This is a genomic window from Arthrobacter sp. Ms25 (genome assembly GCF_059090365.1).
On sequence record NZ_JBNHFP010000002.1, the window covers coordinates 1 to 55,423 of the forward strand.

Below are 55,423 nucleotides of genomic sequence, written 5' to 3' on the forward strand. Positions count from 1 at the left end.
CCGCCGGACAATATTTGTGTAGAGGGTCAGGTCCCGCACCATTGGTGCGGGACCTGACCTGTTTAACCGGGGCATGCCCAGGGCCGGGCCGGGGGATTCATGCCGCCGGCGGGGGATTCATGCCGCCGGCGGGGGCGGGTGCCCGGCGTGCCCGGACCCACGGCCCGCAGGGCCGCTACCCGATAGGCTGGATCGTATGAGTTCCTCCCTGTTTTCCCACGCAGCCGAACCGGATCCGGATGAAACGACGCCCGGCCACGGCGGGTCCGTGCCCGACGTCGTTGTAGTCCGGCAGGTTCCCCGCGAGGCGGAGGAAGCCTTCAACGGGTTCGCCGACTATCTCCACCTATGGTGGCCGGAGGACCTGACAGATTTCGGTGAAGGGACCCACGCTGAGTTTGAAGGCGGAGTCCTGACCGAGACCGGTCCCGACGGCGACACCGCGGTATGGGCGACGGTACGTACCCGGGAACCGGACACGTTGCTGGAACTGGACTGGGTGGCGGGCCAGGATCCGCGGGTCCCCACCGATGTGCGCGTGGAGTTCACTGCCGTCGGTGACGGGTGCACGCTGGTCACCCTGCGCCACTCGGGCCTCGTACGGCTCGCTGACGCAGCCGAGCACTATAGCCGTCTCCAGAATGAATGGACACTGATCCTGGACCGCTACGCGCGCTTTATGGGGGCGCGGTAGTCTGCTGGCATGTCCCTGAATGCCGTGCACGGTCTCACCCTCGAGGGTCCCGGCCGGGTGGTCGAAACCTCGCCTGAGGTTCTTGCCGCCTTTGCCACCGACCAAGGCCCCGTACTGTCCTATGCACAGCCACGGGCGGTCGTATGGCCGACAAGTGTCCGCGGGGTCCAGGACGTGCTGCGCTGGGCAACGGCCACGGGTACCGCCGTCGTACCCCGGGGCGCCGGGACCGGAGTTTCCGGAGGCGCGCACGCGACAGATGGCTGCGTCGTCCTCTGCCTGGACCGCATGAACCGCATTCTGGAGCTTAACGCCCAGGACGAGGTCGCCGTCGTCGAGCCCGGGGTGATCAACGGCGATCTGAACGCGGCGGCAGCGCCCCACGGACTGATGTACGCCCCGGACCCGGCCAGTTACCGGACCTCGACGATCGGCGGGAACGTGGCTACCAACGCCGGCGGCCTTCGCTGTGCCAAATACGGCGTAACCCGCGACTCGGTCCTGGCCCTCGACGTCGTCCTGGCAGACGGGTCGCTGATCAGCACCGGGCAGCGCACCTTCAAGGGCGTGGCCGGGTACGACCTCACCGGTCTCTTCACCGGGTCGGAGGGGACATTGGGCATCATCGTCGGCATCACTGTACGGCTGCGGTACCTGCCGGTCGCCACACGGACCGTTGCGGCCTTCTTCCCCGATTTCGCGACGGCGGCCGCCGGCGTCCTTGCCGTCGGCGCGGCACGCGTGCAACCGGCCATTATGGAGCTGCTCGACGGCGCGACCCTCAGCGCACTGGACGACGCCCACGGCAGCGTCCTCCGCACGCGCGGCAACTCCCTGCTGCTCGTCCAGACGGACGGTTTCGGGGCCGACGCCGAAGCCGGCGCCGTACGACGCGTCCTTGCGGAACTGGGCGGAACCGTGAGTACGGCGGATGCCGCGGACGCCGAACGGCTGCTGGAGCTGCGTCGGCACAGCCGCGGCGACGCGACCGCGGATCAGGTCCGGGTGGGGGAGGACGTCGCCGTCCCCCGCTCCGCGCTCGTTCGGTACGTCGCCGAGCTCGAACGGATGGCGGCACACCACCGGGTCAACCTCAAGGTGGTGGCCCATGCCGGGGACGGCAACCTGCACCCCACCTTCTGGGTGCAGGCTGACGACGACGGCGGCCTCCGCGAGAGGCTGGATGCCGCACTGGATGAGTCCATCACCGTGGCCCTCGCCCTGGGCGGAACGATCACCGGAGAGCACGGCATCGGACAGTTCAAGCTGCGCTGGCTGCCGCAGGAGCAGCAGTCAGAGGTGCTGGAGCTGCAGCGCCGGGTCAAGGCCGTGTTCGACCCGGCCGGCATCCTCAATCCCGGAAAGGGCATACCCGACGGCGGGCAGTCCTAGTCCAGGCGCAGCCAGACCGTGCGGTTGGGCCGCAGCCGGTTCCCCTCGAGCGCATCGGGAGAGCTCCCCAGCAGCAGCGGCAGGTCCGGCAACTGCACGGGCTCCTCTCCCATGTTCATGGCTACCAGGATGTTGTTGTTCACGAAGGCGACCAGCCCGCCGTCGTCGTGTTCCGGCCACCAGGCCAGGGAACCGTTCCCCAGGTTCAGTTGCCGGCGCAGTGCCAAAGCGCTGCGGTAGAGATGCAGGGTCGAGTCGGGATTGCGCTGTTCGATGTCGCGCGAATGCCTGCCCCAGATCGGCGGCTGCGGCAGCCAGCTCTCGCCTGTCGAGCTGAAACCGTAACTGGGGAGGTTTGCCTTCCACGGCAGGGGCACCCGGTTCCCGTCCCGGCCCACCCGGACTCCTCCGGTGCGGTGGAACGTGGGATCCTGGCGGAACTCGTCCGGAAGCATCGTGTGGTCCGGCAGTCCCAGCTCCTCGCCCTGGTACAGATAGACGCCGCCGGGCAGTGCGAGCATCAACAAGGTCGCGGCGCGGGCGCGGGCCAGGCCCAGTTCGAGGTCGGGTTGTTCGTCCCGCGGTCCCAGGCCGTCACCGCTGCGCGGACCCGCCCCGGTGAGGCCGAAACGGCTGGTGTGGCGGACGACGTCGTGGTTGGACAGCACCCACGTGGTCGGTGCTCCTACCTTGTCGAAGGCACGCAGGGAGGACTCGATGACCTCCCGCAGGGCGCCGGCATTCCACGGGTGGTGCAGGTAGGCAAAGTTGAAGGTCTGGTGCATCTCATCGGGACGGACCCAGTCGCTGAGCCGTTCCAGCGGATCGATGGTCGCTTCGGCGCAGAGCACCCGGTCCCCGTCGTAGGAGTCCAGGATCTTCCGCCAGGACCGGAAGATCTCGTGGATCCCGGGCTGGCCGAACATGGGGGCCGCTTCGCCGGGGAAACCTTCGGAGGAGGATCCGTCGGCGCGCCCGCCCCAGTCCGGCAGCCCGGATTTCTTGATCAGCGCGTGCGCGACGTCCACGCGGAAACCGCCGACGCCGCGGTCGAGCCAGAAGCGCAGGATCTTTTCGAATTCGGCGTGCACGGCGGGGGAATCCCAGTTGAAGTCCGGCTGGGAGGTGTCGAAGAGGTGCAGGTACCACTGTCCGGGGGTGCCGTCGGGTTCGGTAATCCGGGTCCAGGCAGGGCCGCCGAAGTGTGACTGCCAGTTGTTCGGCGGGTTTTGTCCGTTTTCGCCGGTGCCGTCACGGAAGATGAACAGGTCCCGGGCTTCGGAACCGGCGGGGGAGGCCAGGGCCGCCTGGAAGAGGGGGTGCTGGTCCGAGCAGTGGTTCGGGACCAGGTCCACGATGATGCGGATGTCGTGGCGGGACGCTTCGGCCACGAGGACGTCAAAGTCATCAAGGGTGCCGAAGAGCGGGTCCACCGAGCAGTAGTCGGCAACGTCGTAGCCGGCGTCCTTCTGCGGAGAGCGGTAGAACGGGGAGAGCCAAAGGGCGTCGATATCCAGTTCCGCCAGGGCCGGGATTTCGGCAGTGATGCCCTGCAGGTCCCCGATGCCGTCACCGCGCAGGTCGCGGAACGAACGGGGATAGATCTGGTAGATCACTGAAGACCGCCACCACTCACGACCGGCCGCCGGCTCGTGGACAGGGACCACGTGCAGCCGTTTTTTGGGGGAATCGGTCGCCAATTGTTCAACCATTCGAGGCGTCATCCTTTGCGCAGAACTCTTGAGCTTACAGTTCCATTTAACGGCTCCGGGCATGGCGCACGTGCCTTGCAGCCGCCAACACCACATGAGATGTTCCTCACGCTGCGGGGGTCCGGCTGAAGCTTTTTCCGGAGCGATGGAACCCGCTGCCAAGGGTGTATAGGATTGGCGTAGGTCACATGACTTGCGTAGTTGATCGATCAAGCGTCCCGACCACGCTCACCACTACATCTTCAGGGGGAATATCCGCGTGTCAGACAATCGACCAGAATGGCAGCCCGGGACAGACTCGGCCGCCGGCAACGAAAACGCTTCGGACAGCAGTCAGTACGCGGCTCCTGCCCCCTCCGGCGGCGCCCAGGAGGAAAAGGACAGCACTGCCTATCCGTCCTACGGTCAGCAGGACTCCAACCCCTACGCTCAGCAGGACTCCAACCCCTATGCCCAGCAGCCGTCTGCGCCCGCCTACGGGCAGCAGTCCAGCTACCCGGGCTACGGCCAGGAAGGATCGGCGTACAGCCAGCCTGCGGCCTACCCTGCCTACGGACAGGACGGCTATTCCCAGCCTCAGGCGAACCCCGGACAGGCCATGGGTATTGCCGGCCTCATCACGTCCTTCTTCTTCTCCGTGGTGGGACTGGTCCTGAGCATCGTGGGGCTGAACCAGTCCCGCAAGGCAGGCATGGGCAACGTTCCCGCTGTCATCGGCATCATTGTCGGCGGGCTGGGCACCCTCCTCGGGGTCATTTTCTTCATCTTCATCATGATTGCGATCGCGGCCGAGAGCGGCTCCAGCTACTGACCGCTTCTGCGTCCTCTCCCGAGGAGCCCCGGCCTCAGGCCGGGGCTCCTCCTGCATCCAGGATCTCCATGGTCCGGGTATCGGTGCTGAGCAGGATCGCGGCTTCGTCGCGGCGGTGGCGAAGGATGTTGTCCATGTAGGACTGCACCGCCTCCGCCATGGGCACGTTGCGGTTGGCGTTTTCGGACATGTACCAACGGTGCTCCAGGACTTCGTGCACCACTTCGGCTGCTTCCAGCTTGCTGTCCAGGTCCCTGGGAACGGCTTTGACGATGGGTTCGAAGATCTGCGTCACCCACAGATGTGCGCTGAGTTCTTCGTCGAGTTCGGGATGATTGGTCACCCGGTAGGAGTCCAGGTCATTGAGGAGGCGCCGGGCCTGGTTCTCCTGGGCATCGATTCCGGTGAGGCGCAGCAAACGGCGCTGGTGATGTCCGGCGTCGACCACCTTGGGCTGCAGCTGGACCTGCGTTCCGTCGGGGGTCGTGGTAATGGAAAGTTCGTCGACGTCGAACCCCAGGTCATTCAGGCGCCGGATCCGTGCGTCCACCCGCCAGCGGTCCGCCATGCCGAAGGACTCCCGTTCGGTCAGCTCCGCCCAAAGCCGGCGGTAGCTGTCCATGATCCGTTCGCTGGTGGCCAGCGGATCCACGGATTCCTCGACCAGGCCGCCTTCGGCCAGATCCATCAGCTCTCCGGCGATATTCACGCGCGCAATTTCCAGATCGTATTCGCGCTGGCCGTTGGAGAGCTCCGGGTACAGCTCACCGGTTTCCGCGTCCACGAGGTAGGCGGCGAACGCGCCGGCATCCCGGCGGAAGAGAGTGTTGGACAGGGAGACGTCCCCCCAGTAGAAGCCGGCCAGATGAAGGCGCACCAGCAACAGCGCCTGCGCATCGATCAGGCGGGTCAGGGTGACTTCACGCAGCGTCTGGGAGAAGACGGCACGGTAGGGAAGGGAGAACCGCAGGTGCCGGGTGACCAGCACGGGCTGCAGCTCCTCGCCCGCCGGATCCATGCGCCCGGTGATGACTGCCACCGGAGCCACCGCGGGAACATTCAGGCGGCGGAGCTTGCGCAGCATGTGGTATTCCTGCCGCGCAACATGCTCGCTCGTTTCCTTGATGGCAATCAGCGAGTCACCCAGCCGGGCGAAGCGGACAACATGGCGGGAGATGCCGCGGGGCAGCGCTGCGAGATTCTCCTTGGGCCATTCCTCCAGCGGAATGTGCCATGGAAGGTCCAGCAGGGCCGGGTCCATGGAAGCAGCCGTGATGTTCAGCGACCCCAGGGTATTGATCCGGGCGGTCGAAGAGCGCGTGGTGCGGGGTAGCTTGCCGGTCTGTTCCCAGTCCGTGGGTTCGTTCTGCCAGTGGGCAGGTACGGCGTCTGTCATAGGCGATAGCCCTTACATCTCAAGCATGCTTTAACGAAAAATACGGCGGCTCCCCACCTCAGAGTTTAGTTGAGCAGGGGAGCCGCCGCATGTCGGTTCGGGGTTATGCCTGTTCGGCGAGCCTGTCGCCGCTGGAGGTGTCGAACAGGTGCACGTGGCCCTTCTGCGGACGGACGTGGAGCGTATCGCCCTTCAGCGGCGGCCGCCGTCCGTCGACGCGGACCACAATGTCGTGGTCCTTGCCGTCGATGGTGCTGTGGCCGTAAACGTAGGCGTCTGCCCCCAACTCCTCAACCACGTCCACTTCCACGCGCAGACCTTCGCCTTCGGGCACGGTTTCCAGGTCTTCGGGACGGACTCCCAGCGTCACGGTGTTGCCCGCGGCAGCGCCCAGCACCGAACTCTCCACGGGGTAGACGGAACCGCCAAAGGCGACACCGCCGTCCACTACGGGAAGTTCGAGCAGGTTCATGGCCGGGGAACCGATGAAGCCTGCCACGAAGACATTCCGGGGGTGGTCGTACAGGTTCCGCGGGGTGTCGACCTGCTGCAGGATGCCGTCCTTCAGCACCGCCACGCGGTCACCCATGGTCATGGCTTCGACCTGGTCGTGGGTGACGTACACGGTGGTGACGCCGAGGCGGCGCGTCAGCGAGGCGATCTGGGTGCGGGTCTGCACGCGCAACTTGGCATCGAGGTTGGAGAGCGGTTCATCCATCAGGAAGACCTGCGGGTTACGCACAATCGCCCGTCCCATGGCGACGCGCTGGCGCTGGCCGCCGGAAAGCGCCTTGGGCTTGCGGTCCAGGAAATCTTCAAGGTCCAGCAGTTTCGCCGCCTCACGGACGCGCTCCATCCGCTCTTCCTTGCCGACGCCGGCGATCTTCAGGGCAAAGCCCATGTTGTCCGCGACGGACATGTGCGGGTACAGCGCATAGTTCTGGAAGACCATGGCGATGTCGCGGTCCTTGGGGGGAACGTCGGTGACGTCGCGGTCACCGATGAGGATCCGCCCGGAGTTGACGTCTTCGAGCCCTGCGAGCATCCGCAGCGAGGTGGATTTTCCGCAGCCCGAGGGGCCGACGAGAACCAGGAATTCGCCGTCGGCGATTTCGAGGCTGAGGTTGTCCACCGCGGGGCGCTCGGTCCCCGGGTAGAGGCGTGTTGCCTGGTCAAACGTAACCGTTGCCATGGTATTTCCCTTCACGGGCAGGTACGTGCCCGACGATCCGTTGTGAATGGAGAGCTATTGAGTTGGAGGAGCTGCAGGACAGGTCAGCTTCGACCTGTGACGTGGCTCACGGGGACAGTATTGCACACCTCGGCCGGAGCGGACGCCCGGCAGCTGCGCGCCGGTTACGCGGCAACTGCTGCGGTCCGCAGCCGGGCGAGTTCGGCGAGCACCGCGGCGAACGCCTCGGGGGAAGCGACCCGGTAGGCGGCAGCGGTGTTCCCGTCGCCGACCTTGATTCCGACGTCGCCGGGTTCCAGGGCCGCGAAACCCCGTTCGTCGGTGACATCGTCTCCGGCGAAGAGCACCGCCGTCGCGCCGGTCAGCTTCCGAAGGGCACGGATGCCCTCGCCCTTGTTGGTGGAAACCACGGACGCCTCCAGGACGGACTTGCCGTCGGTGACGTGCACGCCGTCGAGCTGGCCGAGTTCCTGCCGCGCATCCTCCGTGGCAGCCGCTGCGGCTGCATCGGACACGCTGCGGGTGTGGAGGACGACGCCGGCGGGTTTGTCTTCCAGCCGGCAGCCCGGGTGCCGGGTAATGACGGATTCCACGGCCGTCCGTGCGCGGGCCAGGAGCTGGGCCTGTTCGGCGGTCAGCTGCAGCGGTTCCTGGTTGGGACCTGTCCAGGTTTCGGCGCCGTGGCTGCCGATGAGCAGAGTTTCCGGCTCCGGGGCGGCAACGGTACGCAGGCTTTCCAGCGCGCGGCCGGATATAAAGGCGGTGACCGTGTCCGGCAGGCCGGCCAGGGTACGCACGGCAGCCGCCGAACCGTCCAGCGGACGGGCATCCTCGGCCCGTTCCACCAGGGGGGCAAGGGTGCCGTCGAAGTCCAGGGCAACCAGCAGTGTGCCCGTGCCGGCCAGAGACTCAAGTGCTGCCTGCAGTCCGGCGTCCGGTCCAGTCATGACTGTTCCTGGTCCTGGTCCCGGGACTGTTCCCGGCCCTGGTCCTGGGCGAGGGCTTCCAGGAAGTTGCGGGACCAGCGTTCGACGTCGTTCTGCAGCACGTGCCGGCGCATCAGGCGCATCCGGCGGCTGGCTTCGCGGGTAGGCATGTTCACGGCGGTGAGGATGGCGGCCTTCAGCCCGTCAATGTCGTGCGGGTTGACGAGGACTGCCTGACGCAGCTGGTCCGCGGCGCCGGTGAACTCGGAGAGCACCAGGGTCCCGGTGTTGCCGGTGCGGGCGGCCACGTATTCCTTCGCGACGAGGTTCATGCCGTCGCGCAGTGCGGTGACGAGCATGACATCGGCGGCCAGGTAGAGTGCGACCATTTCCTCCACCGGATAGCTGTGGTGGAGGTAGCGCAGCGCGGTGTTGGAGATGGTGTCGAAGGTGCCGCTGATCCGGCCGACGGTGCCTTCCACTTCTTCGCGCAGCAGCCGGTACTGTTCCACGCGCTCGCGGGAGGGGCTGGCCACCTGGATCATGGCGGCGTTCTCGACCGTGATCCTGCCGTCCTCCAGGAGTTCCCCGTAGGCCTTGAGCCGGTGGCTGATGCCCTTGGTGTAATCCAGCCGGTCCACGCCCAGCAGCACCGTGTCCGGGTTGCCCAGTTCCCGGCGGATCTGCTTGGAGCGTTCAATAACGTCCTCGCGCTGGGCCAGCTCGGCGATTTGGGCTGCATCGATGGAGATGGGGAACGCTTCGGCGCGGGAGACGTAGGACAGGCCGTCTTCGGTGGTGACGTTCACCTGCTGCTGCCGGATGGTGTATCCGGCGAAACGGCGCACGCAGCGCAGGAAGTTGTTGGCGTCGGAGGGGCGCTGGAACCCGATCAGGTCCGCGCCGAGGAGGCCTTCGATGATGTTCCGGCGCCACGGCAGCTGCGCGAAGATTTCCAGCGGCGGGAACGGAATGTGGTTGAAGAAGCCGATCTTCAGGTCGGGGCGGGCCTGGCGCAGCAGCTGGGGGACCAGCTGCAGCTGGTAGTCCTGGACCCAGACCGTGGCGCCCTTGGCAGCCACTGAGGCGGCGGCATCGGCGAACCGGCGGTTGACGGTGCGGTACGCATCCCACCAGGTGCGGTGGAACTCCGGGGTGGCGATCACATCGTGGTAGAGCGGCCACAGCGTCGCGTTGGAGAAGCCCTCATAATAGAGTTCGACTTCGTCGGTGCTCAGCGGCACCGGCTTGAGGTGCATGTTGTCGTGGTCGAAAGGCTCCAGCTCTTCGTTAGGGGAGCCGGGCCAGCCCACCCACGCGCCGTCGGCCTTCGCCATCACGGGGGCCAGCGCCGTGACCAGCCCGCCCGGTGAGCGCCGCCACGTTTCGCCGTCGGTCCCGCTGACCCGGTCAACGGGAAGCCGGTTGGACACGACGATGAAATCGAAATCACCGTAGGTATCCGCAGCCTGCTCCTTGGAACTCGGATCCGCGTCAGCGTTCACGAATGGCACCCCTTTGTTGATTGGCCGTATATTGCCACTCTAGCGAAGCGGTGAAACTTTGTACCGCCCGCGGACGTTGGTCCAACGGCGGCGGACGTCGTTCCGCCTACACTGGTGATGAGCTGAGAGGCCCCGGAAACGGTGCCGGCGTTGAGAGACATGAGGAATAATGACTGACCGGAACCCCAAGCCGACCAAGGCGGAGCGCACCGCCGCTGCCCGCGAGCAGGCGCGCGCACTGCGTGAGGCCCAGCAGAAGAAGGAGCGGCGCAACCGCCTCCTGGTGATCTGGGGCGTAGTGGTAGCCATTGTTGCGCTGATCACGATCGTGGCCGTGATTGTGTTCAGCAGCATGAACGACAAGGTGGCCAACGCAGGGCAGTCGCCCGCGAACGCCAACCAGTACGGCGGCTTCACCCTCACGTCCACCAGCGAGCTGGAACCAGCGGAGACGTTCGACTTCGATACAGAGACGCTGCCTGCCGCCCCGGAAGAGGCTGCGGAAGAGACACCGGTTCCGCCGGGCGTTGAGGCAGCAGAACCGGGCGAGCCTATCCAGGTGGTGGAATACGTGGACATCAACTGCGTGCACTGCGCCGACTTCGCCGCAACGTTCGACGATCAGATTGCCCAGTGGCTCGACGCCGGGGAGATCACCTACGAGTACCGCACGGTAGCGTTCCTGGACCGCAACTCGCCCACCAACTACTCCTCCCGCGGTGCCAACGCCGCCGCGTGCGTGGCGGCAGAGAGCCCCGAATCCTACTGGGACTTCATGAAGGCCATCTTCGCCCAGCACGCCTCCGGTGAAGTCAACAACGCCGGGCTGACGGACATGGCCAAGTCCGCGGGTGCGGACACCGAAGGAATGGAAGACTGCATCGACGACGGCACCTACCGTCCGTTCGTGAAGTACGCGGATCAGCTGGCCCGCGTGGACGGCATCAACGGCACCCCGACTGCCTACGTCAACGGCGCCGAAGCGGACCTGAACACCTTCGAGGAAACGGTTCAGTCGGCAATCGACGCGAACAAGTAAACCCCGGTCCGCGGAGCGCCCGCCCCCGTGAAACCTTCCCGGTTTCACGGGGGCGGGCGCTCTGGGCTAATCTTGTCTAGCGCTGTTGTTTCCACCGTTTTCTTCGGGCGGACGACGGCGGCGTTGCTGGCTTGGGCTTTTAGCCGGCCAGCTACGCCCCCTTAGCTCAGTTGGCCAGAGCACCTGTCTTGTAAACAGGGGGTCGCCGGTTCGAATCCGGCAGGGGGCTCCACCAAACCCCTTCTGATCAGGTCCGATCTGGAGGGGTTTTCTCATGCCACGAATAGAGGGCAACTACACGTTTACGACACGCTTTCAAACCGGGTCCCAACAGCCGAGGGCATGCCTGAACAACTCTTGACCCGCAAGGACGCAGCGGTCTGGCTCCAGGTGTCGCCCAAGACGCCGGCCAACTGGAGCTCGAAGGGTGGAACCAGCCGGGCGGCACCCGCACCTTCCAGCCGCTGGCGCCGGTGAGGCTGGACGCCATGGCCGCCGTTATGCACCGCTTCAACCAGAAGGGGTCTGAACTGGCTGGTAAAGGCGAAGCAGCATCACCTCCAAGTGCAAAGGAACCCTGGGTGCAGCGGCATCCGGGGTTCCTTTGCGTTGTGCCGGTCCGACAGGAATGAGCCCTGTGTTGCAGGACCGGACCGCTGCCGCACACACATAGGAGTCAACAGCTGTGGGAATGCAGTCGCCGTATTTGCTGACGCTCCTGCCGGATCTGCCGAAAGTTGCAAAGGCAGCCGCGATGGAGGCATCTGTTCTGAAGAGAGGTATCACCTACCTATGAAGTACACGAGAACCGGACCCGGGTCCGGGAGCGGACGCCTGGGGGCGGGAACCAAAGCAGCAGCTTCGATGCTCCTTGCCGTATCCCTGGCCTTCGGAGCCGGTGCAGCCGCACTGCCGGCAGCAGCAGCACCCGCGGACGCAGAAGCTACGGCAGCCTGGTCGGAACAGGAACAGCAGGTCATCGATGTCTTTAACGGCATCAACGACTTTCGAAAGTCCAAGGATCTTCCGGCGCTGCGCATCGGAATGAACGCTTCTGAAGTCGCCCAAGAGTGGTCCGTTCACATGGCCAAGACAGGGATGTTGGTCCACTCCACGAGCCACGCCCAGGACATGCGGATCGCCGACTGGTGGTCCGCCAGCGAAAACATTGCCAACACCTACGTGCGCAGCGGGAAGCAGCTCGTGAAGATGTGGATCGATTCACCGGGCCATAACGACAATATGAGCCGCCCCGGGGACAACGTCATCGGAGTCGGCGTCGCATCCGATACAAAGGGCAACATCTGGGGAACCACCACCTACTACCGGTACGCGCCGGTGGTGTCCAAGACCTATGCAACAGCCGAGGAATATCTGAGGGCCATCGCCGTGCCAGCGGTACCGGGAGCCGTGCCAGTCGTCCTGGGCACTCCGGCCTACCAGCAGCAGCTGAGCGTCAAACCCGCTGCCTGGCCCGCAGGAACATCCCTGAGCTATCAGTGGTGGGCAGGAACCCAGCGTCTGCAGGGAGAGACCGGTCCGACGTTGAACGTGCCCTCCGAGGCCACCAGGAAAAAGATATCCGTCGAGGTGACTGCGAAGGCGCCTGGGTATCGGGAAACCGCATTCTTCTCCGCACAGACTGAAATTGTTCCGGCAGCAGAAAAGGTCCAGTACACCAAGCCGCCGAAGGTCAACGGAACACCTGCCTGGGGTGAGACGCTCACCTTGGATCCCGGATCATGGGAGCCGGGCGCGACGCTGGCGTTCGAGTGGTCCACCGGGGAGACCGGCAGAACCCATGTTATTCAGCCGGGCGAAACCCTCGCTGCTGTCCACGTCACCGCTACGAAGCCGGGCAGGTACGACACCCGGTATAAAGCCACCCTCGAGATACCGGTGCCCAAGCTGACCTACTCGGTTAAGCCCTCCATCAAGGGCCTTCCGGCCGTGGGACAGTCCCTCGGTGCCGACCCCGGGGTGTGGAACGTCGAGCCGGCCATGAGGTATACGTGGCTGCGCAACGGCGTGGAGATTCCGGGGGCCGCCAATTACAGTTCCTACACGCTGAGCGAAAAGGACCTCGGAGCGGTGATTACCTTCTCCGCCGCAGCCAGCGCGGACCACTACGAGGACCGCACCGTTGTTTCGGACGCGACCGCGAAGATCGGACCCCGTCTGTGGTCGAAGAACCTCACCAAGCCGACCATCACCGGGAACCCCGTCGTCGGGAACCCGCTCGAAACCAACGGAGGCACCTGGGAAAAGGACGTCCTCGGGGTCGACTACCAGTGGCTTCGCGACGGCAAGCCTATCGCCGGTGAGCGGTCCAACTTCTACCACCTGACCGCGGCAGATGCCGGAAAGATGATCTCCGTCCAGGGGATCGGGATCCACGCCAACCCCGGGCACGGGCGGACAGTCGCCACCAGCAACGCAGTCAGCGTAAAGCCGGCACCTAAGCCGACACCCCCGCCCCGGAAAAAGTTCAAGGATGTGCCGGACGGAATGCAGTTCGCCAAGGAAATCAACTGGATGAACGACAAAGGCATCTCCAGCGGCTGGGCGGACAACACCTACCGCCCCCAGAACCTCGTTGCACGCGATGCCATGTCCGCGTTCATGTACAGGCTCGCCGATTCCCCGTCGTTCAACGCCCCGGCAGCCTCCCCGTATAGGGATGTCGTGAACAACCAGCAGTTCTACAAGGAAATGTCGTGGTTGGCCGCGACTAAGGTTTCCACGGGCTGGTCTGACGGCACCTACAGGCCGCTGAAGTCGGTGAACCGGGACGCCATGGCGGCGTTCATGTACCGTCTGGCCGGATCTCCGAAGTTCACACCGCCGGCGAAGTCCCCGTTCACGGATGTCGCAACGGGCGACGAGTTCTACAAGGAGATTTCCTGGCTTGCCTCCACCGGCATCTCCACAGGCTGGGATCAAGGTAACGGGAAGAAGGCATACCAGCCGTTGGCCCCGGTCAAACGGGATGCCATGGCGGCGTTCATGTACCGCTTTGACCAGAAGGGCTACACGCTTCCCAGCGCCAAGTAGAGCATGGAAAACCCCGGCCTGATGGCCGGGGTTTTCCATGTTCCAAGAGGTTGCTTGCTTAGAGAGTTTCCGACCCGATGATGTTCCACTGGCTATCCTGCACGGCCCAGCGTCCCTCCTCGAGGCCGACCTGAAGGGAGCGGTCGAGATACAACCTGGTTCGACGGCCGTCCGCCAGGGTGGCGGTAACATCTTCAGTGAAACTGACGACGACGGCGTGTGTCCCGTCGTTCCCGGGTGCGTCGAGGATGGAATGAACCAAGGGGACTGACCAGGTGCCCTTCTCGCCAAGCGGGATCGGCACAGCTTCGGACTGACCGGTCTGGCTGAACGTGATCCATACCTTCGCGTCCCTGTGTTCTGGCCAGGCGGCCATATCTTCTTCACTTGCTGCCGGACCGGTTTGTGCCATTTTCCCGGGGTGTAAAAGGTAATCAAAGGCCTCCGTTACCTCAGCACCGGTTGCCTCCCTCTCTTCGAGGCTGCCCAACGCGCGCTGTGCCTCCGGCAGGAACCGGCCCATGGCGGAAGGCGCGACGAAGCGCTCGATATCCCTCACCTGTCCCCGGCTGTTTTCGATTGTCCAACCGTTGAAGACGGTGTCGCGCTGGGCACCGACCCAGTCAACCTGCAAAGCAGTACGGACTGCATCGGTCAGGTCAATTCCGTCCTGGTCCGGCCCCAGCTCCAGATAGGTGGAGCTGCTGTAGGTGGTGTTCTGCTCCAGTGCCAAAGTGAAGGCCTGGCCGGAGACCAGTTCCTGGATCTCGGCGGTGCTGTAGCCGCTGGGCTCGTCTGGGACATTGTCCAGCGGATCGCCGGGAGCAGCGGTGGTAGGAACTGCGGCCGCAGGTCGGGCAGCAGGTACCGCAGGTGTAGAGGCTGCGCAGCCGGTGAGCCCGACGAGGGCCGCGCCGGCGGCGAGCAGGTGAAAGCGTGCAGAAAGCAAGGGGTCTCCTCTGGTGCCGAATGGCGGTAACTCGGGGGTTCGGCAGGGGGACGGAAACCCGAAATGGCAATTCAAGGGGACAATACACGGTTTTTGGCGCGAGCCGAGTGAGCAGGGATGGGCGGTCCCTTTTGGATGTGGCGGCGCGAACCTAAATGTCGCACGGGACCAGCGGAACTCCTGAGGCGGGAACCCACCCCAGCCGCCGCCTAAGATGTACAAGAAGAATCGGTATGTGTTGAAGGAGTCTCCCATGGTCATGCCCCGGAACCTGTTCCTTGTCCGTCACGGACAGAGTGAAGCTAACGTTATGCAGCGGGCGGCCAAGGCCGGGGATCCGAGCCTCTACACCGAAGAGACGATGACCGTCCCGGACCGTTCCTGGCGGTTGACCGACCTCGGGGTCCAGCAGGCCAAGGTTGCCGGTGCATGGATCGCCGAGCAGAATATCCAGTTCGACCGCGCCATGGTCTCCGTCTACACCCGGACCCGCGAAACCGCCGCGCACCTCGGACTGGACGTGCGGTGGGAGGAGAACCGGGTGATCCGGGAGCGGTCGTGGGGTGAAATCGGCTCCATGTCGAAGCAGGATTTCGCGGTGAAGTATTCGCAGAACGCGGCGTACCGGGACAGCGACCCGCTGTACTGGGCCCCGCCTGCAGGGGAGTCCATTGCCAACGTGGCCGAAAACCGGGTGCGGAATATCCTGAGCACCCTGCACCGCGAAAACGCGAGGGACAATGTCCTCCTGGTCACCCACGGGGAATTCATGTGGGCAACGCGGCTGGTGCTCGAGCGCTGGAGCGACGAAGAATTCCTGAAGCGGGATGACGACAAGGACCAGATGATCCACAACTGCACCGTCCTGCAGTACACCAGCACCGACCCGCATGACCGGAACAACGTCCGCGAAAAACTGAACTGGGTCCGCCGCTGCTGGCCCGTGCAGGTCGACGGCGAGTGGACCATGTTCGTGGGCGAGTGGGAAGAATTCGACCGGAAGCACTTCACCGGCAAGGAACTCCTGGAGCGGGCAGAGGCAAACCGGCACTTCCTTGAGGGGTCGTTCGGAAGCTGAGCGAATTTTCCCTGCATCTGCAATACTCGCCCTATGGGTGCATGGGGGACAGGCATATTCGACAATGACACGGCGGCGGACATTCGCGGGGAATACCGCGAACATCTCGAGAACCAGGTGAGCGACGAGGAAGCGACCCGCCTGGTCATCGAATCCTTCGGTTACTTGCTGCGGGAAGACAACGCGGCGGAGTTATGGGTGCCGCTCGCGGCAGCGCAGTTCCAGGTGGGACGGCTCGACGACGGCGTAAAAGCGGCCGCGCTTGATGCGATAGACCAAGGGAGCGGCCTGGACCTGTGGGAGGAAGCCGGCGAACTGGACGAACGTGTGGCGGACCTGGCGGAACTGCGGAACCAGCTCACCGGGCCGCAACCGGCCCGGGAGACGCTCCACCGGCAGTAGCGAGCCGGATAGGTCAGGGCCCACTGGCCCGCAGGCGGGCAGGATCTATGCCGAAAATCAATGCTGCCTAGGCCTCCGGAGGGGACCCGGCGAACCTCCGGCCGGACGCGTCCTGATGGGCCAGCCGGCGCAGGGCGAGCAGCAACGGTTCAACCAGGACCGTGCCGAGCACAACATAGCGCATCGCCTCGGCCGAACTGTCCAGCGGCACCCGCTCCAGTTCGCGGTCCGCGACAGCCCGCATCGCCTGCCCGTACATGTCCATGAAGCCGGATGGCGGCTCAAACCCGGCGTCCTCCAAACCCTGCAGTGCCTGCTCCAGCCGGGACCGGGCATCGTGGTCCTCCGGATCCACCTGCCAGCCCCAGGCTTCCAGCAACGCGTCGGCCCGAGGATGCTGCTGCTCGCTTTCCCGGGTGGCATTAACGGCATGGTGAGCCGCGCCCAGAAGCTCATGGGCTGACTCCGGCGGTTTCTCCAGTTCCTGCAGGACCTTGCCGGTCGCAGCGACCGAGAGCCCGCCGGGGCCGAGAAGGGCCCGGACCAGCCGCAGCCTGGCGACGTGGCCGTCGTCGTACTCCGCCTGCCGCGGCGCCGTGCGCCTGCCCTCGTGGAGCAGGCCGGACCGCAGGTAGTACTTGATGGTGGCGACCGGGACGCCGGTTGTGGCGGACAGTTCGGAAATACGCATCGAGACCCCCTTGTGCTGGATAGTTCAGCTCTCTAGCTTGGATACTACAACTATCCAGTCGCTGGAGGGAGCCGTCATGGCTCGTAGTGGATCAACCCGTCTTACGGCCCAACACCACGGGCCGCTCGTCCTGTTCCTCATCGGCATGAGGATTCGCCGGCCGTGGCGTCCGGACCATTGGCTGCAGGCCTTTGCCGCCATGCCCCGGATGCTCGCGGAACTGTCTGCGGACCCTGACTCGGGGATGCTGGGATACCGGATCACCCTGGGATCCGGCGGTCCCTTGGTGGTGCAGTATTGGAAGTCCTCCGAAGAACTGTTGGCCTATGCCAGCCAGCCGGACGCGGAGCACCGTCCGGCCTGGGCCGCCTTCAACCGGATCGCCCGCAAGGCTCCGAACAGTGTCGGTATCTGGCATGAGACCTACGTTGTGGACCGGGCGGAGTCGATCTACGTCGGCATGCCTCCCGCGGGGCTTGCCAAGGCCACCGGCGCCCGGCCGTTGGGCCAGCACAGCCGGGCGGCGGAGCGGCTGCGGACTGCCGGAGGCTCCTAGCCGCCGCAGGGGTGTATCGGCCCTGCAAATGGACTACGGCATCCAACCAAACGTGTACCCCACGTTGATGCCGGGCTGCGGACCCGGGCCGGCCGGACCAAAATCCGCGCCGTCGGCATCGCCGGAGTCGTCTCCACCTGCGCCCAGCAGGCTTCGGGTCAGCGCCTCTCCCTGGCCCAACAGTTCCTTCACCGCAGCGGCCAGATGGGAATCGCCGGGTTTCTCGCCGGCATCCACTGCCCGCAGCACGGCGCGGCGCACCAACTCCCGGGCAAAGGACGCTGTCGCGCCCTCGCACTGCTCTGCCGCCGCCTGCAATGCGGCAGCAGAGAACACCCCGGCAGGAGCATAGAGTTCCAGCAGCCGGACCCGGTTCCCGATGCCGGGCAGCGGGATCTGCACGGCCAGGTCCACCCGTCCGGGACGCTGCACCAGTGCACGTTCCAGGGCCTCGGCACGGTTGGTCGTCATGAGGAACACGACGTCGGCGTCGGCATCCAAGCCGTCCAGTGCGTCCAGGACTTCAAAGAGCAGCGGCTGCGGGCCGTTGCCCATGTTCCGGTCCTCAGCCACCAGGTCAATGTCCTCGAGGATCACCATGGACGGCGCCATGGCCCGGGCCAGCCGCGCGGCCTCTTGCACCAGATGCAGCGAGTTCCCGGCCAGCAGCACCGCCGTCGTGCCTTCGCTGGCACTGAGCAGGTGACGGACGGTGTGGGTCTTTCCGGTGCCGGGAGGTCCGTAAAGCAGGACGCCGCGTTTCAGGTGCTGCCCGTGCTCCCGCAGCACCTCCCGGTTTGCCGCGATACCGAGCACGTGGCGCCGCACCCGGTCGAGTACCTCACCCGGCAGGATCACTTCCTCCGCAGGCAGCGACGGGCGGGCGAGGAACGTGACGCCGGCACCCTGCTGGCCGTACGGATCGAAGGCGAAGGAGACCACCTGGCCGCGCAGGATGCTGTGGGTGCGCAGTTCCTCCTGCAGCTCGGTCAGGAAGCCCACCGCCGCTTCACGGTTCCGGCCGAGCACCGCCACGTCCGCTCCGGAGCGCCCGTACTGCGGGTTGGCTGCGCGCTGCAGCACGGCAACCGGGGTGCCTTCATACGCGAACAACCGCAGCCCCAGGGCCACTACCTCGCGGGTGCTCTCCGGCCCGACGGCGAGGTTCACGAAATCGGGTTGGCCGGTCCCTACGGGTCCGTACCCTTCCTGCACGATGTCCGTCAGGGACTGGTGCTGGCGCTGCTGCCCGCCGCCCACCCCGATAAGCCGGGCCGCCGGATCCCGCCCTGCAATCTTCTCCACGGCGATGTCGAGGTCCGCGAACCGGTGGACCGGGATCTCCTGCGACACGATGGGCACGTCGACTGCAGCCACCCCGATATGCTCCGTCAGCACATCAACGATGCGTTCCCTGCCGTCGTTCTGCGCCAGATGCTCCCGGGAGAGCTCGATGGCCCGGTTGAAGTTGCTAAGGAATTCCCCCAGTTTCTCGTCCATGCGGGCAGAGCCTAGCATCGGCGCAAAAAGGCGGCGCCTCCCACACGGGTGGCGCCGCCTGCACTTTTGTTGCAGAGGTGGTTAGAAGCCCTGGGTGAGCTTCGTGGGACGGGGCTGGTCAGCGCGCCATGTCCGCCAGCGCAGAGTAGGAGGACTGGGCGCCCTCACGGGTGGCTGCCAGCGCACCTGCACGGGCGGCGAATTCCGCGGCCTGGACCAGTGAATCGCCGGCGGCAAGCCGGGCGGCCGTGCCCGCGGTGAATGCGTCGCCGCACCCGGTGGTGTCTACCGCGGTCACCCGGGTGGGGGCAATGGCAACAACGCGGTCCGCGCCGGCAGCGGTGCCGTCCAGTACGACGGCGCCCTCCCCGCCGAGGGTGATGATGGTGCGGCTAACCCCCAGGCGGGCCAGGGCCGCGATGACCCGTTCCCAGTCCGACGCCGGATCGGTCAGGCCCGTCATCAACGCCGCTTCGTGGGCGTTGAGCAGCAGCACATGGGTCAGGGCCAGCAGCTCGGCCGGAACCTCCCGGTACGGCGAGAGGTTCAGCAGCACCTGCGCACCGGCGTCGTGCCCCGCCCGCGCCGCGGCGGTGACCGCTTCCAGCGGCACCTCCAGGCTCAGGCAAAGCACCGCCGCGTCGTCGAACAGATCCGCCGGAAGTTCGGCGCCGGTGACCGTGCCGTTGGCGCCGGGGGAGACGATGATGGTGTTCTCTCCGGAAGCATCCACCACGATCATGGCCGTGCCCGTCGCGGTGCCGGTGCGCCGGAGGACACGGGAGGCATCCACGCCCGCACCGGCAGCCGCCTTCAGCAGCAGGTCCCCGTGCCCGTCGGCACCCACGGCGCCGAAGAGCCGCACGTCGGCACCCAGCAGGGCAGCGGCGGCGGCCTGATTGGCGCTTTTACCGCCGGGGACAATGACCAGTTCCGAGCCGTTCAGGGTTTCCCCGGGGGAGGGGAAGCGGTCGGTGCGGACGGTCAGGTCGGCATTAAGCGAGCCGACAACTACTACTTTTCCGGCGGACATGCAGGGATTCTCCTTGGGTGGCGTGAAGGGTCAGCGGTGGTCGGTCTCGGCCGGTACGGCGTCAACCTCTGCATCGGCGGGCCGGGGGATGAGGAAGGACGTGGCCAGGGCCAGTGCCAGGATGACCAGACCGGCAATGATACCGCCGTAGTACCCGGTGAACCCGGCGCCGTCGGCCGGAGTGACCGCGGTCTTCACCGCGTAGATCACCGCGAAGCTCAGCCCCGCACCCAGGTTGAAGGCGCCGGCGTTGAGGCCGGGCAGGAACCCGGGGTTCTCCTTCGGGGAAAGGACAATGCCCAGGCCGTTGAGCATGATGTTGCTGATGCCGGCGTAGGTGATGCCGATCAGCACGGACACGCCCAGCAGTCCCAGCCGCGAATCGCTGCCGACCACCAGGAGCATCAGGGCCAGGGTGATGACGGAACCGACCAGGCCGATCCGCAGCACCTTGCCGTAGCCCCAGCTGGCGGCCAGGCGCCCTGCAAGGGGGCCAAGGAGCAGCCCGGCAATGGCATAGGGGGTCAGGGTCCACCAGGCGGACTCCTCGGCGCCCATGCCGAAACCGACGCTGCCGTCCTGTGCCAGGGCCGGGATGATGCCGTTGATCACGGCGAAAACGCCGGTCATGGTCAGCAACGTGGTCAGCAGCAGGGCCCAGGTGGACCGCTGCTTCAGCAGATAGGTCGCCACGAGCGGCTGCTCGGTCCGGTTTTCCACCTTCCAGAACGCCGCGAACGCAGCCACGCCGACGACGATCAGGACCAGGATGAGCAGCCAGTTGGCGTCCGCCAGCTTGCCCGCCTCGTTGAAGGCGGTCAGCAGGGTGCCCACCGAGATGACCAGGGGAACAACGCCCACCCAGTCCATCTTTTCCTTCTTCTCGGCAAGGGACTCGGGGGCCAGGAAGAAGAGCAGCGCAGTGGCGACGGCACCGACAATGGCCATGGCCCAGAAGACGGAGGCGAAGCCGTGGTTTTCCGCAAGGTAGCCGCCGGCAACGGCGTCGACCCCGGCGATCCCGCCGTTCACCGCAGTGATGACGCCCATCAGGGTGCCGTACAGCTTGGGGTCGCGGATTTCCACCCGCAGCATGATCAGCGTCAGCGGGACCACGGGGCCCGAAACGCCCTGGATCAGGCGGGCGATAAAGAGGACTTCGATGCTCGGCGCCAGGGCCGCAACCACGGAGCCGATGGTGAGGACCACGAGCATCCCGGTCAGGACCTTCTTGCGTCCGATGATATCGCCGAGCCGGGGCAGGAACAGGGAGAACAGTGCTGCCGCAGTGAAGAACGCGGTCTGCGTCAGGCCCACGGCTGCCGAAGTGGTGTCCAGTTCCTCCTCGATCTTCACCAGCGCCGGGGAGAGCATGGAGGCGTTGAGCTGGAACGCCACGCAGGCAGCCAGCAGCGCGGTCATCAGTGCGCCGACGTTGACCCGTCGGCGGGTGGTTTCACTCACAGTTTCACCTCGACTTTCGCTCCGGCGTCGGCCGCCGGATCACCGGTGGTTTCAGCCGGCTTGGGGATCAGGAAGGACGAAGCCAGGGCCAGGCCCAGGATGACCACGCCGGCAATGATGCCGCCGTAGTACCCTTCGGTTCCGGACCCGTCCGTCACCGTGGTGGCGGTTTTGGCGGCGTAAATCACGGCGAAGCTCAGCCCGGCGCCCAGGTTGAAGGCACCGGCGTTGAGGCCGGGAAGGAAACCGGGGTTTTCCTTCGGCGAGTGCAGAACACCCAGCCCGCTGAGCATGACATTGCCGATGCCTGCGTAGGTGATGCCCGCCAGGATGGACACGGTCAGCAGCCCCGCCCGTGAATCGCTGCCGACCACGGGGAGCATGAGTGCCAGGGTGGCAACAGTGCCGATGGTGCCGATCCGCAGCACCTTGGCGTAGCCCCAGCTGCCGGCCAACCGGCCGGCAAACGGACCGATGATCAGGCCGGCGATGGCGTAGGGGGTGATGGTCCACCAGGCTGATTCCTCGGCGCCCATGCCGAAACCAACGGCGCCGTCCTGCGCCAGGGCGGGAATAAGGCCGTTCATGACGGCGAAGATGCCGGTCATGGTCAGCACGGTGGTCAGCAGCAGGGCCCACGTGGAGCGCCGCTTCAGGAGATACGTGGCGATCAGCGGCTGCTTGGTCCGGTTTTCCACCTTCCAGAAGACCATGAACGCGACGACGGCGACGGCGATCAGGCCAAGAACCAGCGGCCAGTTCGCCTCCGCCAGCTTGCCGGCCTCGTTGAAGGCTGTCAGCAGGGTGCCCACCGAGATGACCAGGGGGACCACGCCCACCCAGTCCATCTTTTCCTTCTTTTCGGCCCGGGATTCCGGGATGACGGCAATGACGAGGGCGGCAGCAATGACGCCGACGACGGCCATGGACCAGAAGATCGACGCGAACCCGTGGTTCTGCGCCAGATAGCCGCCGGCAATGGCATCCACGCCGGCGATACCGCCGTTGACCGCGGCAATGACGCCCATCAGGGTGCCGTACTTCCTGGGGTCGCGGACTTCCACGCGCAGCATGATCATGGACAGTGCCACGGTCGGGCCGGAAACACCTTGGATCAGGCGGGCCAGGAAGAGGACCTCGACGCTGGGCGCCAGGGCAGCGATCACGGAACCGAGGGTGAGCACCACCAGCATCCCACCGAGGACCTTCTTGCGGCCGATGATGTCGCCGAGCCGGGGCAGGAACAGGGAGAACAGCGCTGCGGCGGTGAAGAACGCGGTCTGCGTCAGGGCTACGGCAGCCGAGGTGGTGTTCAGTTCCTGTTCGATGGTGAACAGGGCGGGGGAAAGCATGGAGGCGTTGAGCTGGAACGCCACGCAGGCGGCCAGCAGCGCGGACATAAGTGCGCCGACGCTTACGCGGCGGCGGGCGGTCTCACTCACAGGTCGACCTCGCCAATGCGCTGCAGGGCGTCCACAACGAGGTCCCAGAATTTCCCGTGGTCAAGGTCAACGGCCACGGAGGTATTGCAGTCCGCGGGGGCCGGCGCACGGAAGTCGGCCACCGTCATGCCCAGCGTCAGGGTGCCGGTGAGTTCCACGTCCAGCGGCACGCGCCGGGTGGTCATGACGGAAGGATCGATGACGTAGGCCACGGCGCAGGGGTCATGTACCGGCGGGAAATCGAAGCCCTGGGCGTCCTTGTATGCTTCCCCGAAGAACTCGAGCAGCTCGCCGACAAACCGGGCCGGCTTGGTGCCGACGGCGGCTATGCGCTCCGCGACTTCGTCCGTGGCCAGTGCCTGGTGCGTGAGGTCGAGGCCGACCATGGTCAGCGGCCACTTCTCGTTGAAGACGATGTGTGCGGCTTCGGGGTCGATCTTGATGTTGAACTCGGCCACGGCGGACCAATTGCCCACGTGGTAGCCGCCGCCCATGAGGACCACTTCCTTGACCCGCTCGGCGATGCGCGGTTCCTTGCGCACGGCCATGGCGATGTTGGTCAAGCCGGCGGTGGGAACAAGGGTGACGGTGTTCGGCTCGTGCGCCATGACCGTGTCGATAATCAGGTCCACGGCGTGGCGGGGATCCAGCTCCAGCGTCGGTTCGGGAAGCTCGGGGCCGTCCATGCCGGAATCGCCGTGGATGTCCGGGGCGTTCTCGATGGTGCGGACCAGGGGCCGGTCACAGCCGGCGGCGAAGGGAATGCCTGTGATATTTGCGACACGGGCAATTGCCAGTGCGTTGCGTGTCACCTTCTCCAGGGTCTGGTTTCCGACCACAGTGGTCACCGCCAGAAGGTCGATCTCCGGGCTGCCGTGTGCCAGCAGCAGGGCGACCGCATCATCATGCCCGGGATCGCAATCCAGGATGATTTTGTGGGGCATTACGTCTCCGCTTCGTTGAGGTTCTAGCTCCGGGACCGCAGTTCCGGCATTGCGGCACCCGGTTCCGGTACTCCTGCAGCGGTCCGCAGCGGTGTGGACATGGGGGAGCGCCTGCCTGGCACCGGAATTAACGATATCGACGTATTGCGGACCGCTCCGCCGGGGCTCCTGCCGGGCACCGGGCGGAACGCCGTCCCGATTTGCCATCTGCCTGCCCGGAAATTATCCTGTCGGCCCCTCTTTTGCCGTCGGGCACGGCCCCGGGACGCTGCCTTCCTTCCAGCATGACCGAACAGGCCCGGGCACGACCAGACGGCACCAAGAATCGGGGTGCCGGTGCGGCTTATTGGCGGAGGTCGCTGCTTCCGGTCGGAGGGATGGCGGCAGCCCCGACCCGGAGGGGGCAGGGCTGCCGCAGGCACTTCCGGTTGCCTACCAGCGGACCTTTCGCTCCCGCGGGCCCTGCTTAGTGTTCGGGTGCGTGGGCTTGTGGTCCTTTCCCAGGCTCTGCCAGCCGGGCAGGGCACTCTCGGGAGCGGACTGCCGGGCTCCCGCCTTGCCGAGCCGGGCCTGGGCTGCCGGAGCAACGCGGATTGCGGCCGGGGGAAGATCGGGCTGCAGGGGCAGGGGTTTTTTCTCTTTCGGTGCACGCATGGTGTCTCCTATGGCTTGGAGCCGGTGAGAACGTGCTCGGGTGCGTCCGGGCATGCATCGGCACGCCGGTTCTACGGGCAGGGGCTGCGGCAGACGGACGACTCGGAGGCAGTGCCTCAACAAGCTCTACTGGGTGCTGGTCTGCGGTGGTTCGGAGCGCCAGTGCGCTACTCGAATATCAGTTGTCCCATGCCGATGACCATAACAGCGCGCCCTGCCGCGGGGTAGCCCCCTGGGCTAAAACGCCGTGCACGACGGCGGCGGCACCGTGGAAGGGGGCCGCCGTCGTGGAGGGAAGTGACGTGCCGGTCAGAACGTCAGCACTATCCGGCCGCGCACACCGCCGGCCTCGAGCCGCCGGTGTGCCTCGGCAGCCCGCTCGGCAGGGAGGACATCGGCAATCCGCGGGCTGAGCAGGTCCGCTTCGGCCAAGGCCCGCAGCCGGTCCAGTTTTGCGCCGGAGGAGTATTCCTCGCCCACCTGGATCGGGTGGACCTCGATGCCGCGGCCGGGAGTCCCGTTCCATCCGCGGTAGGTGGCAAACCCGCCGCCGTCGCGCACCGCACCGGCAGCCAGTTCATTCATTACCGCTGCGTCCGCCACCGCGTCGACGCCGTCCGGGAACAGCTCGCGGATCCGGCCGGCAACGTCATCGCCGCGTCCCACCACGTGGTCCGCCCCCAGTGCCGCCACCAGGGTTGCGTCCTGCTCGGAAGCGTCGGCAACCACGGTCAGGCCGGCCTCTTTGGCCAGCTGGATCAGATAGTTGCCTAGTGTGCCGGCCGCGCCGGTAACCGCCAGCACGGAGCCTGGGGGTAGATCCAGCTTCTCCAGGGTCTGCACCGCGGTGAGGCCGTTCATCGGCAGGGTGGCGGCGGCCTCCAGGCCGATGCCGGCCGGGATGCGGGCGATGGAGTCCGACGGCGCCACCAGATACTCCGTGTAGGCACCCCGCCGCGGGGCCCGCGGCAGTGCCAGGGCCATCACTTCGTCGCCCACCTGCCAACTCGCGCCGTCGCCGACCTCGTCCACCACTCCGGCGGCGTCCATGCCCGGAATATAGGGCGGCTCCAGCCCGCCCATATCCTGCGCGCCGGAGCGCAGCACGGTGTCGGTGGGGCTGACGGCGGCCGCCCGCACCCTGATGCGGACTTCACCGGGGCCGGCGTGGGGCTCGGGGACGTCGAGGGTTTCCAGGACTTCGGGGCCGCCGAAGGTGCGGATGCCGACAATCTTCATCGCTGAAACTCCCCTTACTTCTGCAGCGGGGCGGCGGGGCCCGGAATGATGCGCCGTTCGGCCAGGCGGTCGAAGAGTTCCAGGAACCGGTCTTCCGAGTCCAGGCAGTCGGCAAAGCCTGCCTGCCGGGCCTTGATGGTGGAGGAGACGTTGTCGAACTCGGAGCGGAAAATGAAATCGGCGAATTCCCAGCGGACCAAGTCCTCGTAGGGGATCTGCTCGAGGCCATACCTCTCGCTCATCTGCTCCCAGAGGGCACGGTACTGCGGCATCGCGTCCGTGAGCGGCACCGGCTGCGGCTCCGCGTACTCCATGCCGAAATACCTGGCGAAGGCCGGCCACAGCTGCCGCCAGCGGAATTGGTCCCCGTTGGTGATGTTGAAGATTTCCCCCGCTGCAGTGGGCTCCGAGCCCGCCCAGACGGCGGCGCGGGCCAGCAGTTCGGCGTCGGTGACCTGGTAGAGGGCGTCGTAGGCGGCCACCGTGCCGGGGAAGCGCAGCGGCTGGCCCAGCTCCTTGCTGATGCTTGCGTAGACAGCGATGGCCATCAGCAGGTTCATCGGGTTGCCCGTGGCGTAGCCGATCACGCCCTCGGGGCGCAGCACGCTCAGCGTGAAGCCGCGCTCGGCTGCGACCTCGCGGAGCAGGTCCTCCTGGTCGTAATAGAAATTGGGCTGGATCAGGCGCGGATCCCGTTCCTTGGCCGGAGCGTTGAAGTAGCCCAAATGCGCACCGTAGGCCTTGCCGCCCTGGTAGAGGGTCACATGGCGCAGCGGTGCCCCAGCGGCGTGCAGACCGTCCAAGGTGTGGCGCAGCAGCGCCGTGTTGACCTCGGACAGTTCCGCCGACGTCGGGCGCTCAATGTAGGCGCCGAACACCAGATGCGTGGTGTCGGACGCCGCGGCCAGGCCCTCACGGGCCTTATCTGCATCGAGCAGGTCCACCGACAGGTGCTCCCAGCCGGCACCCGGGACCGGCCGGCGGCTGGCGCCCCGGACCTTCCAGCCGCGGCGGGCGTACTCGTCCGCGGCGTGGCGGCCGATGACGCCTCCGGCGCCGGCCACGAGCACGACGCCGGTGTCCCGGGTGTGGTGCTGCGCTGCGGTTCGGGCCTGGTCCTGTTCAACGATGCCGGGCGTCGGATTGCTGCCGGCGTGTGATTCGGCGGCTGGTTCCGGGGTGGTTTCCATGGGATCTCCTGTTGATTCCGTAATACCTGGTCAACGGCCAGTACCTCGACGATATCGATCATCAGGGTACTTACGAAAATCCGGGGGGGCTGCGGCCGGACCCGCATGCGGGCATTCGTCCGGCTGGTTCGAACGTAGGCTGGAAAGGTGAACACGCTTAAGCTTCCGGACCGCACCTGGGCCGAGACCGCCATCCGCCGCATCGAGGCCGAGGGGGCGCGTTCGGCAGACACGCACCTGTTTCAGGTTCCGGCTCCCGCAGGCTGGTCCGTGCAGATCTACCTCAAGGACGAGTCAACGCACCGGACGGGCAGCCTCAAGCACCGCTTGGCGCGTTCCCTGTTCCTCTTCGGCCTGGTCAACGGCTGGATTACGGAGGGCACCACGATCGTGGAGGCCTCCAGCGGTTCCACCGCCGTCTCCGAAGCCTATTTCGCCCAGCTGCTGGGCCTGCCGTTTGTGGCGGTGATGCCGCAGACCACCAGTGCGGAGAAGATCCGCCTGATCGAGCACTACGGCGGGCGCTGCCACTTTGTCCAGGATCCGTCCGAGGTCTATGCGGCCGCGGAGTCCGTGGCGGCGAGCACCGGTGGCCATTACATGGACCAGTTCACCTATGCCGAACGCGCCACCGACTGGCGGGGGAACAACAATATTGCCGAGTCGATTTTTTCCCAGATGGCCCGGGAAGACCATCCGCTGCCGGACTGGATAGTGGTGGGCGCGGGCACCGGCGGCACCAGCGCGACCATCGGCCGCTACATCCGGTATCACCGGCATCCCACCCGGCTGGCGGTGGTGGACCCTGAAAACTCCGCGTTCTTCCCCGCCTGGCAGAGTCCGGGGAAGCCCGCTGCGGGCAAACCTTCCCGGATCGAAGGCATCGGCCGGCCGCGGCTGGAACCGAGCTTTGTTCCGGCCGTGATCGACCATATGCTCCAGGTTCCCGATGCTGCGTCCGTGGCCGCCGCACGGCACCTGCGCCGGCTGACCGGCCTGCATGCCGGTCCTTCCACCGGCACCAACCTCTGGGGCGTCTGGCAGTTGGCGGCGACCATGGAGGCCGAAGGCCGTGCGGGAAGCATTGTGTCCCTGGTGTGCGACTCGGGGGACCGGTACACCGCTTCCTACGGTGATGATGCCTGGCTGGCGGCGCACGGCCTGGATCCGGCACCGGCGGCGGCCGTACTGGAGCAGCTGTTCCGGACCGGGCGGTGGCCTGCCGGCTGAGCGGTTACGCGCACCGGGGCCCCGTCATGTATCCACCGGCAGACGCGGCCACATCGTTACCCGGAATTGTTGACACTTATGTCCACCAAAAATACCGTGTGTGTGACCTAGCTAACATTTCCACGGAAACCGGGGTTGCTGCCGTAATGAGTACTGAAGTGCTGGACCCCGGCCGGGCCGCGCAGCCACGCGCAGCCCGGCCGGGCGCGCGCCGCCCCGTACCGAAGCCGGTGCTGGGCCTGGCAGGGGTTCTGGGTTTCCTGCTGATCTGGGAACTGGTGCCACGGACCGGCCTGGTCCAACCCCGTTTCCTGCCCCCTGCCTCGGAAGTCATCATGGCCCTGATCCGGGATTTCGGCCTGGCAGCCTTCTGGGCGGCCGTGGGGCACACACTGATGGCCTGGGCCATCGGCCTGGTCGCCGCCGTCGTCGCCGCCGGCGTCCTGGGCCTGGTGATCGGCATGAGTCCGTTCCTTCGCCGCTTCACCAACTCCACCATCGAGTTCCTGCGCCCGGTTCCCTCGGTCGCGCTGATTCCGCTGGCCGTGCTGCTGTTCGGCGTCAAAATCGAATCTTCCCTGATGCTGATTATCTACGCCTGTTTCTGGCAGGTGCTGATCCAGGTGCTCTACGGGGTGGCCGACGTCGACAATGTGGCAACCCAGACGGCACAGTCCTATGGCTTCTCCCGGCTGCAGCGGATCCGGCACGTGGTGTTTCCCACCGTGCTGCCGTACCTGATGACAGGTATCCGCCTGGCGGCCTCGGTGGCGCTGATCCTGGCCATCACCGCCGAGCTGATCATCGGCTCACCCGGACTCGGGCGCGAGATCGCGGACGCCCAGTCCGGCGGGGCCGTCTCCGGAATGTACGCGCTGGTGCTGGCCACCGGGCTGCTGGGAGTGGTCATCAATATCGGAATGCGGCGGGTCGAGCGGCGCCTGCTCTCCTGGCATCCGTCCGTCCGTGGGGAGGTGGTGTTGTGAAGACACTCAAGAGCCTCGCCTACGTCGTGGCGCTGCCCCTGCTGCTGGTGCTCCTGTGGTGGGCCTCCACCCGCGGTGAACCGAATTTCTTCGTACCCACGCCCTCCGCCTTGGTCGATGTCTTCGGCCCCACCTGGTTTGAAGGACGGATCACCGCCGACGTCCTGCCGTCGGTGGGCCGCTTGCTCGCCGGGTTGGCGATCGCGATCACCCTGGGCATCGCCGTCGGATTGCTGGTGGGCCTGAACCGGACGCTGCGGGCCGTGACCGAGCCCGTGTTCGAGTTCTTCCGTGCCCTGCCGCCGCCGGTGCTCGTTCCGGTGCTGATCCTGCTGGTGGGCCTTAATAACGGCATGAAGGTGGCGGTCATCGTGGTCGGCTGCATCTGGCCGGTGCTCCTGAACACCATTGAAGGAGTGCGCTCGATTGACCCGGTGCAGAACGAAACGACTCGGTCCTACGGCATTTCCGGCGGAAACCGGATCCGCTACCAGGTGCTGCCCTCCGCCGCACCGTCGATCATGGCCGGCATCCGGCAGTCGCTGTCGATCGGCCTGATCCTGATGGTCATTTCGGAAATGTTCGGTTCCTCCTCGGGGCTGGGCTTCACCATCCTGCAGTTCCAGCGGTCCTTCGCCATCCCGGAAATGTGGTCCGGCATCCTGGTGCTGGGCCTGATCGGCCTGGCACTGTCCCTGATCTTCCAATGGTGCGAACGGCGCGTGCTGCGCTGGTACCACGGCCTAAAAGAGGTAGAGAATGCAGCCTGACGCCATCTCCGCGAAAACACCTCAGGCGCCGGAGGGCACCGCACCGTCCGGGCGCACGCTGCCCGAGGGGGAGGCGCTGCTTTCGGTCCGCGGCCTGAAAAAGGTCTACTCCACCGACGGCGGCCCCGTCGAAGCCGTCCGCAACCTCACCTTTGACCTGGGACACGGCGAGCTGGCCTGCCTGGTCGGCCCTTCCGGCTCCGGCAAAACGACGCTGCTCAAATGCATCGCGGGGCTGCTGAGTGCCACCGAGGGCGAAGTGCTGCTCGACGGCAGAAAGGTGACGGCGCCGCCGAAAAAAATGGCAGTGGTGTTCCAGGAGTACGGCCGCTCCCTGTTCCCCTGGCTGCGCGTCGAGGACAACGTCGAGCTGCCCCTGAAGAACGCCGGCGTGCCCAAGCCCGAGCGCCGGCAGCGGGTGGCCGAAGCCCTGGAGTCGGTGGGCCTGGCGAACGTGCCCAAGTCCTACCCCTGGCAGCTTTCCGGAGGTATGCAGCAGCGGGTGGCCATCGCCCGGGCGGTGGCGTACCAGCCCGAGGTGCTGTTGATGGATGAACCGTTTGCCGCCGTCGACGCGCAGACCCGGGCCGATCTGGAAGATCTGACCCGGAGGCTGTGGAAGGACCTGGGCATGACCATCCTGTTTGTCACGCACGACATCGACGAGTCCGTGTATCTGGGCGAACGCGTCATCATTCTCTCTTCCTCGCCCACGGTGGTGCAGGAGGATATCCGGATCGATCTGCCGGATGATCGCGACCAGCTGGAAACCCGGGGCATGCCGCGCTTCACCGAGCTTCGCCACCACGTGTATGAGCAGATCCAGCTCGCCAAGAAGGGCCACCGCCCGGACGCGGCGCGCTGACTTCGGAAGGGCAAACGACGGCGGCCCCTCCCGCGAAGGAGGGGCCGCCGTCGTCGTCCGCGGGGTATCAGCCCTGCTGGCCGGCGGGGGACCCGACCGGGGGAGTGCCGTGGGTGTGGAAGGTGTCGATGGTCTTCATGCCCCAGGCCTGGCCCTTGGCGCGCTCGGCCTCGGTCCACTCGATGGTCTTCCAGTCAGGGGCCAGGATGAGGCGGGCACCGGCGTTGCAGAACTCGATCCGGTTCCCGCCCGGCTCGTACACGTACAGGAAGAAGGTCTGCTGGATGGCATGCTTGTGCGGCCCGGTTTCAATGTGGATGCCGTTCTCCAGGAAGATGTCCGCAGCCTTGAGGATATCCTCGCGGGTATCGGTGGCAAAGGCGACGTGGTGCAGGCGGCCGCTGCTGCCGGTCCAGTCGCCGCTGTACACCAGGTCATAGGACTTGCTGGAGAAGGTGAACCATTGCCCGGACAGCGTGCCGTTGTCCAGCCGGATCTGCTCGGTGGGTTTGCCGCCGAGGACGTCTTCCACGAAGCGGCCGTTCTCCTCGACGTCGGCACCCAGGAAGTTCACGTGGTCCAGCCTGCGCGCGTTCACGCCGCGGCCCGGGAAGCGGTCCGCCTGGTTCTTCAGCGCCGGCCGGGAGTCCTCCGTGGGTACGTGCCATTCACTGTCGAAGTAGATGTCCATCGGATGTCCGTCGGGATCCGTGAAGGCGTACGTCTTGCCCATGCCCGGGCCGCCGTCGTGCCAGCCGATTCCGCGCCCTGCCGCCTCGATGGCGGCGACGCGGCGCTGCAGCGCTTCCTCGCTGGAGGCTCGCAGGCCCAGGCGTCCGGCGCCGGAGGTTTCGTGGGCCGTGAGTTTGATGGTGTGGTGTTCGTAGTCGTCCCACGCATGCAGGTACGCGGAGTTGCCCTCACGCGCCACTTCGCGCATGGCCAGCAGCTCGGTGAAGAACCAGAGGCTCTTGTCGAAATCCGGGGTGTAGAGTTCCACGAAGCCCACATGGGCCACGTCGCGAAAAGCACTAGGCATCGCGGTTTCCTTTGCAGTCTGCCCCAGCCGCGTCATTGCGGATCCGGGTGGGTGTGCCGCCTGTTGCAGTGCTGAGAGTCAACCAGCGGACCCGGCAGGTGTCAACAATTTCGCAGACAATACGCTTCAGGGGGTGTCGTCCCCGGCAAGGGATGAGAGCCAGTGGAGCGTCCCCTCGGTCATCCATGCCGGAGTGTCCAGGCCGCGGAGGTAGCCCAGCGCATCCTGCACCTCGTGGGTGCGGCGTACGGCGTGCGTGCGCGAGCCCTCCAGCAGGCGCTGCACCAGGTCCGGACCCTGCGGGCCCAGCTCGCGGCCGATCTCCGCCAGGAGCCATTCCTCGGATCCAGCAGCCCTCCCGGCCGCCTGGCACTCCAGCACCAGTCCGGCCAGCCCCTTCATGAAGACGCTGCGCAGCAGTTTCCGCCCTGCGGCGGCCCCGGGGGCGCCGGGCACGGTCTCCACGGGAGCACCGAAGCCTGCCATCAGTTCTGCCACGGTCCCGGCCGCGGTACCGCTTACGGCAAGCGGGGTGCGGCTGCCGGCGCGCGGAACAGGTGCCATGACGGCAACGTCCACCATGGGCACGGAGTAGCTATCGGCAAGCGCGGCGATGTCCGTCTTTTCCTCCGGGCCGGAGGTGTTGAAATCGGCATAGACGGCACCGGCCGGAAGGAGCGGCAGCACTTCGCCGGCGATGCTGCGGGCCGCCTTGGCACCCACCAGGCTGATGACCAGTTCGGTCCCGTCGACGGCGTCGGCCAGTGATTCATACTGGTGGATCCCGCTGCTGCGTGCATCCGTGAAGGGATCGTAGCCGCGAACCTGCGCACCTGCCTCCGCAAGCCCCAAGGCGTACAGCCGTCCGGCCTCGCCGAGTCCCAGAATAGTTATTGCCGTCATGATCGTCTCCCTCTCATCTGCCGATTATTCACAGTATTGTCAACAATTCCAAGCGGGCCCCGGCAAGCTCCCGGTGCAGTGATAACTTGGCGGGACACTACAAATGACGGGCCAACGCACGCCGTTGCGCCAAGGAGCTCGAAAATGACAGCAGATGCAGCAGTGACCACGAGTAACGCTGCGCAGGTTGCCGACGCGATCCGTGCGGCAATCCTTGACGGGGAACTGGTTCCGTCCCAGCGGTTGGTGGAGGCGGACCTGTGCGCCCAGTTCTCGGCCAGCCGCAGCGCCGTGCGATCCGCCCTGGCGGAGCTCGCGGTGGAAGGAATCGTGGAGCGGGTGCAGAATCGCGGGGCCCGCGTACGGTCGGTGTCCGTGGAGGAAGCGATCGAGATCATCGAGGTCCGCGGCGCCCTGGAGGCATTGTGTGCCCGTAAGGCGGCCGAACGGATTGACGCCGCGCAGGTCGCGGAACTCCGGCAGATGGCCGACGATATGGAATCCGCCGTGAAAGCCGGAGAACTGATGCGGTATTCCGAGATCAACTCCAAGCTCCACCGGCGGATCGTGGAGATCAGCGGCCAGGGAACCGCCGGGGCCACCATCGAAAGGCTGCGGGCCCAGAATGTGCGGCACCAGTTCCGGCTGGCGGTCCAGCCCGGACGTGCCAACGTTTCGCTGCCGGAACACGTGGAAATCGTTGAGGCCATCTGCACCGGGCACGGCGAGCAGGCCGCCCGCATGATGGAAACCCACATGGCGAGCATCGCGGATGCCATCCGCCGCACCGGCTCCGTGCCCCCGGCCTAAGCCGGCTGCGCCCCCGCGCCAAGCCGGCTGCGCCCCCGGCGCAGGACTCCTTCCCCTCATCATCCTCCGATCGAAGTTGTCACCGTTATTGTCAACAATCTGGTTGACGAGGTACATTCGTGTGGTGCAGCCCACAGGAGGGGAAACCATGGAATCCGTTGCTCTATCCGCGTCCGGCCGTGCCGGAGTGCGCGGCAGCCAGACCGGCATCCCGTGCTGGTTCATGCGGGGAGGGACCTCCCGCGGTCCGTTCTTCCGCCGCAGCGACCTGCCCTCCGATACCGGCGACCGTGACCGGGTGCTGCTGGCGGCCCTGGGGTCCCCGCACGCCCTGCAGGTGGACGGACTCGGCGGCGGCAACCCGCTCACCAGCAAGGTGGGGATTGTGGCCGTCAGCGACCGGGACGGCGTTGACCTGGAATTCCAGTTCGCGCAGCTTCAGCCCACCGGCGACACCGTGGACACCACGGCCAACTGCGGAAACATGCTTGCCGCCGTCCTCCCTTTCGCAGTGGAATCCGGACTGCTGCTTCCCGACGGAGACACCACCACCGCCCGGGTGCTGACCCTGAATACCGGCATGGTGGCGGAAATCAGCATTCCCACGCCGGACACGGGCGACGGCCGGTACGTGGAATACGCCGGAGCGGCAAGCATCGACGGCGTGCCCGGCACGGCCGCGGCAGTCACCATCAATTTCCTGGATACCGCAGGTTCCGTGTGCGCCTCGCTGCTGCCCACGGGACTGCCGGCCGACACCGTGGACCTCGAGGGCATCGGCCCCGTTCGCGTCACCTGCATCGACAACGGCCAGCCGCTGGTGATAATCGACGCCGCGGACCTGGGCCGCACCGGCTACGAATCCGCCGCCGACCTGAACGGCGACACCGAGCTCAAGCAGCACCTGGAAGCGCTGCGGCTGCAGTGCGGGCACCTGATGGGCCTGGGCGACGTAACGGCGAAGAACTACCCCAAAATGACTCTGGTCTCCGCACCCGTCCACGGAGGCACCATCAATACGCGCAGCTTCATCCCGCATGTGTGCCACGAATCCATCGGCGTGCTCGCCGCGGTCACCGCCGCCACGGCCTGCGTCATTGACGGCACGGTGGCCCGGGAGGTGTGCACCGTCGGCACCGGCAACGGGGACGGCATCACGGTGTCGGTGGAGCACCCGTCCGGAGAATTCACCGTGGAACTCGGCCTTGATCCGGAGGATCCGCGGCACGTCACCAAGTCAGCCCTGCTGCGTACCGCCCGGCTCATCATGGCCGGCGAGGTTTTTGTTCCGCGCCGCCTCTGGGCCCCGGAAGCGGCTGCTGCTGAGGAGGAAGTCCGATGATTATCGATTGCCACGGCCACTACACCACCGCCCCGCCGGCACTGGGCGCCTGGCGCGACCGCCAGATAGCAGCCCTCACCGATTCCGGCACGGACGTTCCGGACCCGGCCGAGCTGACCATCAGCGATGACGAGCTGCGTGAAAGCATCTCCTCCAACCAGCTGCGCCTGATGGACGAGCGCGGCATCGACCTTACCGTCTTTTCACCCCGGGCGTCCTTTATGGCTCACCACGTGGGCGACTTTTCGACCTCCTCCACCTGGGCAGCGATCTGCAACGACCTCTGTTACCGGGTCAGCCGGCTCTTCCCGGACAGGTTTGCCCCCGCCGCCATGCTGCCGCAGTCACCCGGCGTGGGCCCGGCCACGTGCATCCCCGAACTGGAACGCTGCGTCGCGGAATACGGGGCCGTCGCCGTGAACCTGAACCCGGATCCCTCCGGAGGCTACTGGACGTCCCCGCCGCTGACCGACCGGTCCTGGTACCCGCTCTACGAAAAGATGGTCGAGTACGGGCTGCCGGCCATGATCCACGTCAGCACGAGCGTGAATCCGGCCTTCCACACCACCGGCTCGCACTACCTCAACGCCGACACCACCGCGGTCATGCAGCTGATCTCCGGGAACCTGTTCCAGGACTTCCCGGAGCTGAAGTTCGTCATCCCCCACGGAGGCGGCGCGGCACCGTACCACTGGGGACGCTTCCGCGGCCTGGCCATGGCGCTGAAGAAGCCGCCGCTGGAGGAACACCTGCTGAACAACATTTTCTTCGACACCTGCGTCTACCACCAGCCCGGCATTGACCTGCTGCTGGAGGTGATGCCTACCCGAAACATCCTCTTTGCCTCCGAAATGATCGGAGCCGTGCGGGACGTCGATCCGGGTACCGGCTTTAACTTCGACGACACCGGACGCTACCTGGCGGCCGCCGGACTGACCGTTGAGGAACTGGCCGATATCCACGAGAACAATGTCCGTGCCGTCTATCCGCGGCTCGATGCCCTGCTGAACAGCCAGGGCCGGGAATCCCGAAGGAGCAGTACCCATGCATGAACTCGGAGTGGTCCACCGCAGTATCACCCGCGCACCGCAGGCCGACGTCGAAGCACTGGCCCCGTACGGCACCAGCACCGTGCACGAGGCAATGGGCAGGCTGGGGCTGATGCGCCCCTACATGCGCCCGGTGTACCCCGGCGCGAAGCTGTGCGGTCCGGCCGTCACGGTGCTGCTGCAGCCGGGTGACAACTGGATGCTGCACGTTGCGGTGGAGCAGCTGCAGCCCGGGGACGTGCTGGTGGCGGCCTGCACCACCGAGAGTGAGGACGGCTTCTTCGGCGAACTGCTGGCCACATCGGTGCGGGCACGCGGCGGCGTGGGCCTGGTGATCGACGGTGGCTGCCGGGATGCGGCGGCGCTGGAGGAGATGGACTTCCCGGTGTTTTCGCGGGCCATCAACTCCAAGGGGACGGTGAAGGCAACCCTGGGGTCCGTCAATGTTCCGGTCGTGTGCGCCAACGCCCTGGTGAACCCCGGCGACGTCGTGGTTGCGGACGTGGACGGCGTCGTCGTCGTCCCTGCCGCCCGTGCCGCGGAAGTGGCTGAGGCCTCCCGCAAACGCGAAGACAACGAAGCCGCCAAGCGCGAACGCCTCGCTGCCGGGGAACTCGGCCTCGACATGTACTCGATGCGGGGGCCGCTGGAAGCGGCAGGACTGCGCTACATCGACTAGCCGACGGAGGATGGTGCGGAGGGGAAGTCGATCCGCATCACCACCCGCCGCGGCGTCGGATGGCTGACCTGTTCGAATCCCGCTGCGGCGAAAACGCTCCGGCTGCCCACGAACATTTCGTTCACCGTCACGGTCCCACCAGGTTCGGGAATCACCGGGTAGCCCTCCACGGCTGTGGCACCGCGCGCGCGGGCGAAAACCACCGCGGCCGAGGCCAGCGCATAGCTCACCCCGCGGCGGCGGTAGCCCGTGCGGGTGACGAAACAGCTCACCGCCCAGACACCGGCGTCGGCCCGGTTCTCCTCACGTCCCGTCCACGGCACCCGGGAGCGCAGGAGCCGCGGGTATCCGGTGCGGGGCTCGACGGCGCACCATCCCACGGGTTCCTCCTGCAGGTAGGCCATCAGGCCCGTGGTGGGGGAATCCGGATCCCCGCAGCCCGTTTGCTCCTCCAGTCGGCGGGCGCGTTCCTCCACGGGCATGCTCCGCCACTGGTCCGCGCTGGTCTTGAACCACTGGCACTGGCAGCGGTGCGGCTCCCCGCGAGCCCCGAAGACCGCGTCAAGGTCTGCCCGTGCGGCCTGATTGGCAGGAACAACGGTGAACTGATCCGTGATTGCAGGTGATTCCGGCATGGTGCCCTCCAAGTCTTGGGCACGACACTGCCAGCGCGGGAAGCCGGTAGTCAACGCGTGCTACGCCAGCGGCGGAAGGGCCCGTTTGAATCCCACGTGCGAAGCCTCAAATCCCAGCCGCCGATAAAAACGGTGTGCTGATTCCCGCCGCGCATTGGAGGTGAGCTGGACCAATGTGGCACCGTTCCGCCGGCCTTCGGCCATCGCCCAGTCCATCATCGCTGCGCCGAGCCCCTTGGAGCGGAGATCAGGCCGCACATGGACGGCTTCGACCTGCAGCCGGGTGGCGCCGCCCGCAGCCAGGCAGGGGATCAGGGTCAGCTGCAGGGTGCCGGCGAACCGGCCGGCGGGATCCTCCACTACGGCCAGGAAATGGGCGGGATCGGCGGCAATGGCCTCGTACGCGAGCAGATACGGCTCCAGCGAACGGAGGTCACCCGCGCCGCCGGCAGCAGCCGGCGCGTCGGAGCGCAGCAGCTGCACGATGGGCTCGACGTCGTCGCGCTCCGCCCTGCGCAGGCAGAAGGAACCGTCGAGCAGGGCGGCCGGACGAATTTCCATGCCCGCAGTCTTCCACACGGGCCCAAACCGGCTCCATCCATTGACCGGGCGGGTTGGGCGCGGGCAGGGTTAATGGATCGGAGGGAACATCCCGGTGTCCTGGCTGATGGTTTTGCACAGATGTTCCGCCGGGGCACTCTTTCCTGACCCAGCGACAGACTGTAGAGAGGCTGCTGTGGGTGGAAATCTCAGGCGGGTCCAAAGAATAGTCCAGGTGCAGTTCGGGGGTGCCGAACCCGCAGACAGCTATGCCGCGACCTGCGCCCGGCTCGATGCGGCGATCACCGCCACGGCGGCACGCCAGGATGTGCTGCGGAACCAGGCCCGCGCAGCCTGGGAAGTGATGCGGCACTACGCCGCGGTTTCGCGGTCCTACGCTACCCGGCTCACAGCGCTGGAAGCCGTCATCGCCGAAGAACGGCTGACCACGGGCCAAACAGTCTCCCTCGCCGCCACCGCGCGCCGCATGCATGACCTTGCGGAACGTATCGAAGCCACGGCGCGCCACCATTTTGAGGTTGTCCGTGCGAAGGAATCCCGTGTGGAGGAATTGATGCAAAAACTGACAAGTTCGAAGTCCCAGCTGAAGCTGGCGCATACGGCGGAGAGCCACCGGAACCGGCTGCGTTCCCTCGAAGGGGCGCTCGAACAGGACACGCTGATCCATAGCCGCGCCGACCACGAACTCCACGAGGCTGCCCGGCTGGCCCGTGAAGCCGAAGCGCTGGCCGGGTTGAAGGGAGGCTGGTCCTGATGGCCGCGCAGATTTCACCGGTGCTGGTGACAGTTCCTCTCCATCCACGGCATCCCCACTCCGTTCGGACCATCGTGGGCCTGAGCGTAGCCGCAATGTTGTTCCTGGTGATGGGCGGCGGTGACCTGCTCGCGTTGCTTATCGGGGTGGGTTTCATGGCTCAGCCGGTCCAGGCGGCCACGGACAAACTGGTCCGGTGGCCCAGGCAGGACCGTGCGGACGCGGAAGCCCTGACCCGGGTGGTGCGCGAGTATTTCTACAACGCTCCTGCCGTGGACGCAAAAGGAGTGCGAGAGCTGGCCGCGAAGCGGCAGTTGCAGGTCAACGACGACGGCGGCGGGCAGCTGCGCCTTGCCCTCACGGGGCGGCGGAAGCCCACCGCGGCGGGCAGCAGGCCCGAAGCCCGGATGTCCTATAAATGCGGCGACGTGGGGCTGATGGACTTTGACCGGCTGCTGCAGAATGCCGAGACCGATCCGCAGGTCCGGCGCGCCACCGACCGGATGCGTCGGCCGGACACCGGGGCGGCTGCCTGAACAGCCTCGGCCTGGGTAGTGCGTGCCGTCACGGAGGGCGGACCCGCGGCGAGGTTTGTGCCGGGTGGCTGAGATCATGGAAGTATGCAGACACTCAGCCTTACGGAAGCCACCGCCCTCGCCGAACAGGCAGCAGCCGTGGCGGAGGCCCATATTCCTTACGGCTCAGGGCTGGGGGCACCCACCTCCTTTACGCTGGCCTGGCTCATGGCCTCAGCCGGGATGAAGGATGTGCGGGTGGCCAGCGGCAGCTCGGGCATGGGGGACCACTTCTGGGTGGAGACGGATCAGTGGCGGATAGACCCGACCCTGCGCCAGTTCGCCCGGCTGAATGACCGTCCGCTGGTGGAACCGGTCAGCGGCCCGGGCAACTTTGCCCCCGCGAAATTCCATGCCGTGCCCCGCTCCAGGGAGGAAGCGGTGCGGGAGGTCTCCTACGGCTTCCGGAACGCGGCTGAGACCGAGGACTTCGTCAACGAAATGGGTGCGGCCATAAAGCTGTAGTTAACTGGATCCATGCAGCCGTTCGACAAAGTCCAGCCCATCGTCCTGCTCGTGGATAAAACAGATCCCGCTGCGCACCGGGATGCCGTGGCCGCAGCCGCCGTCGCCAGCGTGCTGGCCTACACGGCCACCGAGGAGAGCGACGCGTGGGAGAACTGGCTGTACGGCCGGTTCACGAAGACCGTCCGCCGGGCGAATCCCAGCACGTTCGGACGACTGGCCGCCGAAGCGCCGTCCGGGCCGGTGACGGTGGGCCGCGCACAGGCGCTGGCCTTCGAACCGGTCACCTACGAGCAGATGCCCAAGAACCTGACCAAACTGCAGGTCTCCGGCACCCAGCTGCCGGACGAGGAGCCGGCCCCCACGCCGGGCAACGCCCCGCAGATCGTCCTGAACGCAGACCTGGACATGTCCACCGGCAAAGCCTCCGCCCAGGCCGCCCACGCGCTGCTGTCCTGGTATCTGCAGCTGGACCCGGCCGAACGGCAGGCCTGGCGGAATGCCGGGGGACCGGCAGGCGTACGGTTCACGGCGGGCGGGCTGTTCGCGGAGCTGGCGGCCCGCCCCGGTGCCGGTCCGTTGATAGTCGACGCCGGGATGACGGAAATCGCGCCGGACACCGCGACGGCTTTCGTCATGGCAGCGAGCTTCAGCCCGGCGGCTGTTTCCCCCGCCTGACACACGGGCTCTCCGGGCCCGGTCCATGATAGAAAGCTCGAATGAGCGAGACCAGGGGAGCACGGGCCAAAACCACAGGGCGGGGACACGCCCTTCCCCTCTGGCTGGTCGGCACCGCTGTCGTCCTGGTCGCGGTGAACCTGCGACCCGGCGCCTCATCCGTGGGACCGGTCCTGGCCGAGCTGCAGGCCGGTCTGGGCCTGGACAGCACTGCCGCAGGGGTGCTGACCGCCCTGCCGGGCCTGGCCTTCGCCGCCGTCGGAGCGCTCGCCGTCGCTCTGTCCCGCAAAGCGGGAATCAACGGCTCGATTTTCCTGGCCCTCGCGGCACTTTCCGCCGGCCTGCTGGTCCGTCCGTTCGTGGATTCCCCGGTACTGTTCCTGGTGCTCACAGTGCTGGCCTTTGCAGGCATGGCCATAGGCAACATCCTCGTTCCGGCGTTTATCAAGCGCCACGGAGGCAGGCACCTGCCCGTCCTCAACTCGGTCTACGGCACCTCCCTGGCCCTGGGGGCCACACTGCCGCTGCTGTTCGGCGGGATCCTGGCCGGAACCGGTCCGGAAGGGTGGCGGCTCAGCCTGGGGGTGTGGGGCGCAGCGGCGCTGGTGGCCTGGACGTTCTGGACGGTCCTGACCCTGCGTTCGGGCCGGGACCCGGTAGCTGCTGCCGCAGGCCGGACCCGTACCCGGACCGGGATGCGTTCGTCCCGCACCGCCGTTGCCCTGAGCATCTTCTTTGGCGTGCAGTCGATGCACGCCTACGTCCAATTCGGCTGGGTCTCGCAGATCTACCGTGACGCGGGCCTGGACCAGGGCACCGCCGGGCTGATGGCCGCCATCATTGCCGGTCTCGGGATCCCGGGCGGGCTGATCATGCCCGTGTTGGTAGCCCGTTCCCCGCGGCTGCGGCTCTACATTGTAGGCCTCGGCGTCTGCCTGGTCCTCGGTTACAGCGGCCTGCTGCTGGCGCCCGATACCTTGCCCTGGCTCTGGGCCCTGTTCCTGGGCGTGGCCGGATTCGCCTTCCCGACCGCACTGGCCCTGATCACCGCCCGGTCCCGGGAGCCCCAGGTGACAGCCCGGCTCTCGGGCTTCATCCAGCCTGTCGGTTACCTGCTGGCTGCGACGGGCCCCTTCGCCATCGGCGCCCTGCACGACGTTTCCGGCAGCTGGACCCTGCCGCTGGCATTCCTGCTTGCCTCCTCCGTGGTGATGGTGGGAGCCGGTATCCGTGCAGCCGCACCCCGGTTCGTCGACGACGAGGTGGACGCCGCGCGGAGGGCCGCGCCGAAACGCCCGGTGATAGGTTCGTGAGGACTGGCGCTACCGCTGGCACCCTGCTTAGACACGAGGAAGGCTTGCACATGAAAAACCGTTTTGAGGGCAAAGTCGTTATTGTCACCGGCGCCGGCTCCGGCATCGGTGAGGCAGCGGCCCGGGCATTCGTGGCCGAAGGAGCCACCGTGGTCCTGACCGATACCGTGGCGGAGAAGATCACCGCCACCGTCGCCGACCTGCCCGAGGGCACGGCCACCGCCGTCGTCGCCGATTCCGCCAACTGGAACGACGTCCGCAAGCTCGTCGAGGACACGGTCCAGCAGCACGGGCACCTGGACGTCATGGTCAACAACGCCGGCACGCTGGCCAACGGTCCGGTCGAAGAGACCGATGTGGAGGAATGGCACCGGGTCATCGAAACCGACCTGTCGGGTGTCTTCTACGGCACCAAGGCGGCCATCCCGCACCTGATTGATTCCAAGGGCTGCATCGTCAACACCTCCTCCGTCTCCGGCATGGCCGCCGACTGGAATATGAGCGCCTACAACGCGGCCAAGGGCGGGGTCAACAACTTCACCCGCGCCGTCGCCCTGGACCACGGCAAGGACGGCGTGCGTGTCAACGCGGTTGCTCCGGGCCTGATCTGGACCGAGCTCACCGAAGACAAGAAGGACGACGAAGAGCAAAAGGCGAAGTTCGCCGAACGGATCGCCCTGGGCCGGCCCGGCCAGCCGGACGAGGTCGCGGACGCGATCCTGTTCCTGGCCTCTGACGCTGCCCGGTTCATTACCGGTGCGATCCTGCCCGTCGACGGCGGCACGACCGCAAGCAACGGCCAGCCGCAGCAGGCCTAGTCGCGGGGCGGGCCCGCCGCGCCGCCCGCAGGGGCTCCGGCCGCGGGGTTCAGCGCAGGTGCGAGGCGCCGTTGACGTCGATCACCGTGCCGCTGACCCACACCGGAGCCTCGCTGGCCAGCCACGCCACGGTGGCAGCGACTTCCTCCGGTTCGGCGACCCGGTTGAACGGGCTCTGCGCCCGGATGGCGACGCCGCTTTGGCCCTCAAGCGCCGGGCGGCCCATCCGGGTGTCCACGAATCCGGGGGCGACGGCGGCGGAAAAAATCCCGTGCGGTGCCAGCGCCACGGCCAGGGACTGTGTCAGCGAATGCAGCCCGGCCTTGCTGGCACCGTAGGCGGGGTTCTCCGGTTCTCCGCGGTAGGCGCCCCGCGAGCCCACATTGACCAGCCGTCCGCCCGCCGGACCTTCCGGCCGCTGGAGCAGGTGCTCGGCCATCAGCCAAGAAAGGTTCGCCGGCGCCATAAGGTTCACATCCATGGTCTGCCGCCACGCGTCCCGCCACTCGGCATAAGAGCCGGACGTGACCGGCTGGGCCCGGAAGATGCCCGCGTTGTTCACCAGCACATCCAGCCCGCCCAGCTGATCCACCGCCTCGGTGAAGATCCGCAGGCACTCGTCGGGGGAGGCCAGATCACCCACGACGACGGCGTGCCCGGTCCCGGGCAGCGAAGCGGCCACCTTCCCGGCCGCCTCGGCGTCGTGCCCGGCGTGGACCGCCACGGTATGGCCGGCCTCCGCGAGGGCGGCTGCGATTGCTGATCCGATGCCCCGGCCCGCGCCGGTGACCAAAGTGTTCATTCCCATCGCCTGAGCGTACCCGCAGGACCTACCGCCCGGCCGTCCGTGACGCCTCCAGGACACGGACCAGGGTGGCGGTGTCATAGGGCCCGTGGTGCCGGCGGTAGCCGATAAAGAACGTCGGGGTGCCGTGCAGGTCCATGGACTCAGCGTCCAGGGCATCATCCAGTACCCGGTTGCGGACCTCTGCCGACCGCAGGTCCGATTCGAACCGGTCCATGTCCAGGCCCAGGCTGTCCGCCGCGGCCAGCAGGTCTTCGGGGAGCAGGTGTTCCTGGTTCTCGAAGAGATGGGCGCTGTAGTCCAGGAAATGGCCCTGCCGGTCCGCGGCTTCCGCTGCCTCGGCAGCGGCCACCGCGTTGGGATGGACCCTGGGCAGGGGGAGGTGGCGCCACACATAGCGCAGGTCGGCGCCGAAATGTTGGCGTACCTCCAGGATGGTCCCGGTGGCCCGGCTGCAGAACGGGCACTCGTAGTCCCCGTATTCCACCAGTGTCAGCGGAGCGTGTGCCGGTCCCACGACATGGTCGCGGGCAGGGTCCACCGGCCGGGCCAGCACTTCACCCGCGGGTACGGCGGGACGGCGCCGCTCGACGATCCGGAAAATGATGCTTCCCGCCGTGAAGGCCAGCAGCGATGCGGCCAGGACCGCCACCCTTGCCTGGTTCTGCAGGGCGGGATCCGCAATGGCCAAACCGATGATGAACAGGGCAATGGTGAACCCTATGCCGGACAGGGCGGCCCCGCCGGCGATCCGGCCCAGGGTCAGCCCGGGCCCGAACTCACCGACCCGGAGCCGGCGCAGCACCGCCGCCGCGCCGAAAATACCGGTGAACTTCCCCAACACCAGGCCGCAGACTATGCCCCAGGCAAGCGGGGAGTGGAGGGCGCCGTCCAGTGTTGCTCCGTCCAGTTTCACCCCGGCATTGGCCAGGGCGAAGACCGGCAGGATCAGGTAATCCACGTACGGGGTGTAGGCGCCGTGCAGCCGGTCGTTGATGGAGAGCGACTCGCGCACACTGTGAACCGCAGCCCGCGCATACCGGGGATTCGGCGACTGGCGGAAAATCCGGGTCTGCTCCAAGGCATTTTCCACTTCCCTCCGGGCAGGCGGAAACACGGGAACCAGCAGCGCGATGCCGACCCCGGCCAGCGTCGGATGCACGCCCGAGGCGTAGAAGGCCAGCCAGACGAGCACCGCCAGCACGGCATAGGCAACGCCCCGGCCGTACGGGAGGTACCGGGCCAGGGCGACCCCGGTGAGGCCGGCGAAGGCGAGCAGCAGCGGCACAGGTTCCAGATGGTCCGTATAGACCAGGGCGATGATGCTGAGTGCGGCAACGTCGTCGACCACTGCCAGGGTCAGGAGGAAGATCCGCAGCCGGCCGGGAACGCGGGGCCCGGCAATAGCCAGGGCGCCCAGCAGAAACGCGGTGTCGGTGGAGATGACCACGCCCCAGGCGCCGGTATGCTCCGTTCCTGCCGTGAGCAGCAGGAAGAACCCTGCCGGGACGGCAATTCCCGCCGCCGCCGCAGCCACCGGGATCACTGCCCGGGACCGGTTGGTCAGCTCTCCCAGCGCGAACTCCCGGCGCACCTCCAGCCCCACCACGAAAAAGAACACGGCCATGAGCGCGTCATTGACCAGTTCCCGGGCGGTCAGCTCCAGGACCATGCTGCCGGCACGTACCTCTACGGTGGATTCCCAGAACTCCTCGTACGAAGCGGCAAAGGGCGCGTTGGCCCAGAGGACCGCGGCAATGGTGGCCAGCAGCAACAGGGCCGCGGGACGTTTTTCGTTGCTGCCGGCACCACTGACGCCGCCGGGGGAGGTAGTGGCATTACGGTGTGCCCGGGCCTGCACCGGTTACACCTGGGCGGACACCGGCTGCACCAGCCTGCTGCGCAGGCGGCCGGCCAGCTCCGAGGTAAGTCCGGCGGAACGCAGCACGGCCATGACGCCGCCCGCACCGGCATCGAGGGTCGCCAGCATGGAACGCATCGCAGCCGGATGGGCCGCCAGCAGCGGGTGGTCCGCGGGAATGGCGTACCCGCCGCTGAGCTCCGCCAGCCCCATCCGGCGGTAAACCTCCGGCAGCCGGCCCTGGGTTCGGGCGTAATCCTCGACGACGGCCTCCGGCTCCGCGCCCAGCACGGTCAGCAGTGCGGCAGCGAACATCCCGGTGCGGTCCTTGCCTGCGGCACAGTGAAACAGCACCGCACCGGGGGAGTCCGCCACCGCCTGAAGCCCACGGACCAGGGCTTCTTTCTGGGACACGAAAATCTTCGCGTACCACCGGCCCACATGCTCGGGGGAGCGGACCGACTCCAGCAGCCGGTCCGCAAGCTCCGGCGGCGCACCCGGCGAATCGGTCAGGGGCAGGGCGAGATACTGCACCGGATGGTCCGCGGACGGGCCCCGTCCGGTGCGCTCCGCCTCGTCCGGGGAGCGCAGATCGATGATGGTTTCCAATCCCGCGTCCACGAGCTCCGCCATCTGCTCCGGCGTGGTGGTTGCGGCGTCGTCGGCCCGGAACACCAGACCCGGACGGATCCTGCCCGTGTCCACGGAAATCCCGCCGAGGTCCCGCAGGTTCGCCAGGGGCGACGGGGCCGGCATGATCGGTTCAGCCATGGCAGGTTCCTCCCGGGTGCTGTCCACCGGGCAGCGCCGGCGGGGCGTGTGGACACCATCCTAGCCACGATCGGAATCGTGTGCCCCGACACCCGGGTATGAGGTCCGGCTCACAAAACGATAGGGTAAATGTGATCTCGTTCTCCGAAAGGCTCCACCATGCACCGTCGCATTTCCCACCCCGGACTCCAGAATCTCGTAATGACCGCCGAGCAGGCTGCGGCTCTGATCAGACCGGGAATGACGGTGGCGATGAGCGGCTTTACCGGAGCGGGCTACCCCAAGGCCGTCCCGCAGGCGCTCGCCGCCCAGATGGAAACGGCGCATGCCAAGGGCGAAGAGTTCCAGATCAAGGTCCTCACCGGTGCCTCCACTGCTCCGGAACTGGACGGCGTGCTGGCCAAGGCCGGCGGCATGGAACTGCGCCTGCCCTACCAGTCCGATCCGACGCTGCGGAAGCGGATCAACGACGGCGAACTCGAGTACATCGACATCCACCTCGGTCACGTGGCCCAGTACACCTGGTTCGGGTTCTACGGCCACATCGACCTGGCCGTGATCGAGGTGGTCGGCATCAACGAGGACGGCAGCCTCATCCCGTCCTCCTCCGTGGGCAATAACAAGACCTGGCTGGAACAGGCGGATAAGGTCATCATCGAGGTGAACCGCCAGCAGCCCGCAGCGATGGACGGCATGCACGACGTCTACTACGGCACCGCCCTGCCCCCGCACCGCAAGCCCATCATGCTGGTGAACCCGGATGACCGCATAGGCGAACCCTACCTGCGCCTGGACCCGGAGAAGGTCATCGCCGTGGTCGAAACCGACGCCCCGGACCGCATGACCCCCTTCGCCGCTCCGGATGAATGCTCCCAGCAGATCGCCGGGCACCTGCTCGACTTCTTCGACTCCGAAATCAAGGCCGGCCGCCTGACCGACAAGCTGCTGCCGCTGCAGTCCGGGGTGGGAAACATCGCCAACGCCGTCCTCGCCGGTCTCTCGACCGCCGGCTACACCGGCCTCACCGCCTACACCGAGGTGATCCAGGACGGCATGCTGCACCTGATCCGCGACGGCGTGATCAAGGTGGCCTCCGCGACGTCGTTCTCGCTCAGCCCGGCGGGCATCGAGGAGTTCAACTCCAACATCGACTTCTACCGCAAGCGCATCATCCTGCGAACCCAGGAGATCTCCAACCACCCCGAACTGATCCGCCGGCTGGGCTGCATTGCGATGAACGGCATGATCGAAGCGGACATTTACGGCAACGTGAACTCCACCCACGTGGCCGGCACCGCCATGATGAACGGCATCGGCGGTTCCGGGGACTTCGCCCGCAACGGTTTCCTGTCCGCGTTTATGTCCCCGAGCACCGCCAAGGACGGGAAGATCTCAGGGATTGTACCCATGGCCGCACATGTGGACCACACCGAACACGACACCATGCTCATCATCACCGAGCGGGGCCTGGCCGACCTGCGCGGGCTTTCCCCGAAGCAGCGCGCCCGCACCATCATCGAAAAGTGCGCGCACCCGGACTTCCAGCCGCTGCTGCAGGACTACTTCGAGCGGGCCAGCCGGGACAGCATGGGCAAGCACACGCCGCACCTGCTGGACGAGTCCCTGTCCTTCCACCAGCGGTTCGTGGAAACGGGAACCAGCCTGCCGGAGCCGGCGGGCCTCTGAGCCGCAGGACCGGCCCGCCTAGCTCCCGCGCAGCCGGTCCAGCTCGCGGCGGTCCTTTTTCGTGGGCCGTCCTGCGCCCCGGTCCCGGACGGGAATGCCCAGCGCCGGTGCCGCGGGACGGGCGGGGGTATGGTCCGTGAAGCAGTGCGACGCCGCCTCGGCGCCGACGCGTTTGCTGATCAGCTGCCGTACCTCGAGGATCCGTTCGAAGCCGGGTTGCCGGACGCGGACGGTGTCCCCGGGCTGGACCGGCTGTGCTGCCTTCGCCGGATTGCCGTTTAGCCGGACATGGCCGGCACGGCACGCAGCCGTGGCCGCGGACCGGGTCTTGTAGGCGCGGACCGCCCACAGCCAGGCGTCCACCCGGACGGATTTCGATGTGCTTGCTGGAATGCTCATGGGAGTTCCGAGTCTAGCGAAATCCGCGCAGCCGGGCAGCGTCTGCCAGCGCCTGCTGCTGCTCCGCGGTCAGGACGGAACCGGCGACGACGGCGTGTCCCCCGGGTGCCGGCCGTGCGGCGGCATCCGGTGCGGCGGCAAGCAGGCCCCGCACCTCGGCGGGTGTGTAGGGGGCCGGGACCCGGGTATGTGCCACGACATGGCAGGTGGGACACAGCGGCACCAGGTCCGAGACCGGATCCAGCACGTAGCCGGCGGGCAGGTCCGGAACGGGAACCACGTGGTGCACCTGCATCAGCGCCTCTGTTCCCGGACCGTACCGTTGGACGGGGACCAGCCCGCAAGCTGCGCAGCACGCACCGTGGAAGGCCAGGCATAGCCGCCGCGCGTCGGCGTCGTGCTCGTAACCATTGACGCGCTGCCGGCCCGCCGCTTCGGGCGGAATGGTGCCGGGGGGAGGACTGAGCGGCTCCTCGCCGGACCCGAGGAACTCCGACCACAGCCGCCGCAGCGCGGGCATCGAAGCGGTCGGAACGAAAGCGGACCCGTGCACCGCAGGCAGGCCGGGCACCTCCTCCTCGAGGAGCGCCGCAGGCACCTGCTCATCCAGCGGCAGTAACCGATCGAACTCCACCGTCACCGCGCCGTCCGCTTCCCCGGGGACGGGCGGAACAACCACGCCGTGGCCCACCAGCCCCCGCGGACCCCGGTTACCGGCCAGCAGGAGCCATACCTCGGTTCCTTCAACCGGCAGGGGCCCGGCCCACGGGACGCTCCGCCGGAAGGTTCCGCCGAGGTTCACCGCCGCGAGGGCCGGACCGTAACCGCCGGGCCACGGATCGGGCTGTTCCGGATTCCACTCCAGCAGGACAGAGGCCACCGTCAGCGGGGCTGATAGGTGAGGCAGTCCGCCTGCTCGGCACCCGGGCCCACCCGCACATCATGGGCGTCGCACATCAGATGGTTGTTGAACCGGCACTCGTTGCGCTGGCAGGCGCCCACCTGCGCGAGGACCTTCGGCAGCCCGCCGGAAGCTGAGGTGTCGATAAATGTGGAGCAGCTGGCGTGGTCGCGGGTGCCCCCCACGGTAATGGCGTACGCGGTGCAGCCCTCGTGGTTGAAGTCGCAGCTGGACACCGTGCAGTCCTGCACCTGGGCAACGTGATCGGTCATGGTCCCTCCAAAAGGTGGTCATTTCTTTCCGTGCCTAGCTCCGAACGTACCACCGGCGCACGGCAATAATTAGCGCGAATTTCTATGCCCTATTCGCGGTTCAACGCTGCCGGGTGCAGAGCCCCGTTTTGGCCTGCACCGCCCGGTTGGATACAACGGAGATATGAGCTCTACACCGGCCCCGGCCGCCGACGAATTTGCCGCAGCCGCAGCCACGCAGGGGCTAGATCTGGATGCGGCCCAGCTGGCGGTGCTCCCGGCCCTGACCCGGGCGGCCCGGGCAGCCCGCTCTGCGGAACCTGCCGCAGGGGCCTCGGTGTACCTGTGGGGACCGCCGGGGCGGGGAAAGACCTGGTTGCTGGACACCTTGTTCGAGTCAGTGGATATTCCGCAGAAACGGCGGCTGCATTTCCACGATTTCTTCCGCGAACTGCACGCACTGGTCTTCGCCGGCTACGGGAACCCCGGATATCGGCAGGACTCGGCCTTCGCCGCGGCACTGGAGAAGATGCTGGGTACGGTCCGGCTGCTGTGCTTTGACGAATTCCATGTGAAGGATCCGGCCGACGCGGCCTTCATCACCCGCCTGCTTCGTACCGTCCTGGACCGCGGCATCGTCCTGGTGGCCACGTCCAACTACGCTCCGCAGGAGCTGCTTCCGGATGAGATGTTCCACCATCTCTTCGAACCCGGCATCGCCCTGATCACCGGGCATCTGCAGGTCCTGGAACTGGCCGGGGACACGGATTACCGCGCCGATTCCCGGTCCCGGAGCAGTTCCGGTTTCGCTGCGGGCCATCATCTGCGCAGCAACGGCGACGGTCTGCTGGCCGGCGCCGGGCTGGCAGTGCCCGGACCGTCGGAAGCCGTGCAGCTGGCACCGGGGACACGGACGCTGCGGGCGCTGCGTGCAGACGGCGGACAGCTGTGGTTCGATTTCGAGGACCTGTGCCACGCGCAGTCAGCGACCTCCGATTACCTCTCCCTCGCGCAGGCATACCGGCACTGGGTGATCAGCTCAGTGCCCGCTACCGGCGGCTCCAGCCCTTACGGGTGGCAGCGCTTCGGCAACGTCGTCGATGTCCTGCACGACGCCGGGTGCCGCCTGGACGTCATCGGGATGGCCGATTACGACGGCGTGTTCCCCGGGACCGCCCATCCGACGGATCTGGCACGGCTCAGCAGCCGGTTCGGGATGCTGCAGCGACTGCCCGCAGACGAAGGTCAGGCGGCGCAGGCCTAGCCTTTGCCGTCGGTGAGGTCCCGGGCGTCCGCGAGATTCTGCCGGGCCTTGTCCGCCGCCCGCCGGGCGGACCGGGCCGCGCGCCGGGCATTGTCCCGTTCGCGCTCGAGCTTTCCGGAGCGCCGGTCCACGGCTGCGACCTCCCGCTCGAGCTGACGGATCCGCTCCCGCAGTTCATCGATCTCGTCCGTGAGCTCGTCCCGGTGGCCGGCGGATTCATCCACATCCCGCTGGGCTGCGTCGAGCGTTTCCTGCGCCTGATGTTCGCGGTCCGCCGCTTCCTCAACTTCGGCCTCCGCCTTGCGGACCGCCCGCCGGGCTTCGGCCTGCCGCCGCCGTTCCGCGGCCGTGTCCGGAGCGCCGGCCTTGTCCTTTTCCGTGCCGCGGCCGGCAGCCGGGCGGGAACCGGCCCTGGCTCCTGCACCCTGCGGCACCAGATCCGGATCGGCCACCGCACCGTCCAGATCCACCTCTTCCCAGCCGCTCGCCGTAAGTGAACGGACGAGCTGTCCGCTGGCTACGGCGTCTGCGGCCGCCGGGTCCGTCATCGCGGCCCAGAGTGTCTGTTCGGCTTCGGCCGCCAGCGCTTCACTGACGGGATGGTCAAGATCGGCGGCGAGATCCCGGGCTTCCCGGACAATTGCACGCAGCAGCCGCTGGCGTTCGGTGCTCAGGCGGCGCAGCTGTTTCTGGTCCAGATCCTCCTGGGCCTCACGCAGGGCGGCACCCAACTCCAGCACCTGGTCCAGGTCCTCCCGGCGCCGGTCAGCCAGCAGATTAACGAGCCAGGCGGCCGTGGAGGGCTTCGGGAGTGCCTTGATCCGCTTGGCCTGTTCCTTGTTGCCAGCTTTTCCTGCCTCGGCGGCCAGGGCATTCCGGGCGGCCGTGAACTCCGAAGGCAGCAGTGCATAGAGCGCCGTGACGGCGGCGCCGAGCGACGTCGCGTTTGCTGCGGCGCTCACCCGAAAACGCCAAACCGTCCCAGCGCCACGACCAGGGAAAGCACCAACAGGATGGCGCCCAGGGCGATCCGGTTGTGTTCGCCCCGCCGGACATGGACGAGGACGGCCAGGGCCATCAACACGGTCAACGCGGAAGCGGACACCGGCGTCAATACGGGCAGGATTCCGGTTGCCTGCGGGACAATCAGCCCCACGGCGCCCAGCACCTCGAGCACGCCGATCAGTTTCACGGTGCCCGCCGGGAAGTCCTCGGGCCAGCGCAGGTTCTCTTTGAGACGGTCGTAGCTCTGGGCAATCTTCATGAAGCCGACGCCGGCAAAGAGCAACGCCAGTATGAGTTGAACAAGCCACAGGACCAGAGACAGCATGGGAATCTAAGCGACTTTCTGTGTACGGGCAGGAGTCAGCGCACGGAGCCGCTGCGGAACCATCACAACCCAAGCATGGTCTGCAGCCCGGGACCTGCGCAACAGCGGGCGTGGCGCGACGGGTGCCGCTCAGAACCCGGCCACGGGCCGGGGGCGGTAAGACTCCTCAAGGACAGCGAATTCCTCTTCGGTGAGCTGGATGTCCAAGGCCTTGATGTTCTCATCCAGGTGGGAGACGGCCGTAGCACCGATGAGCGGGGCGGCTACGACGGGGTTGGCCAGCACCCAGGCAAGGGCAACCTGGGCGCGGGTGGCGCCCAGCCCTTCGGCGACGTTTCCCACCGCATCGGTGATGCTGCGGTCCGCATCCTCGTTGCCCCGGTAGAGTTCGTGGCCCTGCGCATCGTAGTCCTGCCGTGCCGTCCTGGCTCCCCACGGCCGGGCCAGGCGCCCGCGGGCAAGCGGGGAATAGGGCAGCGCCCCGATACCCCGGTCCGCACAAAACGGGTACATTTCCCGTTCCTCCTCCCGGTAAAGGAGGTTGTAGTGATCCTGCATAGTGACGAACTGCGCCCAGCCGTGCTGTTCCTGCAGGTACAGTGCCTTGGCGAACTGCCAGGTGTACATGCTCGATGCGCCCAGGTACCTGACCTTGCCGTCCCGGACCAGCAGGTCCAGGGTTTCGAGTGTCTCTTCCAGCGGCGTAGTGCCGTCCCAGCGGTGTACCTGATAGAGGTCGATGTAGTCCGTCCGCAGGCGCCGCAGGCTTTGCTCCACCTGCCACAGGATGTGCTTGCGGGACAACCCCCATCCGTTGGGGCCCGGCCCCATTTCGCCGTGGACCTTGCTGGCGATCACTACTTCGTCCCGCCGGCAGTACTGGGCAACGGCCGATCCCAGGATTTCCTCGCTGTGGCCGGCGGAATACACGTTGGCGGTGTCGAAGAAGTTGATGCCCAGCTCCACCGCATGCCGCAGCAGGGACTTCGCCTCGTCCTCGCGGATAGTCCATCCATGTGCCCCGCGGTCCGGGTCTCCGAATCCCAGGCAGCCCAGCCCGATGGCCGAAACAGTTGCTCCTGACCTGCCAAGCTTGGCGTATGTCATCGAGTTCATGAGCTGGCCTCCGCTGCTGTGCAGTGCCGTTTTTGCGTTACCGGTGATGCTACCGGGATGCATGCCGGCTTCGGTAGGCGGGATGCCCCGGGACTCCCGGCCGCAGCCGTTGCGGTCCTATACTGACGCACATGGTAGCCGGAACAGGTACCCCAAGCCGTTTCTCCGTTGACGAAGCACGGGTGCTGCCGCCGCTGCACGAGCTGGCGGGCGTTGCCAAAGTCGCGCAGCCAAGGGAAGGCCGCCGCACCGAGGTCCGGTATGACACCGCGGACCGTTCCCTCCGCCGGCGGGGGATCCGACTCGCCCGCATCACGGACGCGGAAGGCGCACGCTGGGAACGCAGCGCTCCGGCGCTGGAACCCGTACCCGCGGTTATCAGGGACCAGGACGCAGGGATCCCTCCGGAGCTGGTGGAGGACCTCCAAGCGGTGGTCCGGGGCCGGAACCTGGTACCGGTGGAAACCCAGGCCACCCGCTATCTGGAATACCAGCTGCTGGACAGCGAAGATGCGGTGCTCGGCATCGTCAGGGACGAAAGCACACATGCGGGTGACGCCGGTGCGGGCACATCCGGTGCGGCCCGCCGCGCGTGGGTCATCGAGGCTGCCGGCGGGGCGCTCGCCGACGCGGCAGCCGCCATGTTCCGTACTGCCGGTGCCGCCCCGGCAGGCACTGCCAGCGGCGGGGAACGGATCGACGGTCCGGCGGACAGCGGCACGGACTCCGGTGCTGCAGGCGGCCGTATTCCCTACGCAGCAGACACCGGCCCCCTGGACACCGGAAGTCCGTTGGCGCTGTTGCTGCTGGATTACCTGCGGGAACAGTTCGACGAACTGCTGCGCCATGACCCGCGGGTACGCCGCGGCGACCCGGACGGCATCCATAAGATGCGGGTAGCCACGCGGCGGATGCGCTCGGCACTTTCCAGCTACCGCCGCGCCATGGCCCCGGAACCGGGGCGCTCGCTGCGCGGCGAGCTGCGCTGGCTTGCCGGGGTGCTGGGGGAAGCCCGGGACGCACAGGTGATGCGGCACCGGCTCCGCGGATTGATAGCCGCGGAACCCGTTGAGCTGGTAATGGGACCGGTGGCCGCACGGGTGGACGAAGAACTGCTCCACGACTACCGGCAGGCCTTCGGCCGGATCCGTGAAGCGCTGTCTTCCCAGCGGTACTTCCGCACGCTGGACGGACTCGAAGCCTTGGTGGGCAGCCCGTCCTGGACGGACACGGCGGATGAACCGGCAGGCGCCGCGGCCGCCGGCGTCGTCCGCCGGGACCGGAAGCGGCTGCGCGGGCGGGTGCGCGCAGCACGGAACACCACCGGTGAAGAACATACCGAAGCGCTGCATGATGCCCGCAAGGACGCCAAGCGGCTCCGCTACGCGGCCGAAGTCTGGGCATCCGTGCAGCCGAAGGATGCGAAGGCCATGGTGGACGCCGCGGAGCATGTGCAGAAAATCCTCGGGGAGCACCAGGACAGTGTGGTGACGCAGGCGTATCTGCGGCATATGGGGGCAAGCGCGTTGGCCGCCGGCGAGAACGGTTTCACTTACGGGCGGCTGCATGCCCTGGAACAGGCTCATGCCCGGCAGGCTCAGGAACGTTTCGCCCACGCTTGGAAAGGCTTCCCCTCCAGCCCCTGACGAAGGGAACGACATGGAATCACCCTGGGCGCCGCTGCGCCGGCGGATGTTCCTCGTTCTGTGGCTTGCCCAGCTGGGTTCCAACATCGGCACCTGGATGCAGACCGTGGGAGCCCAGTGGTTCCTGGTGGAAACCAGTAAGAATCCTGCCCTGGTGTCCCTGGTCCAGACCGCGAACCTCGCACCCTCCCTGCTGCTGGGCCTCATCGCCGGGGTGCTGGCGGACGCCTTCAATCGACGTCGGCTGATCCTGGGCGCGAATCTCTTCGCCGGCGGTGCTGCCTCGGTGCTGACGGTTGTGGCCGCGCTGGACCTGCTGGACCCGGATTCGCTGTTGCTCTACACCTTCCTCATCGGCTGCGGCATGGCCTTGAGCGCGCCCGCCTGGCAGGCCATCATCCCTGCACTGGTTCCCCGGCAGGAAATCCAGGCGGCTTCGGCACTCGGCAGCGTGGCGACGAACGCCGCCCGTGCGGTGGGACCCGCCGTGGCAGGCCTGCTGGTGGCCTTGACCGGCCCGGCCTTTGTGTTCGGCCTGAATGCGCTGTCCTTCGCGGGCACCTCCATTGCCATTTACACGTGGCGGGGCCCCCGGCCGGATCCGGACGAGCGGGAACACATGGGGGAAGCGCTCGCCGCCGGCATCCGCTATATCCGCGCTGCGCCGCTCATCCGCCGGATACTGCTGCGCTCCGGCCTGTTCATCTTTCCCGCCAGCGCCCTCTATGCGCTGTTGCCGGTGGCCGCCAACGGGCATCTCCGGCTGGGGTCGGCAGGATACGGGCTGCTGCTCGGGGCACTGGGCCTCGGTGCGGTGCTGGGTGTCTTGTTCCTTCCGCGGCTGCGGACCGTGCTGAAGGACAACACCTTGCTGGGTATCAGCGCCGTGGTCTTCGCCGCGGGGACCTTTGCCTCGGGATACCTGCCAGCGTGGGCTGTGGCCGTGCTGCTGGTCCCCGCGGGCTTCGCCTGGATCTCCACGTTTTCCACCTTGAACGCCGCAATGCAGCTGACCTTGCCGGAATGGGTCCGGGCCCGCGGCCTGTCCGTGTACCTGA

General features: G+C 66.9%; 55 protein-coding genes and 1 tRNA gene (1 of these 56 cut by a window edge). 28 read left to right on the forward strand and 28 right to left on the reverse strand.

The genetic code is table 11. From position 1 onward, the window contains the following. Positions 1–196 precede the first annotated feature (196 nt). Both AC5RT8_RS04655 and AC5RT8_RS04660 read left to right on the forward strand, forming a co-directional pair. A complete protein-coding gene (locus AC5RT8_RS04655; RefSeq protein ID WP_494094544.1) occupies positions 197–694 on the forward strand; it encodes an SRPBCC domain-containing protein in 498 nt (165 codons plus the stop codon). A 9-nt stretch (positions 695–703) separates the two neighbouring features. Beyond that, a complete protein-coding gene (locus AC5RT8_RS04660; RefSeq protein ID WP_494094545.1) occupies positions 704–2,086 on the forward strand; it encodes an FAD-binding oxidoreductase in 1,383 nt (460 codons plus the stop codon). On the opposite strand, the gene AC5RT8_RS04665 is transcribed toward AC5RT8_RS04660, so the two are convergent. Beyond that, positions 2,083–3,798 carry a glycoside hydrolase family 13 protein gene (locus AC5RT8_RS04665; RefSeq protein ID WP_494094546.1) on the reverse strand — a complete coding sequence of 572 codons (1,716 nt, stop codon included), beginning with the start codon at positions 3,796–3,798 and terminating at the stop codon, positions 2,083–2,085. The two genes, AC5RT8_RS04660 and AC5RT8_RS04665, sit on opposite strands and share 4 nt — an antisense overlap. A 259-nt stretch (positions 3,799–4,057) precedes the next feature. On the opposite strand from AC5RT8_RS04665, the gene AC5RT8_RS04670 reads away from it, so the two are divergent. Further along, positions 4,058–4,609: a DUF4190 domain-containing protein gene (locus tag AC5RT8_RS04670; RefSeq protein WP_494094547.1), complete on the forward strand. Its 552-nt coding sequence runs from the start codon at positions 4,058–4,060 to the stop codon at positions 4,607–4,609. Between the two features lie 34 nt (positions 4,610–4,643). On the opposite strand, the gene AC5RT8_RS04675 is transcribed toward AC5RT8_RS04670, so the two are convergent. The 4 genes from AC5RT8_RS04675 to AC5RT8_RS04690 all read right to left on the reverse strand — a co-directional run bounded on the left by AC5RT8_RS04675 (position 4,644) and on the right by AC5RT8_RS04690 (position 9,628). Continuing rightward, entirely contained in the window at positions 4,644–6,005 is a 1,362-nt protein-coding gene (locus AC5RT8_RS04675; RefSeq protein ID WP_494094548.1) for a DUF4032 domain-containing protein, read from the reverse strand. Positions 6,006–6,108: 103 nt separating this feature from the next. Beyond that, the gene (locus AC5RT8_RS04680) at positions 6,109–7,197 is read right to left on the reverse strand and encodes an ABC transporter ATP-binding protein (RefSeq protein ID WP_494094549.1); all 1,089 of its coding nucleotides are present in this window, start codon (positions 7,195–7,197) and stop codon (positions 6,109–6,111) included. Positions 7,198–7,361: 164 nt separating this feature from the next. Further along, the gene (gene otsB, locus AC5RT8_RS04685; RefSeq protein WP_494094550.1) at positions 7,362–8,144 is read right to left on the reverse strand and encodes a trehalose-phosphatase; all 783 of its coding nucleotides are present in this window, start codon (positions 8,142–8,144) and stop codon (positions 7,362–7,364) included. Further along, entirely contained in the window at positions 8,141–9,628 is a 1,488-nt protein-coding gene (locus AC5RT8_RS04690; protein ID WP_494094551.1) for an alpha,alpha-trehalose-phosphate synthase (UDP-forming), read from the reverse strand. Before AC5RT8_RS04690 ends, otsB begins: the two co-directional genes overlap by 4 nt. Before the next feature lie 169 nt (positions 9,629–9,797). On the opposite strand from AC5RT8_RS04690, the gene AC5RT8_RS04695 reads away from it, so the two are divergent. The 4 genes from AC5RT8_RS04695 (at position 9,798) to AC5RT8_RS04710 (ending at position 13,721) form a co-directional block, all read left to right on the forward strand. After that, the gene (locus tag AC5RT8_RS04695; protein ID WP_494094552.1) at positions 9,798–10,667 is read left to right on the forward strand and encodes a DsbA family protein; all 870 of its coding nucleotides are present in this window, start codon (positions 9,798–9,800) and stop codon (positions 10,665–10,667) included. Between the two features lie 155 nt (positions 10,668–10,822). Further along, positions 10,823–10,899 (forward strand) — tRNA-Thr (locus tag AC5RT8_RS04700). Positions 10,900–11,009: 110 nt separating this feature from the next. Beyond that, a complete protein-coding gene (locus AC5RT8_RS04705) occupies positions 11,010–11,144 on the forward strand; it encodes a hypothetical protein (RefSeq protein WP_494094553.1) in 135 nt (44 codons plus the stop codon). 315 nt (positions 11,145–11,459) lie between these two features. Beyond that, positions 11,460–13,721, forward strand: coding sequence for an S-layer homology domain-containing protein (locus AC5RT8_RS04710; RefSeq protein WP_494094554.1), 2,262 nt, complete (start codon positions 11,460–11,462; stop codon positions 13,719–13,721). Positions 13,722–13,779: 58 nt separating this feature from the next. Here the strand turns inward: AC5RT8_RS04710 and AC5RT8_RS04715 are convergent, their stop codons facing one another. Next, complete coding sequence (locus AC5RT8_RS04715) at positions 13,780–14,670, reverse strand: hypothetical protein (protein ID WP_494094555.1); 891 nt, start codon at positions 14,668–14,670, stop codon at positions 13,780–13,782. Between the two features lie 253 nt (positions 14,671–14,923). Here AC5RT8_RS04715 and AC5RT8_RS04720 point away from each other — a divergent pair, with 253 nt between their 5' ends. Continuing rightward, entirely contained in the window at positions 14,924–15,748 is an 825-nt protein-coding gene (locus AC5RT8_RS04720) for a histidine phosphatase family protein (RefSeq protein ID WP_494094556.1), read from the forward strand. A gap of 33 nt (positions 15,749–15,781) precedes the next feature. Beyond that, positions 15,782–16,150: a DUF4259 domain-containing protein gene (locus AC5RT8_RS04725; protein ID WP_494094557.1), complete on the forward strand. Its 369-nt coding sequence runs from the start codon at positions 15,782–15,784 to the stop codon at positions 16,148–16,150. Positions 16,151–16,217: 67 nt separating this feature from the next. Here the strand turns inward: AC5RT8_RS04725 and AC5RT8_RS04730 are convergent, their stop codons facing one another. After that, the gene (locus AC5RT8_RS04730; RefSeq protein ID WP_494094558.1) at positions 16,218–16,841 is read right to left on the reverse strand and encodes a MerR family transcriptional regulator; all 624 of its coding nucleotides are present in this window, start codon (positions 16,839–16,841) and stop codon (positions 16,218–16,220) included. Positions 16,842–16,878: 37 nt separating this feature from the next. Here AC5RT8_RS04730 and AC5RT8_RS04735 point away from each other — a divergent pair, with 37 nt between their 5' ends. Beyond that, entirely contained in the window at positions 16,879–17,397 is a 519-nt protein-coding gene (locus AC5RT8_RS04735; protein ID WP_494094559.1) for a DUF4188 domain-containing protein, read from the forward strand. Between the two features lie 33 nt (positions 17,398–17,430). Here AC5RT8_RS04735 and AC5RT8_RS04740 read toward each other — a convergent pair whose 3' ends face one another. From AC5RT8_RS04740 to AC5RT8_RS04775, 8 genes are all read right to left on the reverse strand, one after another. Then, positions 17,431–18,897 carry an AAA family ATPase gene (locus tag AC5RT8_RS04740; protein WP_494094560.1) on the reverse strand — a complete coding sequence of 489 codons (1,467 nt, stop codon included), beginning with the start codon at positions 18,895–18,897 and terminating at the stop codon, positions 17,431–17,433. Positions 18,898–19,015: 118 nt separating this feature from the next. Further along, positions 19,016–19,930, reverse strand: coding sequence for a ribokinase (locus tag AC5RT8_RS04745; protein ID WP_494094561.1), 915 nt, complete (start codon positions 19,928–19,930; stop codon positions 19,016–19,018). A 30-nt stretch (positions 19,931–19,960) separates the two neighbouring features. Beyond that, a complete protein-coding gene (gene uriT, locus AC5RT8_RS04750) occupies positions 19,961–21,394 on the reverse strand; it encodes a uridine transporter UriT (protein WP_494094562.1) in 1,434 nt (477 codons plus the stop codon). Next, the gene (gene uriT, locus AC5RT8_RS04755) at positions 21,391–22,836 is read right to left on the reverse strand and encodes a uridine transporter UriT (RefSeq protein WP_494094563.1); all 1,446 of its coding nucleotides are present in this window, start codon (positions 22,834–22,836) and stop codon (positions 21,391–21,393) included. The genes uriT (AC5RT8_RS04750) and uriT (AC5RT8_RS04755) overlap by 4 nt, the downstream gene beginning before the upstream one ends. Next, on the reverse strand, positions 22,833–23,780 hold the full coding sequence (gene uriH / locus AC5RT8_RS04760) for a uridine-preferring nucleoside hydrolase UriH (protein WP_494094564.1): 948 nt from the start codon (positions 23,778–23,780) through the stop codon (positions 22,833–22,835). Before uriH ends, uriT (AC5RT8_RS04755) begins: the two co-directional genes overlap by 4 nt. 432 nt (positions 23,781–24,212) lie before the next feature. After that, entirely contained in the window at positions 24,213–24,434 is a 222-nt protein-coding gene (locus AC5RT8_RS04765; protein WP_494094565.1) for a hypothetical protein, read from the reverse strand. A gap of 309 nt (positions 24,435–24,743) precedes the next feature. After that, positions 24,744–25,673 (reverse strand): NADP-dependent oxidoreductase, encoded by a 930-nt coding sequence (locus AC5RT8_RS04770; protein ID WP_494094566.1) that lies wholly within the window; start codon positions 25,671–25,673, stop codon positions 24,744–24,746. A 14-nt stretch (positions 25,674–25,687) separates the two neighbouring features. Continuing rightward, on the reverse strand, positions 25,688–26,863 hold the full coding sequence (locus AC5RT8_RS04775; protein ID WP_494094567.1) for an SDR family oxidoreductase: 1,176 nt from the start codon (positions 26,861–26,863) through the stop codon (positions 25,688–25,690). Positions 26,864–27,010: 147 nt separating this feature from the next. Here AC5RT8_RS04775 and cds1 point away from each other — a divergent pair, with 147 nt between their 5' ends. From cds1 to AC5RT8_RS04795, 4 genes are all read left to right on the forward strand, one after another. After that, positions 27,011–28,093, forward strand: coding sequence for an L-cysteine desulfhydrase Cds1 (gene cds1, locus AC5RT8_RS04780; protein WP_494094568.1), 1,083 nt, complete (start codon positions 27,011–27,013; stop codon positions 28,091–28,093). A gap of 146 nt (positions 28,094–28,239) precedes the next feature. Then, the gene (locus AC5RT8_RS04785) at positions 28,240–29,079 is read left to right on the forward strand and encodes an ABC transporter permease (protein WP_494094569.1); all 840 of its coding nucleotides are present in this window, start codon (positions 28,240–28,242) and stop codon (positions 29,077–29,079) included. After that, positions 29,076–29,849 (forward strand): ABC transporter permease, encoded by a 774-nt coding sequence (locus AC5RT8_RS04790; RefSeq protein ID WP_494094570.1) that lies wholly within the window; start codon positions 29,076–29,078, stop codon positions 29,847–29,849. Before AC5RT8_RS04785 ends, AC5RT8_RS04790 begins: the two co-directional genes overlap by 4 nt. Then, positions 29,839–30,714 (forward strand): ABC transporter ATP-binding protein, encoded by an 876-nt coding sequence (locus AC5RT8_RS04795; protein ID WP_494094571.1) that lies wholly within the window; start codon positions 29,839–29,841, stop codon positions 30,712–30,714. The genes AC5RT8_RS04790 and AC5RT8_RS04795 overlap by 11 nt, the downstream gene beginning before the upstream one ends. Before the next feature lie 67 nt (positions 30,715–30,781). Here the strand turns inward: AC5RT8_RS04795 and AC5RT8_RS04800 are convergent, their stop codons facing one another. Together AC5RT8_RS04800 and AC5RT8_RS04805 are read right to left on the reverse strand one after the other, a co-directional pair. Further along, positions 30,782–31,753, reverse strand: coding sequence for a catechol 2,3-dioxygenase (locus AC5RT8_RS04800; RefSeq protein WP_494094572.1), 972 nt, complete (start codon positions 31,751–31,753; stop codon positions 30,782–30,784). Between the two features lie 126 nt (positions 31,754–31,879). Further along, positions 31,880–32,656, reverse strand: a complete 777-nt coding sequence (locus AC5RT8_RS04805) for an NAD(P)-dependent oxidoreductase (RefSeq protein WP_494094573.1) — start codon at positions 32,654–32,656, stop codon at positions 31,880–31,882. Positions 32,657–32,800: 144 nt separating this feature from the next. Between AC5RT8_RS04805 and AC5RT8_RS04810 the strand changes: the two genes are divergently transcribed. The 4 genes from AC5RT8_RS04810 to ligK all read left to right on the forward strand — a co-directional run bounded on the left by AC5RT8_RS04810 (position 32,801) and on the right by ligK (position 36,536). Further along, entirely contained in the window at positions 32,801–33,466 is a 666-nt protein-coding gene (locus AC5RT8_RS04810; RefSeq protein WP_494094574.1) for a GntR family transcriptional regulator, read from the forward strand. Between the two features lie 124 nt (positions 33,467–33,590). After that, positions 33,591–34,808 (forward strand): 4-oxalomesaconate tautomerase, encoded by a 1,218-nt coding sequence (locus tag AC5RT8_RS04815; protein WP_494094575.1) that lies wholly within the window; start codon positions 33,591–33,593, stop codon positions 34,806–34,808. Further along, complete coding sequence (locus tag AC5RT8_RS04820) at positions 34,805–35,860, forward strand: amidohydrolase family protein (protein WP_494094576.1); 1,056 nt, start codon at positions 34,805–34,807, stop codon at positions 35,858–35,860. The genes AC5RT8_RS04815 and AC5RT8_RS04820 overlap by 4 nt, the downstream gene beginning before the upstream one ends. Then, positions 35,853–36,536, forward strand: a complete 684-nt coding sequence (gene ligK, locus AC5RT8_RS04825) for a 4-carboxy-4-hydroxy-2-oxoadipate aldolase/oxaloacetate decarboxylase (protein WP_494094577.1) — start codon at positions 35,853–35,855, stop codon at positions 36,534–36,536. The genes AC5RT8_RS04820 and ligK overlap by 8 nt, the downstream gene beginning before the upstream one ends. Here the strand turns inward: ligK and AC5RT8_RS04830 are convergent. Together AC5RT8_RS04830 and AC5RT8_RS04835 are read right to left on the reverse strand one after the other, a co-directional pair. Next, on the reverse strand, positions 36,533–37,171 hold the full coding sequence (locus AC5RT8_RS04830) for a GNAT family N-acetyltransferase (RefSeq protein ID WP_494094578.1): 639 nt from the start codon (positions 37,169–37,171) through the stop codon (positions 36,533–36,535). The genes ligK and AC5RT8_RS04830 overlap by 4 nt on opposite strands. A gap of 60 nt (positions 37,172–37,231) precedes the next feature. Next, positions 37,232–37,732: a GNAT family N-acetyltransferase gene (locus tag AC5RT8_RS04835; protein WP_494094579.1), complete on the reverse strand. Its 501-nt coding sequence runs from the start codon at positions 37,730–37,732 to the stop codon at positions 37,232–37,234. A 214-nt stretch (positions 37,733–37,946) separates the two neighbouring features. Between AC5RT8_RS04835 and AC5RT8_RS04840 the strand changes: the two genes are divergently transcribed. The 6 genes from AC5RT8_RS04840 to budC all read left to right on the forward strand — a co-directional run bounded on the left by AC5RT8_RS04840 (position 37,947) and on the right by budC (position 42,335). Beyond that, entirely contained in the window at positions 37,947–38,486 is a 540-nt protein-coding gene (locus tag AC5RT8_RS04840) for a hypothetical protein (protein ID WP_494094580.1), read from the forward strand. After that, entirely contained in the window at positions 38,486–39,022 is a 537-nt protein-coding gene (locus AC5RT8_RS04845; RefSeq protein WP_494094581.1) for a hypothetical protein, read from the forward strand. The genes AC5RT8_RS04840 and AC5RT8_RS04845 overlap by 1 nt, the downstream gene beginning before the upstream one ends. Before the next feature lie 84 nt (positions 39,023–39,106). Next, complete coding sequence (locus AC5RT8_RS04850; RefSeq protein ID WP_494094582.1) at positions 39,107–39,526, forward strand: hypothetical protein; 420 nt, start codon at positions 39,107–39,109, stop codon at positions 39,524–39,526. Between the two features lie 12 nt (positions 39,527–39,538). Next, positions 39,539–40,204 carry a peptidyl-tRNA hydrolase gene (locus tag AC5RT8_RS04855; protein WP_494094583.1) on the forward strand — a complete coding sequence of 222 codons (666 nt, stop codon included), beginning with the start codon at positions 39,539–39,541 and terminating at the stop codon, positions 40,202–40,204. A gap of 41 nt (positions 40,205–40,245) precedes the next feature. Beyond that, entirely contained in the window at positions 40,246–41,517 is a 1,272-nt protein-coding gene (locus AC5RT8_RS04860) for an MFS transporter (RefSeq protein ID WP_494094584.1), read from the forward strand. A 50-nt stretch (positions 41,518–41,567) separates the two neighbouring features. Then, positions 41,568–42,335 carry a meso-2,3-butanediol dehydrogenase gene (gene budC / locus AC5RT8_RS04865; protein WP_494094585.1) on the forward strand — a complete coding sequence of 256 codons (768 nt, stop codon included), beginning with the start codon at positions 41,568–41,570 and terminating at the stop codon, positions 42,333–42,335. Between the two features lie 49 nt (positions 42,336–42,384). Here budC and AC5RT8_RS04870 read toward each other — a convergent pair whose 3' ends face one another. Genes AC5RT8_RS04870 through AC5RT8_RS04880 form a run of 3 tightly spaced genes read right to left on the reverse strand, consistent with a single transcriptional unit; the run spans position 42,385 to position 45,772 of the window. Continuing rightward, the gene (locus AC5RT8_RS04870) at positions 42,385–43,143 is read right to left on the reverse strand and encodes an SDR family NAD(P)-dependent oxidoreductase (RefSeq protein WP_494094586.1); all 759 of its coding nucleotides are present in this window, start codon (positions 43,141–43,143) and stop codon (positions 42,385–42,387) included. A 22-nt stretch (positions 43,144–43,165) separates the two neighbouring features. Next, on the reverse strand, positions 43,166–45,001 hold the full coding sequence (gene nhaA / locus AC5RT8_RS04875) for a Na+/H+ antiporter NhaA (RefSeq protein WP_494094587.1): 1,836 nt from the start codon (positions 44,999–45,001) through the stop codon (positions 43,166–43,168). A 3-nt stretch (positions 45,002–45,004) separates the two neighbouring features. Further along, complete coding sequence (locus tag AC5RT8_RS04880) at positions 45,005–45,772, reverse strand: tyrosine-protein phosphatase (protein WP_494094588.1); 768 nt, start codon at positions 45,770–45,772, stop codon at positions 45,005–45,007. A 159-nt stretch (positions 45,773–45,931) separates the two neighbouring features. On the opposite strand from AC5RT8_RS04880, the gene scpC reads away from it, so the two are divergent. Then, positions 45,932–47,458, forward strand: a complete 1,527-nt coding sequence (gene scpC / locus AC5RT8_RS04885; RefSeq protein ID WP_494094589.1) for a succinyl-CoA:acetate CoA-transferase ScpC — start codon at positions 45,932–45,934, stop codon at positions 47,456–47,458. 18 nt (positions 47,459–47,476) lie between these two features. Here scpC and AC5RT8_RS04890 read toward each other — a convergent pair whose 3' ends face one another. Genes AC5RT8_RS04890 through AC5RT8_RS04900 form a run of 3 tightly spaced genes read right to left on the reverse strand, consistent with a single transcriptional unit; the run spans position 47,477 to position 49,030 of the window. Beyond that, positions 47,477–47,857 carry an RNA-binding S4 domain-containing protein gene (locus AC5RT8_RS04890; RefSeq protein ID WP_494094590.1) on the reverse strand — a complete coding sequence of 127 codons (381 nt, stop codon included), beginning with the start codon at positions 47,855–47,857 and terminating at the stop codon, positions 47,477–47,479. Between the two features lie 13 nt (positions 47,858–47,870). Beyond that, positions 47,871–48,737: an HNH endonuclease gene (locus tag AC5RT8_RS04895; RefSeq protein WP_494094591.1), complete on the reverse strand. Its 867-nt coding sequence runs from the start codon at positions 48,735–48,737 to the stop codon at positions 47,871–47,873. A 2-nt stretch (positions 48,738–48,739) separates the two neighbouring features. Beyond that, a complete protein-coding gene (locus tag AC5RT8_RS04900; protein WP_494094592.1) occupies positions 48,740–49,030 on the reverse strand; it encodes a DUF1540 domain-containing protein in 291 nt (96 codons plus the stop codon). A gap of 163 nt (positions 49,031–49,193) precedes the next feature. Between AC5RT8_RS04900 and zapE the strand changes: the two genes are divergently transcribed. Then, positions 49,194–50,273 (forward strand): cell division protein ZapE, encoded by a 1,080-nt coding sequence (gene zapE, locus AC5RT8_RS04905; RefSeq protein ID WP_494094593.1) that lies wholly within the window; start codon positions 49,194–49,196, stop codon positions 50,271–50,273. Here the strand turns inward: zapE and AC5RT8_RS04910 are convergent. From AC5RT8_RS04910 to AC5RT8_RS04920, 3 genes are all read right to left on the reverse strand, one after another. Continuing rightward, on the reverse strand, positions 50,270–51,235 hold the full coding sequence (locus tag AC5RT8_RS04910) for a hypothetical protein (RefSeq protein ID WP_494094594.1): 966 nt from the start codon (positions 51,233–51,235) through the stop codon (positions 50,270–50,272). The two genes, zapE and AC5RT8_RS04910, sit on opposite strands and share 4 nt — an antisense overlap. Further along, positions 51,232–51,603 (reverse strand): DoxX family protein, encoded by a 372-nt coding sequence (locus AC5RT8_RS04915; RefSeq protein WP_494094595.1) that lies wholly within the window; start codon positions 51,601–51,603, stop codon positions 51,232–51,234. The genes AC5RT8_RS04910 and AC5RT8_RS04915 overlap by 4 nt, the downstream gene beginning before the upstream one ends. A gap of 129 nt (positions 51,604–51,732) precedes the next feature. Next, positions 51,733–52,710: an aldo/keto reductase gene (locus AC5RT8_RS04920; RefSeq protein WP_494095176.1), complete on the reverse strand. Its 978-nt coding sequence runs from the start codon at positions 52,708–52,710 to the stop codon at positions 51,733–51,735. A gap of 140 nt (positions 52,711–52,850) precedes the next feature. On the opposite strand from AC5RT8_RS04920, the gene AC5RT8_RS04925 reads away from it, so the two are divergent. Then, positions 52,851–54,365, forward strand: a complete 1,515-nt coding sequence (locus AC5RT8_RS04925; RefSeq protein WP_494094596.1) for a CYTH and CHAD domain-containing protein — start codon at positions 52,851–52,853, stop codon at positions 54,363–54,365. A 13-nt stretch (positions 54,366–54,378) separates the two neighbouring features. Beyond that, a protein-coding gene (locus AC5RT8_RS04930) for an MFS transporter (protein ID WP_494094597.1) crosses the window boundary here: on the forward strand, positions 54,379–55,423 show its 5' portion. 521 nt of this gene lie beyond the right edge of the window; only the first 1,045 of its 1,566 coding nucleotides appear in the window; its start codon is at positions 54,379–54,381; its stop codon lies off the right edge, out of view.

Bases quoted from the DNA above. Each gene is read 5' to 3' on its own strand.
- AC5RT8_RS04795 (WP_494094571.1), top strand. From the start codon at position 29,839: ATGCAGCCTGACGCCATCTCCGCGAAAACACCTCAGGCGCCGGAGGGC.
- AC5RT8_RS04710 (WP_494094554.1), top strand. From the start codon at position 11,460: ATGAAGTACACGAGAACCGGACCCGGGTCCGGGAGCGGACGCCTGGGG.
- AC5RT8_RS04835 (WP_494094579.1), bottom strand. From the start codon at position 37,732: ATGGAAATTCGTCCGGCCGCCCTGCTCGACGGTTCCTTCTGCCTGCGC.
- AC5RT8_RS04775 (WP_494094567.1), bottom strand. From the start codon at position 26,863: ATGGAAACCACCCCGGAACCAGCCGCCGAATCACACGCCGGCAGCAAT.
- AC5RT8_RS04705 (WP_494094553.1), top strand. From the start codon at position 11,010: ATGCCTGAACAACTCTTGACCCGCAAGGACGCAGCGGTCTGGCTCCAG.
- AC5RT8_RS04680 (WP_494094549.1), bottom strand. From the start codon at position 7,197: ATGGCAACGGTTACGTTTGACCAGGCAACACGCCTCTACCCGGGGACC.
- AC5RT8_RS04860 (WP_494094584.1), top strand. From the start codon at position 40,246: ATGAGCGAGACCAGGGGAGCACGGGCCAAAACCACAGGGCGGGGACAC.
- AC5RT8_RS04920 (WP_494095176.1), bottom strand. From the start codon at position 52,710: ATGACATACGCCAAGCTTGGCAGGTCAGGAGCAACTGTTTCGGCCATC.
- AC5RT8_RS04770 (WP_494094566.1), bottom strand. From the start codon at position 25,673: ATGAAGATTGTCGGCATCCGCACCTTCGGCGGCCCCGAAGTCCTGGAA.
- AC5RT8_RS04880 (WP_494094588.1), bottom strand. From the start codon at position 45,772: ATGGCTGAACCGATCATGCCGGCCCCGTCGCCCCTGGCGAACCTGCGG.
- AC5RT8_RS04655 (WP_494094544.1), top strand. From the start codon at position 197: ATGAGTTCCTCCCTGTTTTCCCACGCAGCCGAACCGGATCCGGATGAA.
- AC5RT8_RS04845 (WP_494094581.1), top strand. From the start codon at position 38,486: ATGGCCGCGCAGATTTCACCGGTGCTGGTGACAGTTCCTCTCCATCCA.
- AC5RT8_RS04740 (WP_494094560.1), bottom strand. From the start codon at position 18,897: ATGGACGAGAAACTGGGGGAATTCCTTAGCAACTTCAACCGGGCCATC.
- AC5RT8_RS04805 (WP_494094573.1), bottom strand. From the start codon at position 32,656: ATGACGGCAATAACTATTCTGGGACTCGGCGAGGCCGGACGGCTGTAC.
- AC5RT8_RS04925 (WP_494094596.1), top strand. From the start codon at position 52,851: ATGGTAGCCGGAACAGGTACCCCAAGCCGTTTCTCCGTTGACGAAGCA.
- AC5RT8_RS04900 (WP_494094592.1), bottom strand. From the start codon at position 49,030: ATGACCGATCACGTTGCCCAGGTGCAGGACTGCACGGTGTCCAGCTGC.
- AC5RT8_RS04665 (WP_494094546.1), bottom strand. From the start codon at position 3,798: ATGGTTGAACAATTGGCGACCGATTCCCCCAAAAAACGGCTGCACGTG.
- AC5RT8_RS04695 (WP_494094552.1), top strand. From the start codon at position 9,798: ATGACTGACCGGAACCCCAAGCCGACCAAGGCGGAGCGCACCGCCGCT.
- AC5RT8_RS04830 (WP_494094578.1), bottom strand. From the start codon at position 37,171: ATGCCGGAATCACCTGCAATCACGGATCAGTTCACCGTTGTTCCTGCC.
- AC5RT8_RS04855 (WP_494094583.1), top strand. From the start codon at position 39,539: ATGCAGCCGTTCGACAAAGTCCAGCCCATCGTCCTGCTCGTGGATAAA.
- scpC (WP_494094589.1), top strand. From the start codon at position 45,932: ATGCACCGTCGCATTTCCCACCCCGGACTCCAGAATCTCGTAATGACC.
- AC5RT8_RS04720 (WP_494094556.1), top strand. From the start codon at position 14,924: ATGGTCATGCCCCGGAACCTGTTCCTTGTCCGTCACGGACAGAGTGAA.
- AC5RT8_RS04785 (WP_494094569.1), top strand. From the start codon at position 28,240: ATGAGTACTGAAGTGCTGGACCCCGGCCGGGCCGCGCAGCCACGCGCA.
- uriH (WP_494094564.1), bottom strand. From the start codon at position 23,780: ATGCCCCACAAAATCATCCTGGATTGCGATCCCGGGCATGATGATGCG.
- AC5RT8_RS04870 (WP_494094586.1), bottom strand. From the start codon at position 43,143: ATGGGAATGAACACTTTGGTCACCGGCGCGGGCCGGGGCATCGGATCA.
- AC5RT8_RS04820 (WP_494094576.1), top strand. From the start codon at position 34,805: ATGATTATCGATTGCCACGGCCACTACACCACCGCCCCGCCGGCACTG.
- AC5RT8_RS04725 (WP_494094557.1), top strand. From the start codon at position 15,782: ATGGGTGCATGGGGGACAGGCATATTCGACAATGACACGGCGGCGGAC.
- AC5RT8_RS04850 (WP_494094582.1), top strand. From the start codon at position 39,107: ATGCAGACACTCAGCCTTACGGAAGCCACCGCCCTCGCCGAACAGGCA.
- AC5RT8_RS04765 (WP_494094565.1), bottom strand. From the start codon at position 24,434: ATGCGTGCACCGAAAGAGAAAAAACCCCTGCCCCTGCAGCCCGATCTT.
- AC5RT8_RS04810 (WP_494094574.1), top strand. From the start codon at position 32,801: ATGACAGCAGATGCAGCAGTGACCACGAGTAACGCTGCGCAGGTTGCC.
- otsB (WP_494094550.1), bottom strand. From the start codon at position 8,144: ATGACTGGACCGGACGCCGGACTGCAGGCAGCACTTGAGTCTCTGGCC.
- AC5RT8_RS04915 (WP_494094595.1), bottom strand. From the start codon at position 51,603: ATGCTGTCTCTGGTCCTGTGGCTTGTTCAACTCATACTGGCGTTGCTC.
- budC (WP_494094585.1), top strand. From the start codon at position 41,568: ATGAAAAACCGTTTTGAGGGCAAAGTCGTTATTGTCACCGGCGCCGGC.
- AC5RT8_RS04675 (WP_494094548.1), bottom strand. From the start codon at position 6,005: ATGACAGACGCCGTACCTGCCCACTGGCAGAACGAACCCACGGACTGG.
- AC5RT8_RS04730 (WP_494094558.1), bottom strand. From the start codon at position 16,841: ATGCGTATTTCCGAACTGTCCGCCACAACCGGCGTCCCGGTCGCCACC.
- AC5RT8_RS04745 (WP_494094561.1), bottom strand. From the start codon at position 19,930: ATGTCCGCCGGAAAAGTAGTAGTTGTCGGCTCGCTTAATGCCGACCTG.
- AC5RT8_RS04800 (WP_494094572.1), bottom strand. From the start codon at position 31,753: ATGCCTAGTGCTTTTCGCGACGTGGCCCATGTGGGCTTCGTGGAACTC.
- AC5RT8_RS04660 (WP_494094545.1), top strand. From the start codon at position 704: ATGTCCCTGAATGCCGTGCACGGTCTCACCCTCGAGGGTCCCGGCCGG.
- ligK (WP_494094577.1), top strand. From the start codon at position 35,853: ATGCATGAACTCGGAGTGGTCCACCGCAGTATCACCCGCGCACCGCAG.
- zapE (WP_494094593.1), top strand. From the start codon at position 49,194: ATGAGCTCTACACCGGCCCCGGCCGCCGACGAATTTGCCGCAGCCGCA.
- AC5RT8_RS04890 (WP_494094590.1), bottom strand. From the start codon at position 47,857: ATGAGCATTCCAGCAAGCACATCGAAATCCGTCCGGGTGGACGCCTGG.